Origin of the sequence: Streptacidiphilus sp. MAP12-33 (genome assembly GCF_041261265.1) — a bacterium.
Lineage (GTDB): Bacteria > Actinomycetota > Actinomycetes > Streptomycetales > Streptomycetaceae > Streptacidiphilus.
On the sequence record NZ_JBGCCA010000033.1, the window covers coordinates 1 to 57671 of the forward strand.

At 72.8% G+C, this 57671-nt stretch carries 48 protein-coding genes; 31 read left to right on the forward strand and 17 right to left on the reverse strand.

Going from position 1 to position 57671, the window contains the following annotated elements:
- The 3 genes from ABH931_RS28370 to rfbB all read right to left on the reverse strand — a co-directional run.
- Positions 1 to 353 (reverse strand): thiamine pyrophosphate-dependent enzyme (locus ABH931_RS28370; RefSeq protein WP_370119180.1); only part of this gene is annotated, 353 nt, incomplete at its 3' end.
- Positions 343 to 2223, reverse strand: a complete 1881-nt coding sequence (locus tag ABH931_RS28375; RefSeq protein ID WP_370119183.1) for a 2-oxoacid:acceptor oxidoreductase subunit alpha — start codon at positions 2221 to 2223, stop codon at positions 343 to 345. The genes ABH931_RS28375 and ABH931_RS28370, both read right to left, overlap by 11 nt.
- Entirely contained in the window at positions 2220 to 3203 is a 984-nt protein-coding gene (gene rfbB, locus ABH931_RS28380) for a dTDP-glucose 4,6-dehydratase (RefSeq protein ID WP_370119187.1), read from the reverse strand. The genes ABH931_RS28375 and rfbB overlap by 4 nt, the downstream gene beginning before the upstream one ends.
- A gap of 162 nt (positions 3204 to 3365) precedes the next feature.
- Here rfbB and ABH931_RS28385 point away from each other — a divergent pair, with 162 nt between their 5' ends.
- Positions 3366 to 4169, forward strand: a complete 804-nt coding sequence (locus ABH931_RS28385; RefSeq protein ID WP_370119190.1) for an antibiotic biosynthesis monooxygenase — start codon at positions 3366 to 3368, stop codon at positions 4167 to 4169.
- A 103-nt stretch (positions 4170 to 4272) separates the two neighbouring features.
- On the opposite strand, the gene ABH931_RS28390 is transcribed toward ABH931_RS28385, so the two are convergent.
- From ABH931_RS28390 to ABH931_RS28400, 3 genes are all read right to left on the reverse strand, one after another.
- Positions 4273 to 5127 carry a BTAD domain-containing putative transcriptional regulator gene (locus ABH931_RS28390; protein WP_370119192.1) on the reverse strand — a complete coding sequence of 285 codons (855 nt, stop codon included), beginning with the start codon at positions 5125 to 5127 and terminating at the stop codon, positions 4273 to 4275.
- A 177-nt stretch (positions 5128 to 5304) separates the two neighbouring features.
- Positions 5305 to 5712, reverse strand: a complete 408-nt coding sequence (locus tag ABH931_RS28395; protein WP_370119195.1) for a universal stress protein — start codon at positions 5710 to 5712, stop codon at positions 5305 to 5307.
- A gap of 3 nt (positions 5713 to 5715) precedes the next feature.
- Positions 5716 to 7119 (reverse strand): NDP-hexose 2,3-dehydratase family protein, encoded by a 1404-nt coding sequence (locus tag ABH931_RS28400; protein WP_370119198.1) that lies wholly within the window; start codon positions 7117 to 7119, stop codon positions 5716 to 5718.
- Positions 7120 to 7323: 204 nt separating this feature from the next.
- Between ABH931_RS28400 and ABH931_RS28405 the strand changes: the two genes are divergently transcribed.
- Together ABH931_RS28405 and ABH931_RS28410 are read left to right on the forward strand one after the other, a co-directional pair.
- Positions 7324 to 7575, forward strand: coding sequence for an acyl carrier protein (locus tag ABH931_RS28405; protein WP_370119200.1), 252 nt, complete (start codon positions 7324 to 7326; stop codon positions 7573 to 7575).
- 8 nt (positions 7576 to 7583) lie between these two features.
- Positions 7584 to 8375 carry an SDR family NAD(P)-dependent oxidoreductase gene (locus tag ABH931_RS28410; protein ID WP_370119203.1) on the forward strand — a complete coding sequence of 264 codons (792 nt, stop codon included), beginning with the start codon at positions 7584 to 7586 and terminating at the stop codon, positions 8373 to 8375.
- 71 nt (positions 8376 to 8446) lie between these two features.
- Here ABH931_RS28410 and ABH931_RS28415 read toward each other — a convergent pair whose 3' ends face one another.
- Positions 8447 to 9673, reverse strand: a complete 1227-nt coding sequence (locus ABH931_RS28415) for a cytochrome P450 (protein WP_370119206.1) — start codon at positions 9671 to 9673, stop codon at positions 8447 to 8449.
- 42 nt (positions 9674 to 9715) lie between these two features.
- Positions 9716 to 10318, reverse strand: coding sequence for a dTDP-4-dehydrorhamnose 3,5-epimerase family protein (locus tag ABH931_RS28420; protein WP_370119209.1), 603 nt, complete (start codon positions 10316 to 10318; stop codon positions 9716 to 9718).
- A 110-nt stretch (positions 10319 to 10428) separates the two neighbouring features.
- Between ABH931_RS28420 and ABH931_RS28425 the strand changes: the two genes are divergently transcribed.
- The 12 genes from ABH931_RS28425 (at position 10429) to ABH931_RS28480 (ending at position 25782) form a co-directional block, all read left to right on the forward strand.
- Positions 10429 to 11580 carry a nucleotide disphospho-sugar-binding domain-containing protein gene (locus tag ABH931_RS28425; RefSeq protein ID WP_370119211.1) on the forward strand — a complete coding sequence of 384 codons (1152 nt, stop codon included), beginning with the start codon at positions 10429 to 10431 and terminating at the stop codon, positions 11578 to 11580.
- 28 nt (positions 11581 to 11608) lie between these two features.
- On the forward strand, positions 11609 to 14116 hold the full coding sequence (uvrA, locus tag ABH931_RS28430) for an excinuclease ABC subunit UvrA (protein ID WP_370119214.1): 2508 nt from the start codon (positions 11609 to 11611) through the stop codon (positions 14114 to 14116).
- Positions 14117 to 14130: 14 nt separating this feature from the next.
- On the forward strand, positions 14131 to 15180 hold the full coding sequence (locus ABH931_RS28435; RefSeq protein ID WP_370119217.1) for a Gfo/Idh/MocA family protein: 1050 nt from the start codon (positions 14131 to 14133) through the stop codon (positions 15178 to 15180).
- Positions 15177 to 15599: a cupin domain-containing protein gene (locus ABH931_RS28440; RefSeq protein ID WP_370119220.1), complete on the forward strand. Its 423-nt coding sequence runs from the start codon at positions 15177 to 15179 to the stop codon at positions 15597 to 15599. The genes ABH931_RS28435 and ABH931_RS28440 overlap by 4 nt, the downstream gene beginning before the upstream one ends.
- Positions 15600 to 15652: 53 nt before the next feature.
- A complete protein-coding gene (locus ABH931_RS28445) occupies positions 15653 to 17422 on the forward strand; it encodes an MFS transporter (protein ID WP_370119223.1) in 1770 nt (589 codons plus the stop codon).
- A 111-nt stretch (positions 17423 to 17533) separates the two neighbouring features.
- The gene (locus ABH931_RS28450; RefSeq protein ID WP_370119226.1) at positions 17534 to 18211 is read left to right on the forward strand and encodes a 4'-phosphopantetheinyl transferase; all 678 of its coding nucleotides are present in this window, start codon (positions 17534 to 17536) and stop codon (positions 18209 to 18211) included.
- Positions 18212 to 18356: 145 nt separating this feature from the next.
- Complete coding sequence (locus ABH931_RS28455; protein WP_370119228.1) at positions 18357 to 18500, forward strand: hypothetical protein; 144 nt, start codon at positions 18357 to 18359, stop codon at positions 18498 to 18500.
- Positions 18500 to 20767, forward strand: coding sequence for a TOMM precursor leader peptide-binding protein (locus ABH931_RS28460; RefSeq protein ID WP_370119231.1), 2268 nt, complete (start codon positions 18500 to 18502; stop codon positions 20765 to 20767). The genes ABH931_RS28455 and ABH931_RS28460 overlap by 1 nt, the downstream gene beginning before the upstream one ends.
- A 25-nt stretch (positions 20768 to 20792) precedes the next feature.
- Positions 20793 to 22256 (forward strand): SagB family peptide dehydrogenase, encoded by a 1464-nt coding sequence (locus ABH931_RS28465; RefSeq protein WP_370119235.1) that lies wholly within the window; start codon positions 20793 to 20795, stop codon positions 22254 to 22256.
- Positions 22257 to 22340: 84 nt separating this feature from the next.
- Complete coding sequence (locus ABH931_RS28470) at positions 22341 to 23540, forward strand: sensor histidine kinase (protein ID WP_370119238.1); 1200 nt, start codon at positions 22341 to 22343, stop codon at positions 23538 to 23540.
- Between the two features lie 51 nt (positions 23541 to 23591).
- The gene (sigJ, locus tag ABH931_RS28475; protein ID WP_370119241.1) at positions 23592 to 24488 is read left to right on the forward strand and encodes an RNA polymerase sigma factor SigJ; all 897 of its coding nucleotides are present in this window, start codon (positions 23592 to 23594) and stop codon (positions 24486 to 24488) included.
- 94 nt (positions 24489 to 24582) lie between these two features.
- A complete protein-coding gene (locus ABH931_RS28480; protein WP_370119244.1) occupies positions 24583 to 25782 on the forward strand; it encodes an NAD(P)/FAD-dependent oxidoreductase in 1200 nt (399 codons plus the stop codon).
- A gap of 18 nt (positions 25783 to 25800) precedes the next feature.
- On the opposite strand, the gene ABH931_RS28485 is transcribed toward ABH931_RS28480, so the two are convergent.
- From ABH931_RS28485 to ABH931_RS28500, 4 genes are all read right to left on the reverse strand, one after another.
- Entirely contained in the window at positions 25801 to 26406 is a 606-nt protein-coding gene (locus ABH931_RS28485; RefSeq protein WP_370119247.1) for a DNA-binding response regulator, read from the reverse strand.
- A gap of 69 nt (positions 26407 to 26475) precedes the next feature.
- Positions 26476 to 27594 carry a hydrolase gene (locus tag ABH931_RS28490; RefSeq protein ID WP_370119250.1) on the reverse strand — a complete coding sequence of 373 codons (1119 nt, stop codon included), beginning with the start codon at positions 27592 to 27594 and terminating at the stop codon, positions 26476 to 26478.
- Between the two features lie 50 nt (positions 27595 to 27644).
- Entirely contained in the window at positions 27645 to 28760 is a 1116-nt protein-coding gene (locus ABH931_RS28495; protein ID WP_370119253.1) for a winged helix DNA-binding domain-containing protein, read from the reverse strand.
- 2 nt (positions 28761 to 28762) lie between these two features.
- On the reverse strand, positions 28763 to 29779 hold the full coding sequence (locus tag ABH931_RS28500; protein ID WP_370119256.1) for a zinc-binding dehydrogenase: 1017 nt from the start codon (positions 29777 to 29779) through the stop codon (positions 28763 to 28765).
- Positions 29780 to 29961: 182 nt separating this feature from the next.
- Between ABH931_RS28500 and ABH931_RS28505 the strand changes: the two genes are divergently transcribed.
- The 7 genes from ABH931_RS28505 to ABH931_RS28535 all read left to right on the forward strand — a co-directional run bounded on the left by ABH931_RS28505 (position 29962) and on the right by ABH931_RS28535 (position 36843).
- On the forward strand, positions 29962 to 30432 hold the full coding sequence (locus tag ABH931_RS28505; RefSeq protein WP_370119259.1) for a nuclear transport factor 2 family protein: 471 nt from the start codon (positions 29962 to 29964) through the stop codon (positions 30430 to 30432).
- Between the two features lie 13 nt (positions 30433 to 30445).
- On the forward strand, positions 30446 to 31489 hold the full coding sequence (locus ABH931_RS28510; protein ID WP_370119262.1) for a methyltransferase: 1044 nt from the start codon (positions 30446 to 30448) through the stop codon (positions 31487 to 31489).
- 262 nt (positions 31490 to 31751) lie between these two features.
- Positions 31752 to 32408, forward strand: coding sequence for an FMN-dependent NADH-azoreductase (locus ABH931_RS28515; RefSeq protein WP_370119264.1), 657 nt, complete (start codon positions 31752 to 31754; stop codon positions 32406 to 32408).
- Between the two features lie 67 nt (positions 32409 to 32475).
- Positions 32476 to 33744 (forward strand): beta-ketoacyl synthase, encoded by a 1269-nt coding sequence (locus ABH931_RS28520; RefSeq protein WP_370119266.1) that lies wholly within the window; start codon positions 32476 to 32478, stop codon positions 33742 to 33744.
- Positions 33741 to 34958, forward strand: a complete 1218-nt coding sequence (locus ABH931_RS28525; protein WP_370119269.1) for a ketosynthase chain-length factor — start codon at positions 33741 to 33743, stop codon at positions 34956 to 34958. Before ABH931_RS28520 ends, ABH931_RS28525 begins: the two co-directional genes overlap by 4 nt.
- Positions 34959 to 35014: 56 nt before the next feature.
- Entirely contained in the window at positions 35015 to 36637 is a 1623-nt protein-coding gene (locus ABH931_RS28530) for an acyl-CoA carboxylase subunit beta (protein WP_370119271.1), read from the forward strand.
- Positions 36637 to 36843, forward strand: coding sequence for an acyl-CoA carboxylase epsilon subunit (locus ABH931_RS28535; protein ID WP_370119274.1), 207 nt, complete (start codon positions 36637 to 36639; stop codon positions 36841 to 36843). The genes ABH931_RS28530 and ABH931_RS28535 overlap by 1 nt, the downstream gene beginning before the upstream one ends.
- Positions 36844 to 36976: 133 nt before the next feature.
- Here the strand turns inward: ABH931_RS28535 and ABH931_RS28540 are convergent, their stop codons facing one another.
- Entirely contained in the window at positions 36977 to 37876 is a 900-nt protein-coding gene (locus ABH931_RS28540; RefSeq protein ID WP_370119277.1) for an MBL fold metallo-hydrolase, read from the reverse strand.
- 167 nt (positions 37877 to 38043) lie between these two features.
- On the opposite strand from ABH931_RS28540, the gene ABH931_RS28545 reads away from it, so the two are divergent.
- Together ABH931_RS28545 and rfbA are read left to right on the forward strand one after the other, a co-directional pair.
- The gene (locus ABH931_RS28545) at positions 38044 to 38475 is read left to right on the forward strand and encodes a nuclear transport factor 2 family protein (RefSeq protein ID WP_370119279.1); all 432 of its coding nucleotides are present in this window, start codon (positions 38044 to 38046) and stop codon (positions 38473 to 38475) included.
- An 11-nt stretch (positions 38476 to 38486) separates the two neighbouring features.
- On the forward strand, positions 38487 to 39395 hold the full coding sequence (gene rfbA, locus ABH931_RS28550) for a glucose-1-phosphate thymidylyltransferase RfbA (protein WP_370119281.1): 909 nt from the start codon (positions 38487 to 38489) through the stop codon (positions 39393 to 39395).
- A 136-nt stretch (positions 39396 to 39531) separates the two neighbouring features.
- Here the strand turns inward: rfbA and ABH931_RS28555 are convergent, their stop codons facing one another.
- The gene (locus tag ABH931_RS28555) at positions 39532 to 40521 is read right to left on the reverse strand and encodes a ketoacyl-ACP synthase III family protein (protein WP_370119284.1); all 990 of its coding nucleotides are present in this window, start codon (positions 40519 to 40521) and stop codon (positions 39532 to 39534) included.
- A 203-nt stretch (positions 40522 to 40724) separates the two neighbouring features.
- On the opposite strand from ABH931_RS28555, the gene ABH931_RS28560 reads away from it, so the two are divergent.
- From ABH931_RS28560 to ABH931_RS28580, 5 genes are read left to right on the forward strand one after another with little or no spacing between them, the layout of a single operon-like run.
- Complete coding sequence (locus ABH931_RS28560; RefSeq protein WP_370119287.1) at positions 40725 to 41738, forward strand: acyltransferase domain-containing protein; 1014 nt, start codon at positions 40725 to 40727, stop codon at positions 41736 to 41738.
- Positions 41731 to 43773: a beta-ketoacyl synthase N-terminal-like domain-containing protein gene (locus tag ABH931_RS28565; protein ID WP_370119290.1), complete on the forward strand. Its 2043-nt coding sequence runs from the start codon at positions 41731 to 41733 to the stop codon at positions 43771 to 43773. The genes ABH931_RS28560 and ABH931_RS28565 overlap by 8 nt, the downstream gene beginning before the upstream one ends.
- The gene (locus tag ABH931_RS28570; protein WP_370119292.1) at positions 43770 to 50324 is read left to right on the forward strand and encodes a type I polyketide synthase; all 6555 of its coding nucleotides are present in this window, start codon (positions 43770 to 43772) and stop codon (positions 50322 to 50324) included. The genes ABH931_RS28565 and ABH931_RS28570 overlap by 4 nt, the downstream gene beginning before the upstream one ends.
- Positions 50324 to 51346, forward strand: a complete 1023-nt coding sequence (locus ABH931_RS28575; RefSeq protein WP_370119294.1) for an aromatase/cyclase — start codon at positions 50324 to 50326, stop codon at positions 51344 to 51346. Before ABH931_RS28570 ends, ABH931_RS28575 begins: the two co-directional genes overlap by 1 nt.
- 8 nt (positions 51347 to 51354) lie before the next feature.
- Positions 51355 to 52560 (forward strand): acyl-CoA dehydrogenase family protein, encoded by a 1206-nt coding sequence (locus tag ABH931_RS28580; RefSeq protein ID WP_370119297.1) that lies wholly within the window; start codon positions 51355 to 51357, stop codon positions 52558 to 52560.
- A 72-nt stretch (positions 52561 to 52632) separates the two neighbouring features.
- On the opposite strand, the gene ABH931_RS28585 is transcribed toward ABH931_RS28580, so the two are convergent.
- Positions 52633 to 54156, reverse strand: coding sequence for an alpha/beta fold hydrolase (locus ABH931_RS28585; RefSeq protein ID WP_370119298.1), 1524 nt, complete (start codon positions 54154 to 54156; stop codon positions 52633 to 52635).
- Between the two features lie 142 nt (positions 54157 to 54298).
- Between ABH931_RS28585 and ABH931_RS28590 the strand changes: the two genes are divergently transcribed.
- Positions 54299 to 54622 carry a 2Fe-2S iron-sulfur cluster-binding protein gene (locus tag ABH931_RS28590; RefSeq protein ID WP_370119301.1) on the forward strand — a complete coding sequence of 108 codons (324 nt, stop codon included), beginning with the start codon at positions 54299 to 54301 and terminating at the stop codon, positions 54620 to 54622.
- A gap of 91 nt (positions 54623 to 54713) precedes the next feature.
- Here ABH931_RS28590 and ABH931_RS28595 read toward each other — a convergent pair whose 3' ends face one another.
- On the reverse strand, positions 54714 to 55544 hold the full coding sequence (locus tag ABH931_RS28595) for an NAD(P)H-binding protein (protein WP_370119303.1): 831 nt from the start codon (positions 55542 to 55544) through the stop codon (positions 54714 to 54716).
- 146 nt (positions 55545 to 55690) lie between these two features.
- On the opposite strand from ABH931_RS28595, the gene ABH931_RS28600 reads away from it, so the two are divergent.
- A complete protein-coding gene (locus ABH931_RS28600) occupies positions 55691 to 56671 on the forward strand; it encodes a helix-turn-helix transcriptional regulator (RefSeq protein ID WP_370119306.1) in 981 nt (326 codons plus the stop codon).
- Between the two features lie 15 nt (positions 56672 to 56686).
- Here the strand turns inward: ABH931_RS28600 and ABH931_RS28605 are convergent, their stop codons facing one another.
- Positions 56687 to 57244, reverse strand: coding sequence for a hypothetical protein (locus ABH931_RS28605; protein ID WP_370119309.1), 558 nt, complete (start codon positions 57242 to 57244; stop codon positions 56687 to 56689).
- Positions 57245 to 57671 lie beyond the last annotated feature (427 nt).

A 57671-nucleotide genomic window follows, 5' to 3' on the forward strand; every position in this document is an offset into this window, starting at 1 on the left:
AGGTTCACGTTGCGGCGCAGCGCGTGGATGAGGTGGTTGCCGCCGATGGAGAGCGCGTCGCCGTCGCCGGTGATGACCCACACCGACAGGTCCGGCCGCGAGGACGCGAGGCCGGTGGCGATGGCGGGGGCGCGGCCGTGGATGGAGTGCATCCCGTAGGTGTTGAGGTAGTACGGGAAACGGGAGGAGCAGCCGATGCCGGAGACGAACACGATGTTCTCCCGCGCGATGCCCAGCTCCGGCAGGAAGCCCTGCACGGCGGCCAGGATCGCGTAGTCACCGCACCCCGGGCACCAACGCACCTCCTGGTCGGACTTGAAGTCCTTCGCCGTGAGGGTGAGCTCAGTGGGCATCGAGGTTCTCCTTGATGACGGCGGCGAGCTGGGCCGCCTTGAACGGCATGCCGCTGACCTGCGTGAACGAGCGGGCGTCGACCAGGTACCTGGCCCGCAGCAGCAGCGCGAGCTGCCCCAGGTTCATCTCCGGCACCAGCACCCGCTCGTAGCGGGCCAGCACCTCACCCAGATTGGCCGGGAACGGGTTCAGGTACCGCAGATGCGCCTGGGCGACGCGCCCGCCGTGGGCACGGACCTCGCGGATACCGGCGGCGATCGGGCCGTAGGTGGAGCCCCAGCCGAGGACGAGGAGCGTCGCGTCGCCGCCCGGGTCGTCGACGGTGAGGTCCGGGACGGTGATGCCGTCGATCTTGGCCTGGCGGGTGCGGACCATGTGGTCGTGGTTGGCCGGGTCGTAGGAGATGTTCCCCGTCCCGTCCTGCTTCTCGATCCCGCCGATCCGGTGCTCGAGCCCCGGCGTCCCCGGCACCGCCCACGGGCGCGCCAAGGTCTCCGGATCCCGCAGGTAGGGCCAGAACGACCCGTCCTCGCGGTTCGGCTCCGTCGCGAACTCGACAGTCAAGTCGGGGAGTTCGCCGATCTCGGGGACGCGCCACGGCTCGCTGCCGTTGGCGAGGTAGCCGTCGGAGAGGAGGAAGACGGGGGTGCGGTAGGCCAGTGCGATGCGTGCGGCTTCGATCGCCATGGTGAAGCACTCCCCCGGCGTGGCAGGCGCCACGATCGGGACGGGAGCCTCGCCGTTGCGGCCGAACATCGCCTGGAGCAGGTCCGCCTGCTCCGTCTTGGTCGGCAGCCCGGTGGACGGCCCGCCGCGCTGGATGTCGACGACGACCAGCGGCAGCTCCTGGGAGACGGCCAGCCCGATGGTCTCGGACTTCAGTGCCACACCGGGCCCGGACGTGGTCGTCACGCCCAGCGAACCGCCGAACGCCGCACCCAGCGCCGCACCGATCCCGGCGATCTCGTCCTCCGCCTGGAACGTCCGCACCCCGAAGTTCTTGTGCCTGGACAGCTCGTGCAGGATGTCCGAGGCCGGCGTGATCGGGTAGGAGCCGAGGAAGAGCGGAAGCTGCGACTGCCGGGAGGCGGCCACGAGGCCGTACGCCAGCGCCAGGTTGCCGGTGATGTTCCGGTACCGGCCCGGCGCGAACGCCTTCGCCGCCGGGGCCACCTCGTACGAGACCGCGAACGACTCCGTCGTCTCCCCGTAGTTCCACCCCGCCCGAAACGCCAGCACGTTCGCCTCGGCGATCTCCGGCCGCTTCGCGAACTTGCTCCGCAGGAAACCCTCGGTCCCCTCCGTCGGACGGTGGTACATCCAGCTGAGCAGACCGAGCGCGAACATGTTCTTCGCCCGCTCCGCGTCCTTCCGCGCCAGCGACGTGTCCCTCAGCGCCTCCACCGTCAACGACGTCAGCGCCACCGGATGCACCCGGAACCCCGCCAACGACCCGTCGTCCAACGGATCCGCCGACCAGCCCACCTTCGAAAGCGCCCGCTTCGTGAACTCGTCCGTGTTCACGATGATCTCCGCACCCCGCGGCAGATCCCCCAGATTCGCCTTCAACGCCGCCGGATTCATCGCCACCAGCACATCCGGAGCATCCCCCGGCGTCAGAATGTCATGATCCGCGAAATGCAACTGAAAACTGGACACCCCCGGCAGCGTCCCCGCAGGCGCCCGGATCTCCGCCGGGAAATTCGGCAACGTCGACAGATCATTCCCGAACCCCGCCGTCTCCGACGTGAAACGGTCACCGGTCAACTGCATCCCGTCACCCGAATCACCCGCGAACCGGATCACCACACGATCCAACCGCCGCACGGGCTTGAGCTCGAGCGTCCGCTCCGAAAGGGTCGCGGTCACGAGGTCACCTCCAGCACATCCTTGACCGACCGCCACCAGGGGCGGTTCTCCCGGTACCAGGCCACGGTCGCGGCCAGGCCCTCCTCGAACGGGACCTCGGGCGCGTAGCCGAGCTCCTCGCGGATCCTGCTGTCGTCCAGTGAGTAGCGCAGGTCGTGGCCCTTGCGGTCGGCGACGTGGCGGACCGACTCGGGGCCGGCGCCGCACAGGTCCAGCAGCAGCGCCGTGATCTCGCGGTTGGTCCGCTCGTTGCCGCCGCCGATGTTGTAGACCTCGCCGCCGCGGCCGCGGGTCAGCACCAGCTGGATCGCGCGGCAGTGGTCGGCGACGTGCAGCCACTCGCGGACGTTGGCGCCGTCGCCGTAGAGCGGCACCTGGCGGCCGGTCAGCAGGTTGGTGACGAAGAGCGGGATCAGCTTCTCGACGTGCTGGTACGGGCCGTAGTTGTTGGAGCAGCGGGTGACCGAGACGTCCAGGCCGTGGGTGCGGGCGTAGGCGAGGGCGATCAGGTCGCTGCCGGCCTTGGAGGCCGCGTAGGGCGAGTTGGGCGCGAGCGGCCACTGCTCCGTCCACGAGCCCTCGGCGATCGAGCCGTAGACCTCGTCGGTGGAGACGTGGACCACGCGGGACACCCGCCCCGCCAGCGAGGCCTCCATCACGTTCTGGGTGCCCAGGCAGTTGGTCCGCACGAAGTCGGAGGCGTCGGCGAGGGAGCGGTCCACATGGGACTCGGCGGCGAAGTGCACGACGAGGTCGTGGCCGGGGACGAGGTCGAGGAGGAGCTCCCGGTCGCAGATGTCGCCCTGGACGAAGGCCAGGCGCGGGTGGTCGGCGGGGAGGTTGGCCCGGTTGCCGGCATAGGTCAGCTTGTCGAGGACGGTGACCTCGGCATCTGCATAGCCGGCGTACTCACCATCCAGGATCGACCGCACGTAGTGCGAGCCGATGAAGCCGGCGGCGCCGGTGACGAGGATACGCATGCGGCCATGGTGCGCGGCCCCGCCTCGAACTCCCCTACACCGCCGGTCGATCCGTCGTGCGGGCGCGAACGCTCGATCCGCCTTCCGCCGGTGGTCGAGGGTCCCGGAGCACCGTGGGCGGGAGACCGTGAAGCGAGCGAGCACAGGGACAGGGAGTACCCCATGACTGAACCCACGACGGTTCCGGACGTGCGCAAGACGGTGACGGTCGACGTCCCCGTGGAACGGGCCTTCGCGATCTTCGCGGAGCGTCCGCTGGAGTGGTTCCCCGAGAAGCACGTCTTCGTGAAGGACCGGGTCTCGCTCACCATCGAGCCCCGGGTGGGCGGCCGCTACTACGAGGTCGGCGCGGACGGGACCGAGATCGCCTGGGGCACCGTCCTGGAGTGGGAGCCGGGCAAGCGGATCGTGCTGACGTGGCGGGTGGGCCCCGGCTGGCAGCCGATCTACGACGACGAGCGGGCGAGCTTCATCGAGGTGGACTTCGAGCCGGCGGGGCCGACGAGCACCCTGGTGGCACTGACCCACAGCAACCTGCACCGGCACGGCGAGATCGCGCGGGGCATCCACGCGGCGCTGGACGGTCCGAGCCCGGGTGAGACGCTGGCCCGCTTCCACCAGGTGGTCGCCCGCTACGGCGGCGCGCCCGTCGGCTCCGCCGCCCCGGCGGGCCCGGTGACGCTGGTCAACCGGTTCACGCTGACCTCCTCCGCCGAGGAGTTCGAGGCGGTGTTCGCCTCGACGTCGGCCTTCTTCGCCGAGCAGCCGGGGTTCCTGGAGCACACCCTGCACCGGCGGATCGACGACCCGGCCTCCTACGTGAACATCGCCCGCTGGGCCGACCACGCCAGCCTGCGGGCGGCGGTGGCCCGGCCGGAGTTCGCGCCGCACTCGGCGGCGCTGCGGGCGCTGGCGGTGTCCAGCCCGGAGATCTTCTCACCGCTGCTGCGCACCGTGGCCGGTTGAGGGACGGCGTTGGGGGACAGCGACGACGGCCGGGCGTGGACGGGTCGGACCCGCTCCACGCCCGGCCGTTCGCTGTGCGGTGGCTCCACGGGGAGCCACCGTCTCACCTGGTCGGGCCGGCCACGATGCCGGCGCCGGTCGCGAGCGGGCCCCCGGTGGTGAACGGACCGCCCGGCATCGACTGTCCGGGGAAGTCGAGCGTGGGCTCGGAGGCCAGGATCGCGTGCTGCAGCTTCTGCAGCCGGGCCGAGGGCTCCAGCCCCAGCTCCGCGGCCAGTTCCGAGCGCACCTGCTGGTAGACCTCCAGCGCGCGCCAGCGCTGTCCCGACCGGTACAGGGCGAGCATGAACTTGGCGCAGAAGTTCTCGTGCATCGGGTTCTTGGCCACCAGCATGGCCAGCTCGCCGAGCAGCATGTGGTGCCGGCCGAGGTGCAGTTCGGCGTCGATGCGGGTCTCCAGCAGGCCGAGCCGGCCCTGCTGCAGTCTCGTGGACTCGATGGCCAGGTGCATGCCGCGCACCACGTCGACCAGGACCTCGCCGCTCCACAGGTCCAGCGCCTGGCTGGCCAGCCGGTACGACTCGACGTGGTCCCCGGCGCCCGAGGCCTTGTTGGCCTCGTCGACCAGGCCCTCGTAGAGCTGGGCGTCGACCATCACCGTCTCGGGCGCGAAGAGGTAGCCGTTGTAGCGGGTCAGCAGGACGTCCTTGGCGGAGCCCGACAGGACCACCCGGCCGATGAGCCGGCGCAGCTGCAGGATGTAGGTCTGCAGCGTGGTCAGGGCGCTGCGCGGCGGGTGTTCCCCCCAGATCTCCTCCACGAGGGTGGAGACCGAGACCACCTCGCCGGCGCGCAGCGCCAGCAGGGCGAGAACCTGCCGCGGTTTGGCGGCGGTGGGCGCGATGTCCCGGCCCCCGCCGGTGGCCTCGAGCGGCCCCAGTACCTTTATTTCCAGCAACGTGCCTCCAGGTGGATGCGGCCGTGTTCACGGGCTGTGTTGTTTGGCGCTCGGGGATATGGGCCTACGGGGTTCCCATTGAAGATTGCAGGACAAACAGGGGTGCCCGTTAGTGCCGCGATCACCGGTTTCGGGTGAAGTTCACAGGTGCCCGTGTGCGAAATTCACAGTCGGGCCTCACACGATCAGCACCTTGGTGTCCGGCGGAAAGACGCGCAGCCCGAGGACCTTGGACGCGTGCCGCCAGCGGCTGCGTCCGAGCACGATCCAGCCGGGCCGGTGCTGCCGGACGCGGGTGGCCACCGCCTCGCTGGTCTCGCCGTAGGCGGTGTGCAGGGACCAGACCAGTGGGCTGTCGGCCAGCAGCGCGCCGGCCTTGAGCAGGGCCTCCAGTTCGAGGTCCATCGAGTCGAACTCGGCACCGAGGGCGGCGTCGAACATCAGCGTCCAGGGACGCCGCACGACCAGCAGCAGGACGAGCGGGCTGCGCTGCTCCTCGGCCAGGCGGGCGGCCCGGAGCACCAGCGCGTCGTCGACCGTCCACATCACCGCGACGACCGGCGGGTGGAGCTCTTCGCAGCCCATGGCTCAGAGGGAGTTGAGGCAGGCCACCAGCGTGCGGGCCTGGACGTTGACGTACTGGCTGTGCCGCAGCAGCCCGGACAGCTGCTCCTGGCTCACCCACGCGTGGTCCGCCGGCAGCGGCCCGTTCGCGCGGTCGTCGGCGTCGACGATCAGGTAGCGGCTGACCGCGTTGCGGAACCGGCCGCCCTCCTCGGCGTGGAGCGCGTCGAAGCGGATGCGGGCGGGGTCGGCGTCGCGGATCTGGGCCAGGAACGGCGAGGTCTCCTCGTCGAGCTCGTCGCCGTTCATGCACTGGACGGTGGGGCCGAGCTCCACGGCGTCCAGGAAGCCGCCCTCGGCCCTGGCCTTGGTCAGCACGTGCGGGACGCCGTCGAACTCGCGGACCAGGAAGGCCGCGAGGCCCTGGCCGACGGGCTCGATGACGGGCTGCGTCCAGCTGCCGACCTCGCGGCGGCCGGCCCGCACGTCGATGGCGATGACGCGGAAGCCCTGGCCGTCCTCGCGGCCGATCTGGTCGAGGTCGCGGCGCCAGCCGGGGAGGCCGCGCAGCGGTACCCGGGTGGCCGCCATCTCGCTTTCCGTGCGCCGGTCGGTGAACCAGCTGAGCAGCTCGGCGGTACTGGAGACGGCCTGCTCCGGGTCCGCGTCCGCCGGGCGGGCCGGCGGCAGGCAGGACAGCACGGTGCGGGAGTCCATGTTGATCACGTTGTCCCGGGCGAGCAGCGCGTGGATCTGGCCGAGTGTCAGCCAGCAGAAGTCAGGATGGGGACGGACCTCCTCGTCCGCCCCCACCTCGACCAGCATGTTGCGGTTGCGCTTGTGGAAGAACCAGTCGCCGTGCTCGGACTGGAGCACGTCGGCGACGACGCGGCCGCGGCCCGCGCCGACGAAGTGCTCCAGGTAGGTCACCGGCGCGCCCTGGTGGACGCCGGTGTAGTTGCTGCGGGTCGCCTGCACGGTCGGCGACAGCATGACCGGCCGGGGGTTGCCCGGCTCCATCTTGGCCTGCATCAGGAAGTGCAGGACGCCGTCGAACTCCTTGGCCAGAATGCCGAGGATGCCGACCTCGGGCTGGTGCAGGATCGGCTGGTAGCGCGCGGTGCCCCCGCCGGCGGCCTCGCTCAGGCGCAGGCCCTCGACCGAGAAGAACCGGCCGCTGTCGTGCACCAGGTTGCCGCTGGCGGTCACGCCGTCCTCGAAGTGCCAGCCGCGCATCTGCGCGAACGGAATCCGTTCGATGGCGAACTCCTGGACGGCGTCGCGTTCCGCGAGCCATCCGTCGAATTCGTCGAGGGCGAGGTGGGCGCCGTCGAGACGGGCCGCGGAGGCGGCCAGCCGGCCGGCGAGTCCCGGGTCCTCCCTCGGCCGCAGTTCTTCTCCCAGTTGCAGAGTTCCCCTCGGCTTCACAGCAAACACCCGGCCCACCCCATCCCGTTCGTTCGAATTCGGTCCGCTTTTTCGAAACAGCGTGTGGTGGGCGACTCGCATACGGGCAGCAGTCACGCTCGAGCCCTGGTGGGCCCGCCGCAGTTCCAGGCGGACGCGAGCCCGTTCCGAGTCCCGCGGCCGAGCCTTCCGGATACGGACCAACCACGACAGGGGAGCTTCACCATGGCTGCACTGACCATCGACGGGCTGAAGGACATCCTGCGGATCAGCGCGGGCGAGGACGAGTCCGACCAGCTCACCGGCGACATCGCCGAGACCTCCTTCAGCGAACTCGGCTACGACTCCCTGGCTCTGCTGGAGACCGCCGCCCTGATCAAGCGCGAGTACGGGGTGGACATCACCGACAACCTGGAGAACCTCGGCACCCCGCAGTCCCTGACCGACTGGGTCAACGCCCAGCTCACCGCCGCGTGACCGGCGCGATGTCCAAGGACACCGGCGCCCGGCGGGTGGCCTTCGTCACCGGGGCCAGCAGCGGGATCGGGCTGGCGGTGACGCGGACCCTGGCCGAGCAGGGCTTCGCCGTCTTCGGCGTCGCCCGCGACGCGGACCGGCTCACCGAGGTCGTCGCGAAGCTCACCGCCGAGGGCCTGGAGGTGGCCGGCGGCGCGTGCGACGTGACCGACGCGGTGAGCGTGCGCGACGCCGTCGCGGCCGCGGTGGCGCGGTTCGGCCGGATCGACGTGCTGGTCAACAACGCCGGACGGGGTGGCGGTGGCGAGATCGCCGACCTCGACGAGCAGTTGTGGCTAGCGGTGGTGGAGACCAACCTCAACGGCGTCTTCCGGGTGACCAAGGAGGTGCTGAAGAACGGCGGCATGGGCGCCGACGGCTACGGACGCGTCATCAACATCGCGTCCACCGGCGGTAAGCAGGGCGTCATCTACGCCTCGCCCTACTCCGCGTCCAAGCACGGCGTGGTGGGCTTCACCAAGGCCGTCGGCCTGGAGCTGGCCACCTCGGGCATCACCGTCAACGCGGTCTGCCCCGGCTACGTCGAGACGCCGATGGCGGAGCGGGTCCGGCAGGGCTACGCGGGCCACTGGGGCATCACCGAGGCGGATGTCCTGGAGAAGTTCAACGCCAAGATCCCGCTGGGCCGTTACTCCACCCCGGAGGAGGTGGCGGGGCTGGTCGCCTACCTGACGACCGACACCGCGGCGTCCATCACCGCGCAGGCGATCAACGTCTGCGGCGGACTGGGGAACTACTGACCGGCCGGGAACAGCGCGAAGGGAGGGGGTGCCGGCGGGCACCCCCTCCCTTGTGCGTGGCGTGCGGGTCGTCACCACTTCACGGGCAGCGACCAGACGCCGTAGACGACCGAACCCTCCTTGGTGCGGATGGACTCGAACGGGACGGCCATCTCCAGCGTCGGGAACCGCTCGATGATCTTCACGATGGCGATCTCCAGCTCGACCCGGGCCAGGTCGGCGCCGATGCAGTAGTGCGCGCCGTGGCCGAAGCCGAGGTGGCGGCGGGTGCCGCGCTCCAGCAGCAGCTCCTCGGGCTGCTCGAAGACGGTGCCGTCGTGGTTGGCGGTCTGCAGCAGGCAGAGCAGGCCGTCGCCCTTCTCGATGGTGACGCCGTCGATCTCGATGTCCTCCAGCGCGACGCGCGGCACCGCCAGGTCGCCGATGGTGATGTAGCGGACCAGCTCCTCGATGGCCGGGCCGATCAGCCGCTCCGGGTCCTCGCGCAGCGCGGCGAGCTGCGCGGGGTTGCGCAGCAGCGCCATGGTGCACAGCGAGATCATGTTGGCGGTGGTCTCGTGGCCGCCGTTCATCAGCAGCCGGCACAGGTTCACCAGGTCGCGCTTGGTGTACTCCTCGCCCGACTCGCGGTAGGCGACGATCGCGCGGCTCAGCAGGTCGTCCCCGGGCTCGGCCTCCTTGAGGTCGACGAGCTTCTCCAGGTAGCGGCCGACCTCGACCATGGCCGCCTGCCGCTGCTCCTGGGAGCTGTGCCCGCCGAGCAGGTTGGTGCCGTGGGTGGCGAAGAAGTCGTGGTCCTCGTAGGGGACGCCGAGCAGCTCGCAGATCATCGTCATCGGGACCGGCAGCGAGACGATCTCGTGCAGGTCGGCGGGCGAGCCGGCGGCCTCCATCACGTCCAGGCGCTCGTCGACGTTCTTGGCGATCTTCTCGCGCAGCTGCTGCACCCGGCGGTTGGTGAAGGTCACCGCGGCCTTGCGGCGGGTGGTGGTGTGCTCGGGGGCGTCGTAGCCGATGAACGAGGTCTCGGTGCGGAACTCCGGCGGGGCCTGGAAGTAGAACGGGAAGTTGTCGTGCTTGCGCGAGGAGCTGATCCGGGGGTCGGTCAGCAGCTGCTTGATGTTCTCGTAGCCGGTGACGGCCCACACCTGCAGGCCGGTGATCAGGGTGACCTTGGTGATGGACCCCTGCTGCATCATCGGCCCGTACTCGCTGGGCATCGAGAACGGGCAGGCCCGCTTGTAGGGGAAGACGGACTGTTCGGTCTCGGTGGAGGCGTCGACGGTGGGCACGGACATGGGTTGGTGCTCCTTGTCGGATGAGGTTCGAAGAAGTGAGGCTCAGACCAGCTGCCGGCCGTAGTGCGCCACGCACTGCGCATAGGTCGGCAGGATGCCCAGCTCGACGGCCTGGGCCAGGGTCGGGGCGCGCAGGTCCTTCTCCGCCACGACCGGGTCGTCGTCGGCCAGGCACCACGGCAGGCCGAGCTCCGGGTCGAAGGGGTTGATCTCGAAGGGCGTGCCCGCCACGTAGGGGGTGTCGAAGACGTAGCTGACGCAGCTGTCGTCCTCCAGCGAGATGAACCCGTGGGCCATCCCGTCGGGGATGAAGACGGCCGTGCCGGGGCCCGGCTCCAGCAGGTTGATGTCGTAGCCGCCGAAGGTCGGCGAGCCGATCCGGACGTCCAGCACGATGTCCATGACGGCACCGCGGACGCAGGTGACGTACTTGGCCTGGCCGGGCGGCAGCACCACTCCGTGCATGCCGCGCAGCACGTTGCGGTGGTTGACGGAGAAGTTGGTCTGCACCGGCTGGAACACGTGACCGGTGACCTGGGTGAACTCCTCGGCGCGGAACGACTCGAAGAAGGCGCCCCGGTCGTCTCTGTGGATCCTGGGCCGGATGCGGTAGGCGTCGCAGACGGCCATCTCCTCGATCTCCATGGCGGGCGAACCTACGCACACCGGCTCGAGCCGCGCCGCAGCGGCGCTGGTGACACGGCCCGGCGCCGGGCTCGAGTGGGGTTCGAGCGGGCGCTGCTGCCATGGGCCGCATGAGGATTCTGGTGAGCACCGGCCCGAGCTACGGGCTCTACTGCCCTGTCGTCCCGATGGCCTGGGCCCTGCGGGCGGCCGGCCACGAGGTGCTGGTGGCCGCGCCAGAGGGTCTGGCGCCCACGGCCAACGGCTCCGGTCTGCCCTTCATGCCCACCTACGGCCCGATGCACATGGCCGAGGTGATGGCCCACGACCGCGCGGGCAACCCCATCGTCTTCGCGCGCGAGGAACCGCAGATGCTGGAGCAGGCCGGGCGCGGCTTCGGCCGCCTGGCCGCCCGCAACCTGCCGGGCCTGCGCAAGGTCGTCGAGCAGTGGCGCCCGGACGTGATCATCGGGGAGCCGCACAGTTACTCGGCCGCGATAGCGGCGCAACTGCACGGCATCCCGTGGGTCGAGCACGGCGTGGGCCTCGGCTACTTCCGTGAGATGGACAAGCACGGCGTGGCCGAGCTGGAGCCGGAGCTGACCGAGCTGGGCCTGGGCGGCCTTCCCGAGCCGGACCTGGCGCTGGAGCCCTGCCCGTCCTCCCTGCTGCCGGAGTCGGGCGCGCGCGGCCACGCCATGCGCTACGTGCAGTACGACCCGCCGGCCACGGTGCCGTCCTGGGCCTTCGACCGCCACGAGCGCCCCCGGCTGCTGCTGACCCTGGGCACGGTGGCCCCGGCCGCCGGTGGCGCCCGGGTGCTGCGGGAGCTGGTCAACCTGCTGCCGCGCCTCGGCGTGGAGCTGCTGGTGGCCGTCGCGAACGACATCGTGCCGGAGCTCGGCCCGCTGCCCGACGCGGTCGTCGCGGCCGGGTTCCTGCCGCTGGCCTCGGTGCTGCCCTCCTGCGACCTGGTGGTCCACCACTGCGGCGGCGGCTCGACCATGGCCGCGATCCTGGCGGGCCTGCCGCAGCTGCTGGTGCCACAGCCGATCGTCGCCGAGCAGTACGACAGCGCCCGCCGGGTGACCGCGTACGGCTCCGCACGGCAGCTGGTGGGGCAGCCGATCGACCCGGACGCCGTGATGGAGAACGTCCGCGCGCTGCTGGAGGACGAGACGTACCGGACCAAGGCCAGGGCGTTGCGCGCCGAGGTGTCGGCGATGCCGTCGCCGGCCTCCCTGGTGCCGCTGATCGAGGAGCTCGCCGCCGACGCGCGGTGAGACCCCCGCAAGGAAAGAAGGAAGAGGCATGGACGGAACGACGGGCCGCACCGATCTGCTGCCCGAGGCCCTGGTCGTGCGCGGCGCGCGGGAGCACAACCTGCGCGACGTCGACGTCGACCTCCCGCACCGGAGTCTGACGGTCTTCACCGGCGTCTCCGGTTCGGGCAAGTCCTCGCTGGCGTTCGCCACCATCTACGCCGAAGGGCAGAGACGCCAGCTCCAGTCCATGTCCACCTTCGCCCGGCAGTTCATGCACCAGATGGACAAGCCGGACGTCGACCACGTCGCCGGGCTCTGCTCCGCCGTGGCCGTCGACCAGCGCTCCTCGGCCTCCCGCAGCCCCCGCTCGACGGTGGGCACCGTCACCGAGGTCTACGACCTGCTGCGGGTGGTCTTCGCCCGGATCGGCCACCCGCACTGCACCGTCTGCGCGCTGGAGCTGGTCGAGAACGCCTGCCCCGCGGGCCACGACACCCGCCTGCCCGAACTGACCAACGGCGCCTTCTCGTTCAACCTGCCGTTCGGCCAGTGCACGGCCTGCCAGGGTGTCGGCACGCGGCTGGAGGTCGACACCTCGACCCTGGTCGCCGACCCGGCCCGCTCGCTGCTGGAGGGGGCCATCACCCCGTGGCGGCCCACCTTCACCGAGCCGGAGCGGATGAAGGCGCGGGCGGTCGCCGTGCTGGAGGGCGAGTCCGAGACCACGCCCTGGCAGCAGCTGACCGCCGAGCTGCGGCAGAAGCTGCTGTACGGGACCGAGATCAAGGTCCGGGCGCGGAAGTTCGACAAGCCGAACGACCCGGTCAAGGACGTGGTGTTCACCGGCGTCGTGCCCTGGCTCTACGAGCGCTACCGCAAGTCCGGCGGTGAGAACTTCGGGCAGTTGGAGAACTACATGCGCCCGGCGCCGTGCACCGAGTGCGGCGGCGGACGGCTCAACCCGGCCCAGCTCGCGGTACGGGTCGCCGGCCGCGGCATCGCCGAGGTGACCGCGCTGCCGGTCACCTCCTCGCTCGCCTTCTTCCGGGAGCTGGCGGTGACGCCGCGCGAACGCGCCGCCGTCGCCCAGGCCGTGGACGAGATGGTGCAGCGGCTCAGCCACCTGGAGCGGATGGGCCTGGAGTACCTGACCCTGGACCGCCCGGCGCGCACGCTGTCCGGCGGCGAGTCGCAGCGGATTCGGCTGGCCGGGCTGCTCGGCACCGACATGTTCGGCCTGCTCTACGTGCTGGACGAGCCCACCACCGGGCTGCACCCCAAGGACGTCGAGAAGCTGGTCGGCACCCTGCGGGCGCTGCGCGACCAGGGCAACACCGTGCTGGTCGTCGAGCACGACCACCAGATGATCCGCACCGCCGACTGGGTCGTGGAGCTCGGCCCGGCCGCCGGGGAGCACGGCGGCGAGCTGGTCTTCGCGGGCCCCGTCGCCAAGCTGCTCGTCGACGAGGCCTCGCCGACCGGCGGCTACCTCTCCGGCAGCCGCGCCATCGCGGTCCCCAAGGCCCGGCGCGCACCGCGTCAGGACCGCCGGATCGCCGTGTACGACGCCCGCGAGAACAACCTGGCCGGCTTCGACGTGGACTTCCCGCTGGGCACCTTCGTCGCCGTCACCGGCGTCTCGGGCGCGGGCAAGTCGACGCTCGTCGACGACATCCTCTACCCGGCCGTCGAGGCGGCCCTGGGCGGCGAGGCACCGGCGCCGGGCGCGCACGGCCGGATCGAGGGCCTGCACCACGTGGACCGGGTCATCAAGGTCGACCAGGCGCCGATCGGCCGCTCCGGCCGCTCGACCCCGGCGACGTACACGGGTGTCTTCGACTCGATCCGCAAGGTCTTCTGCGCGACGCCGGAGGCGAGGAAGCGCCGGTACAAGCCGGGCCGCTTCTCCTTCAACTCCCCCGGCGGGCGCTGCGAGACCTGCACCGGCGACGGCTCCATCCGGATCGAGATGCAGCTGCTGCCCGACGTCTTCCTGCTCTGCGAGACCTGCAACGGCACCCGCTACAACGCGGAGACGCTGGAGATCCGCTACCGCGGGAAGACCATCGCCGAGGTGCTGGACCTGCCGATCGAGGAGGCACTGGCCTTCTTCGAGGGCGAGCCGGCCATCGAGGTGCCGCTGCGGGTGCTGGACGAGGTCGGCCTCGGCTACCTGCGCCTGGGCCAGCCCGCCACCACGCTCTCCGGCGGCGAGGCGCAGCGCGTCAAGCTCGCCAACGAGCTGCAGCGGCGGGGCGGCACGCACACCCTCTACCTGCTGGACGAGCCGACGACCGGCCTGCACGCGAGCGACGTGGACCGGCTGCTGTCGGTCCTGCACAGCCTGGTGGAGAAGGGCCACACCGTCGTCGCGGTCTCGCACAGCCTGGACCTGGTCAAGACGGCGGACTGGGTCATCGACATCGGCCCGGACGGGGGCGACGGCGGCGGCGAGCTGGTGGCCGCGGGCACGCCCGAGCAGGTGGCGGCGCACCCTGCCAGCCACACCGGGCGCTTCCTGCGCGACGTGCTCCCCGCGGCCGCGGGGTCCTGACCGAAGGAGATCCCGTGACCGCCGACCCGGTTCGCATCGGAGTGCTGGGCTGCGCGGACATCGCCCGGCGCCGCGTGGTCCCCGCGTTCGCGGCGGACCCCGGCAGCCGGGTGGTGGCGTTCGCCAGCCGCGCCCCGGCGAACGCCCGCGCCCTGGCCGAGCGGTACGGCTGCCGCGCCGCGCCCGGCTACCAGGCCCTGCTGGACGATCCGGAGGTGGAGGCGGTCTACGTGCCGCTTCCGGTGGCGCTGCACGCCGAGTGGATCGAGCGGGCGCTGCTGGCCGGCAAGCACGTGCTCGGCGAGAAGCCGCTCTCGTGCTCGCCGGAGACCACCGAGGCGCTGTTCGCGCTGGCGGAGATGCGCGGGCTGGTGCTGGCGGAGAACTTCATGTTCCCGTTCCACCACCAGCACGCGCGGGTGCGGGAGCTCGTCGCCTCCGGGGCGATCGGCGAACCGCGGTCGTTCACCGGCGAGTTCACCATCCCGCCGCCGGCACCCGGCAACATCAGGTACCGGCGTGAGCTCGGCGGCGGCGCGCTGTTCGACATAGCCGTGCACCCGCTGCTGGCCGCCGTCCTCCAGCTGGGCCCCGGCCTCACCGTGCGCGGCGCGGCGCTGCACCGGCATCCCGCGCACGGCGTGGACGACGGCGGCTCGGTGCTGCTGGCCACCCCCGAGGGCGTGACCGCGCAGATCGTCTTCGGCATGGACCACGGCTACCGCTCCGCCTACGAGCTCTGCGGCAGCGAGGGACGGCTGCTGGTCCCCCGCGCCTACGCGCCGCCGGCGGACCACCGGCCCGTGCTGCGGATCGAACGGGCCACCGGCGTCGAGGAGTTGCCCCTCGACGCGGACGACCAGTACCTGGGCGCGGTGAGCGCCTTCAGCCGCGCCGTGCACCGGGCGCGGACCCACCATCCGGCAGACGACCAAGCCGGGCGCAGGGATCTCTCCCTGACCCTGGCGCGACTGGTCGCGCACGTTCCAGCCGTGGACGAGGCCGCTTCCAGCGCCTCCGGGGAGCCTGCTGACACCAGGAACGACCCGAAAGAGGTCCTATGAACACCGGCGTGACCGACAAGCTCAGCTGCGAACGGATCCCCCGCTTTCGCGACGTCATACCTGGCGACGGTCCGGGCAGGCTCTCCTCCCCGGCCGGCGATCTCGTCAGGTTCGCCAACGGCGAGAACACCTACCAGTTCGCCGCCTACTGGGACTGCCTCCCCGGCGGACCCTGCCGCGGGAACCACTACCACCTCGACAAGACCGAGGTGATGTACGTGATCTCCGGCGAACTCCGGGCCGCCTACTACGACCTGGACACCGACCAGCGCGTCGACACGGTGCTCGTGGCGGGGGACCTCGTCATCGTGCGACCGCGGCTGGTGCACAGCTACATGGCGCTCAGCCCGACCCAGGTCGTCGAGGTGGCCAGCACCCAGTACAACCCCGGCGACACCCACCCCTACGTCCTGTTCTGAGCCCTGGCGGGCCCGGGACAGGCGCAACACCCCCCGATAGAAGGAGAACCACCGTGACGACGCTCGAAGTCACGCCCCCCGGCGCACAGGAGAGCGAGTTGAACCCCAAGCGCTGGATCGCCCTCGCCGTGATCCTCGTGGCCGCGTTCATGGACATGCTCGACAGCACGATCCTGAACGTCACCGTCCCGTCCATCCGCACCGACCTGCACGCCGGGTACGCCGCGATCCAGTGGGTGACGGCGGGCTACCAGCTGTCGTTCGCGCTGCTACTGATCGTCGGCGGTCGCCTCGGTGACATCTACGGCCGCAAGAAGGTCTTCCAGATCGGCGTCGCGGGCTTCACGCTCGCCTCGCTGGCGGCGGCCTGCGCGACCGACCCGGGCCTGCTGATCGCCGCCCGGCTGGCCCAGGGCGGCTTCGCGGCCATCATGGTGCCGCAGGTGCTGGCGATCATCCACGTCAGCTTCCCGCCGCAGGAGCGCGCCAAGGCGTTCGGCATGTTCGGCACCGTCGCCGGCCTCGCCGCGCTGACCGGGCTGAGCCTCGGCGGCCTGCTGGTCCAGTGGAACCTGTTCGGCCTGGACTGGCGCCTGGTCTTCCTGATCAACGTGCCGGTCGGCATCGGCGGCCTGATCATCGGCCGCAACTCCATCAGCGAGTCCAAGGCGCCGGTGGCGCTCCGGCTGGACCTGGTCGGCACGGTGCTGGCCGCCCTCGCCGTCTTCCTGCTGATCTTCCCGCTGGTGCAGGGCCGTGACCTGGGCTGGCCGGTCTGGGGCTACGTCATGATGGCGCTGACCCCGGTGGCGGCGTTCCTGCTGGTGCGCAACCAGCAGGCGCGGACCCGCAAGGACGGCTCCCCGCTGATCGTGCTCAGCCTGTTCAGGCTGCGCAGCTTCTCCGCGGCGCTCAGCGTGCAGCTGGCCTTCAACATCGGCGTCGGCATCTTCTTCCTGTCCTGGAGCCTGTACATGCAGGTCGGCCTGGGCTGGACGCCGATCCACGCGGGCCTGACCTCGCTGCCGTTCTGCGTCACCACCTTCATCACCTCCGCGCTCTCCTACGCGGTGCTGGCGGCCAAGATGGGCCGCAAGCTGCTGCAGCTGGGCGCGGTGCTGGTGATCGCGGGCATCGGCTCGTACATCTGGGCCGCGAACCACTGGGGCCAGCAGATCACCACCTGGGAGATGCTGGTGCCGCTGGCGCTGTTCGGCCTCGGCTTCGGCATGGTGATGTCGCCGATCCCGGACCTCGCCACCAGCGAGGCCCCGATGAAGGACGCGGGCTCCGCCTCGGGTCTGGTCAACACCAACCAGCAGCTCGGTTTCGCCATCGGCACCGCGCTGGTCAGCGTCGTCTTCTTCGGCGCGCTGGGCGGCCACATCACCCACACCGCGAACGACGCGGTGCCGCAGCTGCGCAAGGACCTGGCCGCGGTCTCGGTGAGCGACACCGGCGCCGACCACATCGTCGCCTACTACCAGCAGTGCAGCGCCGACACGGCCAAGGAGAAGGACTGGAACAGCACCCCGGCGAGCTGCGCGCAGGTCCCGGCGGAGCTGTCGGGCAACCCGCAGGCGCAGCAGGTGCTCGCCGCGGCCAGCAAGCACGGCACCGCGGTCTCCTTCGCGGACACCTTCGAGGGTTCGCTGAAGTGGTTCCTCGGCGGCATGCTGCTGACGCTGCTGCTGACCTTCGCGCTGCCGCGCAAGAACACCGCGCACAGCCCCGGCGCCTGGGCCGAGGCGGCCTCCGGGCCGGGCGAGGCCCCGGACGAGGCGGCCGGCGACGCCGGCGCCCCGGCCCCGGCGGAGTCCTGAACGGCGGACACCGCCTGCTCCGTCAGAGCTGACGTCGTCCCGCCGGGCCCGCGCCCGGCGGGACGACGTCGCGACATCCCATCGCCCCATCGATCCCCGGGAGGGCCGCAGGTGATCGAGAGGATCCTGCCCGCTCCGGTCGTGTCGGCCACCTTGACCACCGATCCGCCGGACGGGCCGCTGTTCGCCGCCGAGGCCGCCCAGGTGGCCGCCGCCGTTCACAAGCGGCGCCGTGAGTTCACCTCCGTGCGGCTGTGCGCGCGGTACGCGCTGGCCCAGTTGGGCCGGGCGCCGACGCCGCTGCCGGCCGGGGAGCGCGGCGAGCCGCTGTGGCCGGCCGGGGTGGTGGGCAGCATGACCCACTGCGCCGGCTACCGGGCGGCGGCGGTGGCCCACTCGGCCGAGGTGGCCGCGCTGGGCATCGACGCCGAGCCGCACGCCGCGCTCTCGCCCGGCGTGCTCGACGAGATCGCGCTGCCGCGGGAGCGGGAACGGCTGGCGCGGCTGGCGGCGGACGTGCCCGCGGTGCACTGGGACCGGCTGCTGTTCAGCGCCAAGGAGTCGGTCTACAAGACCTGGTACCCGCTGACCCGACGCCGTCTCCGGTTCGGTGAGGCGGAGGTGATGCTCCATCAGGAAGGTTGGTTCACGGTACGATTGATTCCACAGGACCGGAACGCCCTGGACGGCATCGGGCTCGACCGGCTGCGGGGCCGCTGGCTCACCGGGCGCGGCCTCGCCGTGACGGCGATCGTGCTGCACAACCAGGCCCGCCACCACGGGAATTGACGTCCTCACCGAATGACCATGAAAACTTCACCAGCGTTCGGTGACTTCGGCACTACTGGTCTCCACCGGGACTCGGCCACACTCCTGGCATCCGCCGATGCGACGCCCCGGTCGCGCAGGGCGGTTCCCGGTAAGAGGAGGCACCATGCCCGTACAGCACGGTTGCGATGATCTGGTGATCGAGGAGTACGGCACCGACCGCCCGATACTCCTGCCCACGGAAGCAGCCAGCTGCTTCTGCTTCGGCGAGTCCGAGCCGTTCAGCGCCAACGAGTGCGCGACGGTCTGATGCGACTCCGGCCGGGATCGGAGAAGCCCTGCCTGGGCTTCAAGGAGCATCTGACGGTCCGCATCGTTCCCGACGAGGCGGTCTACCTGGTGTCGGGACAGCGCGTCACCGCCCTGCGCGGCCGCGAGGTCTGCCACCTCGCCGGCCTGCTCGACGGAGCCCGCTCCCGTGAGGCCGTGGTCGCCGAGGCGGCCGCGGTCCTGCCGCCGGAACGGACCCTGCGCCTGATCGACCGGCTGGAGAAGGCCGAACTGCTGGCCGAACTCCCCGCCTGGTCGTCCGACTCCCCGGCCGAACGCGCCTACTGGGGTGCCGTCGGCCTGGCCGACGGCACCTCGGGCGGCCGCACCCGGCAGGTCCACGTGCACGCCCTGGGCAGCACCGGCCCGCGGGCGCTGCTCGACGCCGCCACCGCCGCCGGCCTGCGCACCTGCCCGGCCGAGCGGGCCGACCTGACCCTGGTCGCCTGCGACGACTACCTCGACCCGGAACTGCGCGAGATCGACCGTGACTGCCGTGCCTCCGGCCGCCCCTGGCTGCCCGTCCAGCCGCACGGCACCGAGACCTGGATCGGCCCCTTCCTCTCGCTGCCCGACGGCCCCTGCTGGTCCTGCCTGGCCGAGCGGCTGTGGCGGGCCCGCCCCATCGAGGCCCGGCTCCAGCGCGGCAGCGGCACCACCGGCCCGCTGCCCCGCAGACCCTGCGGCGTCCCGGCCAGCCTGCTGGCCGGGCTCCACCTGGGCGTGCTGGAGGCGGCCAAGTGGCTGGCCGGACACCGGCACCCGGGCCAGCGGCAGCTGTGGACGCTCAACGGCCTGACCCTGGACGGCAGCCACCACCCGGTGCGGCGCCGTCCCCAGTGCCCCGACTGCGGCGATCCGGGCCTGATGGCCGCCCAGCTCGAACGGCCGGTCACGCTGCGCTCCCGCCGGAAGACCGACGTCGCCGGCGGCGGTCACCGCGCCGGCGGACCCGAGGAGATGCTGTCCCGGTACGGTCACCACGTCGATCCGCTGACGGGCCTGGTCCGGCAGATCTGGCGCGACCCCCGCGGTCCCGAGGCCCTGAACGTCTACCACGCCGGGCACAACCTCGCCGTGGTCAGACCCGACCTGGCCTCGGTCCGGGCCGGGCTGCGGATGACCAGCTCGGGCAAGGGCAGCACGCCGCTGCGGGCCAGGGTGAGCGCCCTGGCCGAGGCACTGGAGCGGCACTGCGGCTACCTCCAGGGCGACGAGCCGGTGGTCCGGGCCTCCTACCGCCGGCTCGGCGACCAGGCCGTCCACCCGGACACCGTCCAGCTCTACGCCGGGCGGCAGTTCGCCGACCGGGAACGCTGGAACGCCGCGAACGGCCCCTTCCAGCACGTGGCCCGGCGCTTCGCCGAGGACCGGACCATCGAGTGGACACCCGTCTGGTCGCTCACCGGACAGCGGCGGCTGCTGCCCACCGCCCTGCTGTACTTCGGCGGGCCGAACCTGGCCGGGCGCCCCTACTGCCAGGCCAACTCCAACGGCGTCGCCGCCGGGGCCAGCCTGGAGGACGCGATCCTCCAGGGTTTCCTGGAGCTGGTGGAGCGGGACGCGGTGGCGCTGTGGTGGTACAACCGCCTGCGCCGGCCCGGCGTGGACCTCGACGCCTTCGCCGACCCGTGGATCGGCGAGCTGCGCACCGTGCACGCGTCGGTGCACCGCGAGGTCTGGGCCCTCGACCTCACCTCCGACCTGGGTATCCCCACGGTGGTGGCGCTGTCGCGCCGGACCGACAAGCCGGAGGAGGACGTGATGTTCGGCTTCGGCGCCCACTTCGACCCGCGCGTCGCCCTGCACCGCGCGCTGACCGAGCTCAACCAGATGCTGCCGTACGTCGTCGACGCGCGCCCGGACGGTACCGGCTACGGCACCGACGCACCGGACGTGCGGGACTGGCTCCGCACCGCCCGGACCGCCGAACTCCCCTACCTGCGTCCGCGGGCCGACCGTCCGGCGAGCGGTCCGGCCACGCACCCGTACCAGCCGCGGGCCGACCTGCGCGAGGACGTCGCCGCCGCCGACGAGATCGTCCGCCGCAAGGGCATGGAGCTGCTGGTGCTCGACCAGACCAGACCCGACGTCGGCCTGCCGGTGGCCCGGGTGATCGTGCCCGGTCTGCGCCTGCACTGGGCCCGGTTCGCCCCGGGAAGACTCTTCGAGGTCCCGGTCGCCACGGGCGACCTGGACCGGCCCACCCGCTACGAGGATCTCAACCCGGTGCCGCTCTTCCTGTAACGGAGCACAGCTTGTGAGGAGTGCCGTGCGTCTCGACAGCCTGACCGCGCAGCTTGTCAACCTCTGGTCGTTCCTGCCGGGGACCGTCGTCGACCTCGACTCCGACCCGGACGGCGCGATCTTGATGGAGACGCCGTGGGAGGAGTTGCGGATCGACAAGCCGAGTGCGGCGCTGCGTGCCGCCGTGCAACGGATGCAGCTCGGGCCCGTGACGATCCACAACATCCTGACCTCCGGACCGCAGGGCGCCGTGCGCGCGCCCGAGCTGCTGGCCGAGATGCTGCCGCTGCAGCACCTGGTGATCCGGACCCTGGCGATCGGCCCGCAGCCGGTGCTGTCGATCGTCCCCCTCTCCCGGCAGGCGCGCTTCGCCCAGCTCAAGCCCCTGCTCGGCCGGACCTGTCGGCTCTCGCGCTTCGCGGTGCTGCACACCGCGCCGGGCGGGCTGTGCATCGAGTCGCCGCTGCTGGACCACCGGGTGGACCTGCACCATCCGGACATCGTCGGCCTGCTCGGCCGGCTGGACGGCACCCCCGACGACCCGGAGGAGCCGCACCGGCCGGCCGTCGAGGCGGTCCGTGCCTACCTGGTGGCGGCGGGCCTGCTCGTGGTGGCCGACCGGCCCGAGGCCCACGCGCACAGCGAACCGGGCCGGGCCGACGGGCGCAGTCACGCCTCCGGCCACGCGGCCTCCTTCGCCGAGGACCGTGATCCCACCCTGGTCGGCTGGTCCCGCGACGACCTGCTGCTGCACGCGGCGAGCCGGAGGGAGCGGCTGGGCCGCCCGCGCGGCGCGACCTTCGCCCATGTCGGCCGGATGACCCCGCCGCCCGTCGCCCGGCCCGCCTCGACCGCCACCGAGCGGGTGCCGCTGCCCCGGCCCGATCTCGCGCTGCTGCGGTCCATGGACCCCCCGCTGAGCGATCTGCTGGAGCGGGCGCCGCACCCGACGGTCGCGGCCGCGCTCTCCCTCGACCGGCTCGGCGCGCTGCTCTACCGCGCCGCCCGGGTCCAACGGCTGACCCCGCCCCAGCAGTTCGACCTGCCGGACTACCCCACCAGCGAACGCCCCTACGACAGCGTCGACGCGGCCTACGCGCTGGAGCTGTACCTGGTGGCCGGGGAGGCCTCCTGCCTGCCCGCCGGCGCCTACCACTACGACCCGCTGGGCCACCAGCTGGAGCGGATGCCCGGCGAACCGAAGGCCGCCGCCCGGCTCGCGGCGGAGGGCCCCGACGCCCTGCTGCTCGGCATCTGCGCCCGACTGCGGCGCGCCGCCTACAAGTTCAGCGGCACCGCGTACAGCAACGTGCTGCGCGATCTGGGCGCCCTGCAGCAGACGCTGACCCTGGTCGCGACGGCGCTCGGCCTGTCCGCGCGCATCGTGTCGATCGGCGACGCGGACGCCTTCCAGCGGGCGGTGGGACTGGACCGGCTCGCCGAGGTGAGTGTCGGGGACATGTTGGTCTCAGGGGCGGACGCGTCTTGATGCTCCGTCAATCCAGCCGTTATCGTTCGGTGCTCACCTTTTGTGAGCAATCGGGTACAGCCGGGACGGGGGATGTCGGGCGGCATGGAAACCCATGATCTCGCGGTCGACCGCGCGGACGAGGAACTGTCCGTCCAGCTCGCCCCCCGGATGGCGATGGCCATCACCGCCGTGGTGCTGGTGGGGTTCAGTACGGTCTCGTTCACCTACGTGCTCTCGGCGAGACACTCGACCACCGGCCTGGTCGCCGCTGTGGGCCTGCTGGCCCTGATGCTGACCCTGCAGTTCCTCAACTCCTTTCCGCGGCTGGCCCCGCGGCTCACCCGCCACGCGCCGCTGCTGCTGGCCGCCCAGCTGGTCATCGCCTACGCCCCCTTTCCGTTCTTCGGCTCCGGGTGGCTGACCCCGCCGGCCATGCTGGCCGGATCGATCCTGCTGGTCCTGCGCGCCACCCGGCCGGCCTGGATCCTCTTCGGCGCCGTCGTGGCCGGAAGCCTCCTCCAGCAGATGAGCCTCGGGTTCTCGCTGCTCACGGACCTGTACGGGATCATCGCGACCACGATCACCGGGCTGGTCATCTTCGGCCTGTCCCGGCTCACCGTCCTGGTGGCCGAGGTGCACCGCTCGCGCGCCGAACTGGCCCAGTTCGCGGTCACCCAGGAGCGGCTGCGCTTCGCCCGCGACCTGCACGACCTGCTCGGCTACAGCCTGTCGACGATCACGCTCAAGTGCGAGCTGGTCTACCGCCTGCTGCCCGCTCCCGCCGACGAGGCCCGGCAGGAGCTGACCGAGATCCTCGACATCGCCCGCCAGGCCCTGTCCGACGTCCGCGCGGTCGCCCACGGCTACCGGGAGATGTCGCTGCGCTCGGAGGTGCACGACGCTCGGGTGATGCTGGGCATGCTGGGTGTCACCACCGAGGTCGACCTCGGCTGCGGAAACCTTCCTGCCGAACTGGACACCGCGCTCGCCACCGTCTTCCGTGAGGGCCTGACCAACATCCTGCGCCACAGCGAGGTCCGCCGGTGCCGCGTCTCCAGCGGCCGCGACGGGGGCCGGGTCTGGTTCCGGCTGGTCAACGACGGCGTCCCCGCCCTCGACCCGGAGGCCGCCGAGGAGGCCTCCTCCGGCGGCGAGAAGGGCAGCGGCATCGGCAACCTGACGTTCCGGATGGAACGCCTCGGCGGCAAGCTGACCGCGGGCGTCCGCGAGGACGGCTGGTTCGAGCTGGAGGCACAGATCCCCCTCGAACCGGCGGCCGCGCCGATGGCCGCGTTGCACTAGCGCCGTTGGCGCCGTTGGCTATCATCCCCCCGTCACAGCGAGGGGGACGCGATGAGCACCGGAACGGTCATGGAACAGCCCGACGCGGAAACCGTGTTCGCGGAGCACCGGCGCCTGTTGCAGGCGGTCGCCTACCGCGTGCTCGGCAGTGTCGCCGACGCCGAGGACGTCGTGCAGGACGCCTGGCTGCGCTGGGACCGCGTCGATCAGGACGCGACGCGTGTCGAGGACCCGGAGGGGTACCTCGTGCGGACCACGACCCGGCTGGCCATCGACCGGCTGCGCAGCGCGCAGGTGCGGCGCGAGTCCTATGTCGGGCCGTGGCTCCCGGAGCCGCTGCTGACCAGCCACGACGTCGCCGACGACGTGGCGTTGGCCGACTCGGTGTCCACGGCCATGCTGCTCGTCCTGGAGGCGCTGTCCCCGGTCGAGCGCGCGGTGTTCGTGCTGCGCGAGGCGTTCGGCTTCAGCCACGCCGAGATCGCCGGGTTCGTCGGGCGGGAGGAGGCCACGGTGCGGCAGATCAGCAGCCGGGCCAGGAAGTCCGTCGAGGCGCGCCGCCACCGCTACGACACCGACCGCTCGACCAGGCAGCAGGCGACCGAGCGGTTCCTGGCCGCGAGCGTCGGCGGCGACATCAACGCCCTGATGGAGGTACTGGCGCCGGACGTGGTGCTGATCAGCGACGGCGGCGGGCTGGCTCCCGCGCCGCGCAAGGCCATCACGGGGCTGGACCTGGTGGCGCGCGCCCTCGCGACCTTCGCCGGGCGGATGCCCGAGGATCCCAGCGCCGAGGTGCTGCAGCTCAACGGCGGTCCGGGCGTCGTGGTCTTCTCCGGCGGAACCCCGGTCGCGGCGATCACGACCCACCTGGTGGACGGCCTGATCGAGCAGATCCAGCTGGTCAGCAACCCCGAGAAGCTGGCCGGTGTGACCCGCCGGCGATGATGTGATGCAGGTCACATTCTCTGGCTGTCACGTTCCGGGCCGCCGTCTCGTCCGTGAGGCGAACAACGGATGAGACCGCCCGAAGGAGCCAGCCATGACCCGCTCGACCGCCTCCGCCCCGCACCGCATCGTCGTCCTCGGCGCCGGCTACGCCGGCATGACGGCGGCGCTCCGCGTCGCACGCAGGACGCGCGGCCGCGACACCCGCGTCGTGCTGGTCAACGCGACCGCGCGGTTCACCGAGCGGCTGCGGCTGCACCAGACCGCGGCCGGCGGGGAGCTGACCGACTTCCGCATCCCGGAGCTCGTCGCCGGCGCGGGCGTCGAGTTCGTCGAGGGCTGGGCCACCGCGATCGACGCCGAGCGGCGCGAGATCGCCCTCAGCACCGCCGAGGGCGGGCGCACGGTCGCCTACGACACCCTCGTCTACGCCCTCGGCAGCGCCACCGACACCACGACCGTCCCCGGCATCGAGGAGCACGCGTTCACCCTCAACGGCCAGGACGCGGCGGAGCGGCTGGCCGCCCGGCTCGCCGAGCTGGACGCGGCGGGCGGCGGCACGGTGACCGTCAGCGGCAGCGGCCTGACCGGCGTCGAGGCAGCCGCCGAGATCGCCGAGAGCCACCCCGCGCTGCGCGTCGTCCTGCTGGGCCGCGAGCAGCCCGGCTCGATGACGGGCCCGAAGGCCAAGGCATACCTTGACGCCGCGCTCGCCCGGCTGGGCGTCGAGGTCCGCGCCGGCGTCGAGGTCGCCAAGGTGCTGCCGGACGGGATCGAGCTGGCCGGGGGCGAACTCCTGCCCAGCGACGCGAGCGTGTGGACGGCCGGCGTCCGGGTCTCCCCGCTCGCCGCCGAGGCCGGCCTCGCCACCGACGACCGCGGCCGCGTGCTCACCGAGCCGAGCCTGCGCTCCACCTCGCACCCCGAGGTCTGGGCGATCGGCGACGCCGCCGCGGTGCGCCAGTCCTACGGCGTGCTCCACGGCACCTGCCAGAGCGGCATCCCCACCGGCATGCACGCCGCCGACCAGATCGCCCGCACCCTGCGCGGCGGCGCGGCGAAGCCGTTCCGCTTCGGCCACCTCCACCAGCCGGTGAGCCTGGGCCGCCACGACGGCGTCATCCAGTTCACCCGCCCCGACGACACCCCGCGCGGGGCCTGCCTGACCGGCAGGCGCGCCGTCGCCTACAAGGAGTTCGTCAGCAGCACCCCGCCGAAGACCTACCGGCTGCTGACCCGCTTCCCGGTGCCCAGCACGATGATGTGGACCCGTGGCGGCCGCAGGAACGGCTGAGAGCCGGTGGTGCGGCGCTCAGATCCAGCCGGCCTCGCGGGCGATACGTATCGCGTCGACCCGGTTGCGGGCGCCGAGCTTGGTGACGGCGGTGGTCAGGTAGTTGCGCACGGTACCGGTGGCGAGGTGCAGTTGGGCCGCGATCTGGCTCGCCTCCTCGCCCTGCGCGGCCAGCCGCAGCACCTCCAGCTCGCGCGAGGAGAGCACCTCCGGTGTCTTCTCCAGCGCAGCCAGGGCGAGCGTGACGTCGAAGGCGCGCTCGCCCTTCGCCACGGCGCGGATCGCGCCCATCAGGCGCTCCGGCTCGGCGTCCTTGGGCAGGAACCCGACGGCGTGCGCGGCCACCGCCCGCCGCAGGTTCCCCGGCTGGCTCAGCCCGGTCAGGATCAGGTTCCGGCACTCGGGCAGGGCCTCGTGCAGGGCCGCCGCCGCGGAGATCCCGTCCAGACCGGGCAGGTCGATGTCCAGCACGGCGACGTCCGGCCGCACCGCGACAGCGCGCGGCACGACGTCGAGACCGTTCGACACCTCGGCGACGACCTCGATGTCCTCCTCCAGGCTGAGCAGGGAGACGAGCGCCCGGCGCAGCATGTGAAGGTCCTCTGCCAACAAGACTCGGATCACAAGAACACATCAGTAGCCCAATGCGCCGATCGAATCAACCACCGGCCGCCCGTTGCCCCTTACGAGTGACTATGCCGCCGTCAGCGCCGCGGTGTAGTTGGCGGCCGCGCGGGTCACGTCGTAGCGGAGCGCGATGTGACTGGTGGCAGCGGTGACGTCGCGCCAGAGACGTTGCAACGGGGAGGACTCGGTGAGGCCCGCCGTGCCCACCGCCCGCAGCAGTGCGGCCACCGCCTCCGCCGCCTGCTCCGCCGCGAACGCGGCGTTGCGCTGGTTGCGGGCCAGCAGACGCGGCGTGAACGCGCGGTCGTCCACGACCGTCGCGTTGACCTCGACCAGGTGCCGCGCGGCGTCGATCCGCGCCGAGGCACGGACCAGTTCGAGCTGCATGGTGTCGGTGAGCCGCTTGCCGGCGACCGCGGCGGACGCGGCCCGCAGCGCGCCCTGCGCCGCGCCGACGGGCGCGAGCGCGAAGACCGTCGCGCCGATCGCCTGGAACGGCACGTTGTGGGCGGCCACGTCGGACCAGGCGTTGACGCCCGTCTCCATGTCCTGGCGGGCGAAGGACAGGTGCGCCGGCACGAAGACGTCCTCGACGACGACGGTGTGGCTGCCGGTGGCCCGCATGCCGACGCAGTCCCAGGACTCCACGACCTCGTAGGACCCGCGCGGCAGTGCGAAGAAGCGCAGGCCGTCCTCGCCCGCGACCTTGGCGCACAGCAGCGCCCAGTCCGCGAAGGTGACGCCGCTGATGTACTGCCAGCGGCCCGACAGCCGCCAGCCCGACCCGACGGCCGCGGTGGCCTCCCCGGCCGGGACCAGGCCCGTAGCGATGAGGGCGTCGGCGTTCGGCCCCCACACGGCCTCGTGGCCCGCCTCCGGCAGGTGCGCGGCGTAGCGGGAGGACGCGGCGAGCAGAGCCGCGCACCAGCCGGTCGCGGCGCAGGCGGAGGAGAGGTCCAGGACGGCCTGGAAGAACTCCGCGAAGGTGCCCTCGGTCCCGCCGAAGCGGCGGGCGACGAAGTGGCGGGCGAACCCGGCCGCGCGCAGGCCGGTGACGATGCCGGGCGAGAGCTCCCGGGTGGCGTCGGAGAGTTCGGCCTCCCGCGCGGCGAGAGCGAGCAGCTCGGCAAAGGCGGCCGACTCGCCCACGGCGGGCGGGGCGGCGAGCGGGGCAGCGGTGGACATGGGGACGACCTCCGGGAATCGTGGGGCCCGGTGCGGGCCCGGTGCGCGGGTCAGCCGACCGGCTCGAACCGTACGTCGTGGCTGCGGGCGTCGGCCGCGGCGAAGGCGAGCAGCCGCGCGCCCTCCTCGGCCAGCTCGGCCGTCACCCGCCGGTCCAGCGACGCGAATGGTTCGACCACGAGGGTGGCCCGGTCCTTGGCGCGGTCCAGCCGCCAGCGGCCGTGGACGAAGCCGTCGACGAGCACGGTGGCGCGGATGATGCCGTTGTTGGTGAAGACCCGGGCGCGGTGGCGTTCGGACATGATCCGCTCCCGGTCGGCGTGGGAGAGCAGGATGTTGTCGAACTCCGGCAGGTAGCGGACCGGGACGTCCTCGTCCGGGTCCGGCAGCTCCGTCTCGGCGAGGTCGTACAGGACCGTGCCGCGCTCGTCCCGGTAGCGGCGCAGCCGCCCGCCGAGGCGGGTGAACGCCTCCTGGAGCCGGGTGAGGCCGGACCACTTCTGCATGTCCTTGACGCTCGCCGGGCCGAACGCGGCCAGGTAGCGGCGCACGTACTCGTCGGCGGTCGCCTCCGGGTCGGGGGCGCGCCCCAGCCAGGTGTCGACGGTGGTGTGGGCGGCCTGGCCGCTGTGCCCCCACAGACCGCGCGGCGGCACCTGGACCAGCGGGACCAGGTTGCGCACGGTCTGCGCGAGCGCGTTGGCGTCGTGACCGGGCCAGCGTCCGGTCAGCTCCGCGCCGAGCTCGGCGAAGGTGAGCGGGCGGCTGTCGGTCAGCTCGGTGCCGATCTTGGCGAGTTCGTCGAGGTCCACGCCCTCCACCTGCTTGCCGAACTGGCCGCGCACGGTCCGCGCCAGCATCTCGGCGAGCAGCGGGCGCAGCGCCCGGCAGTCGCGTGCGGTGACCAGGTGGATGGTGGAGCGCATCAGCGCGACGCGCACCACCTTCCGCTCGGTGACCAGGGTGGCGAGGTCCTCGACGCCGAACCCGTCGAGCCGGGTCCACAGGCCGAGGTAGGGCGGGTTGGGGGCCTGCGCCTGCATGCCGACCAGGTGGGCGACGGCCTGTTCCGCGGAGAGGGTGGAACGGCGCACCAGCAGCTGGCGGTGGAGCAGCGCGCGGTTGAGCGCCCGCGTGCCCAGGACCGGTGTTCCCGTCGTACTCATGGTCAGGCCAGCCTCACCAGAGCGGCACCGCTGTGCCGGCCCTCCAGCAGGTCGATCATGGCCTGGGGCAGCGCGGGGACACCGCCCTCGACGACCGTCCGCGGGAAGGTGATCTTCCCCTCCGCCAGCCAGGTGGCGAACTGGGCGTTCCACTCCTCGATCTGCTCGGGCGTGTGCAGGGTGACGAACCCCTGGAAGGAGATCTCGCGCGGGATCAGGCTGGTCAGGTCGAGCCGGGGACGGGCGTCCTCCTCGCCGTGCTGGGCGGCCAGCGAGCCGCACAGCGCGAAACGGGCGCCGGGCGCGGCCACCTGCGCGGCCGCCTCGAACTGGGCGCCGCCGACGTTGTCGAAGAAGACCGTGATGCCGTCGGGCGCGAGCTCCCGCAGCCGGTCCGCGACCGGGCCGTCGTGGTAGTCGAAGGCGGCGTCGTAGCCGGCCTCGTTCACCAGGAAATCGATCTTCGCCTTGGAGCCGGTGCTGCCGATGACCTTGGCCGCGCCGAGCGCCTTGGCGATCTGCCCGGCCAGCACGCCGACACCGGAGGTGGCGCCGGAGACGAAGACCACGTCGCCCTCGCGGACCTTGGCGATCTCGGCCATGCCGCGCCACGCGGTGGGGCCGTAGGAGAGGAAGTACTCCAGGCCCGGCAGCTGGTCCCGGTCGCGCTTGAAGAACATCCCGGCGTAGCCGGGGGTGTACTCGCGCCAGCCGGCGTAGTGCTCGACCAGGTCGCCCTCGGCCAGGTCCGGGCTGAGCGAGCGGACGACGGTGCCGACGGTGCGGCCCCACATCGGCTCGCCGAGCTGGAAGACCGGGATCGGGATCTCCAGCGCGGCCTGCATCTGGTCGCGGTAGACGGTGCCGAGGGCCATCCACTCGTTGCGCACCAGCACCTGGCCGGGCTGGAGCTCGGGCAGTTCGGCCACGGCGACCTCGAGGTCGTCGAGGGTGAGTGCGCCCTCGGGGTAGGCGACCAGGCGCACCTCCCGGCTCTTGCTCGGGATCTGCTCGGTCATGTCGTCCGCTCCTTGTCTCCGCGTCTCCACCTGGGTCCGGTGACAGACCCTGGGCGGCGCCTCTCGAAGCGGAGTCGCAGCCCGCTGGAGGCGCGGGGTGCACCGGCTCTCCAGCGGCACTGGAGTGCCCGCCGCCACGGTGCAGAACCGGTAGATCCCGGTACGACCGAGAGAGGTGCCCTGTGTCCCGGACGCTGCAGCAGAGCGCGACCGACGCGGAACTGGCCGCGCAGGTCGCGGACTTCTACGCCCACCAGATGCCGCTGCTGGAGCAGCGCGACCTGGCGGCCTTCGCCGCCACGTTCACCGATGACTGCGTCTTCGGCTACCACGGCGCCTGGCAGTTGGAGAGCCGCCCGGCGCTGCTCGGCGGCCTCGGCGCCAACATCCCCCGCTACGGCGCGAGCACCATCCGCCACTGGTTCGAGAACCGCCGCGTCGAGGTACTGGACGACGGCGCGCTGCGGGTGACCGCGACCTGCCTGGTCAGCATCACCCACCCCACCGGCGAGGTGGTCTTCGAGCCGAGCTGCGTCGTCACCGACGAGCTGGTGCGCGTCGACGGCGAGCTGCTGACCCGCTCCCGGATCATCCGCCACGACCTGCCGGACGCGGGCGTCTACTTCGCCCGCCTCGCCGCGCTGCACGCCTGAGGGGACCACCGCCATGACCACCGCTCCCCTGCCCTCCCTGGAGGCCCGGGTCACCCTGTACCGGATCGGCATGGGCTTCGCCGCGCTCCAGTTCGTCCAGGCGGCCGTGGACCTGGGCCTCGCCGACGCGCTCGGCGAGGAGCCGCGCCCCGCCGCCGAGCTGGCCACGACGGTCGGCGCGGACGCCGACGCGACCGGCCGGCTGCTGCGGGCCCTGGCCCGCCTCGGCTTCTTCGCGGAGACCGAGGACGGCGCCTTCCGCCACACCGAGCTCTCCCGGATGATCCGCGCCGACGCCCCCTGGGGCGCCCCCGACGTCATCCGCTTCGGCTGGATGCACGTCCCGATGACGGTGCTCCAGCACACGGCGGAGGCCGTCCGCACCGGCGAGGCGGCCTTCCCCAAGATCTTCGGGACCGCCGCGCAGAGCTACTTCGTCAACGACGACCCCGACGCCGGCGCCATCTTCAACCGCGCCATGACGGCCAACACCATCCTGCTGAACAACGCCCCCGCGCTGGTGGCGGCGCTGGACCCGAAGCCGGGCGAGACCGTCATGGACGTCGGCGGCGGCCAGGGCCAGCTGCTGCGTGGCCTGCTGGAGGCCCACCCGGACATCCGCGCGGTGCTGCTGGAGCTGGAGCAGGTGCTGCCGAGTGTCGACGAGCGGCTGCGGCCGGAGGGCGAGCTGGGCTCGCGCGTCGAGCTGCTGGCCGGGGACTGCCGCGAGGCGGTGCCGGCGGGCGCGGACACCTACCTGTACAAGCACATGATGTACATGTGGGACGACGAGACCGTGGTCCGCGTCCTGCGCAACGCCGCGGAGGCGGGCGCGCCGGGCGCCCGCGTCGTCGTGGTGGACATGCTGCTGGGCGGGACGAGCCCCTTCGAGGAGATCGCGACGGCGGTGGACCTGCTGATGGTCCTCATGGGCGGCGGCAAGCGCCGTAGCGTCGACGACTTCGCGGCCCTCTTCGAGAAGGCCGGCCTGGCCTACGAGGGCATCCGCAGCATCGAGGGCGACCAGTCGGTCCTGCTGACGGCCCGCGTGCGCTGAGGCGGCGCAGCCGCCTTCAGGGGCGCGGGGCTCTGCTCGATGTACTGCGTGCGCGACAAGCCACTGGCGTGCGGATGGTCCTCAACACACAGGGCCATCCGCACGCGGGTGGTTGCTCGCGCAGTTCCTCGCGCCCCTGACGGTTCCCGTCTCAGGTCAGTACCCGCTTGAGGCCAGATCCGTTGTCGCACAAGTGAACTGACGGATCGTGAGCGATACCCGGCCCGCCGTGGGCCGCACTCCTCCCACAGGAGAGAAGACCATGCCGCATCTGCTGCACATCGACTCCTCCGCCGTTTCCCAAGGCTCGGTCTCCCGCGCCCTCGGCCAGTCCTTCCGCCGGGTCTGGCAGCAGGAGAACCCGGACGGGGTCGTCACCTACCGGGACCTCGGCGCCGCGCCCGTGCCGCCGCTCACCGAGGCCGGCGTGACCGCCGGCTTCATGCCGGCCGTCGCCCACGACGAGCGCCAGCGCCACGCGATGCTGCTGCGCGACGAGCTCGTCGCGGAGCTGCTCTCCGCCGACGCGCTGCTGATCAGCACCCCGATGTACAACTGGTCCATCCCCTCCACCCTCAAGGCGTGGATCGACCAGGTGCTGGTCAACGACCGCACCATCACCTTCGACGGCACCCCGGGCCCGCTCACCGGCCGTCCGGCGACCGTCGTGGCCAGCTACGGCGGTGGCTACACGCCGGGCGCGCCGATGGAGCAGCACAACCACGTCGGTCCCTACCTGGAGACGGTGTTCGGCACCGGCCTCGGGATGGACGTCCAGGTGATCGCCGCGCAGCTCTCCCTCGCGCCGCGCACCCCGGCCATGGCGGGCCTGATCCCGCTGGCCGAGCAGTCCCTGGCCGACGCGCAGGCGGCGGTCCTCGAACGTGCCCGCCAGACCGCCCTCGTCCCGTTGCGTTGACGGTCCAGCCCGCCACGAGGCGGGTGGCGCACTCTCGCACAATCCCAACTGAACCAGGAGGCCAGCGGTGCCCCGTCGCGCTGTGATCACCGGGATGGGCGTCATCTCCCCCGGTGCCGTCGGTGTCAAGGAATACTGGAACCTGTTGTCCGAAGGCCGGACGGCGACCAGGGCCATCACCCACTTCGACGCCTCGGCGTTCCGCTCGCGGATCGCCGGTGAGGTCGACTTCAACCCGATCAAGTCGGGTCTGACCCAGCAGGACGTCCGCCGGCTCGACCGGGCGGCACAGTTCGCCGTGGTCTCGGTCCGCGAGGCGCTCCAGGACTCGGGGCTCGACGTCAACGCCGTCGACCCGACCCGGCTCGGGGTCGCCCTCGGCTCCGCGGTGGGCTGCACCACCAGCCTGGAGCGCGAGTTCACCATCGGCAGCGATGGCGGCCGGCTGTGGGAGATCGACCAGGGATACACCGTCCCGCACCTGTACGACTACGTGAACCCGAGCTCGATGGCGGCCGAACTGGCCCGTGAGGTCGGCGCGGAGGGCCCGGTGACGCTGGTCTCCACCGGCTGCACCTCCGGCATCGACTCGGTCGGCTACGCGGCCCGCCTGATCGAGGAGGGCAGCGCGGACGTCGTCATCAGCGGCGGCACCGAGGCCCCGCTCTCGCCGATCACCGTGGTCTGCTTCGACGTGCTGCGCGCCAGCTCCAACCGGAACGACGACCCGGAGCACGCCTGCCGCCCGTTCGACAAGACCCGCGACGGCCTGGTGCTGGCCGAGGGCTGCGCCGTGCTGGTCATCGAGGAGCTGGAGCACGCCCGTGCTCGTGGCGCGGAGATCTACGGCGAGATCGCCGGCTACGGCTCGCGCTGCAACGCGTACCACATGACGGGTCTTCAGGCCGAGGGCAAGGACATGGCCGAGGCCATCGACATCGCCCTGGACGGCGCGCGGATCCTGCCCGCCCACATCGACTACATCAACGCCCACGGCTCCGGCACCAAGCAGAACGACCTGCACGAGACGGGCGCGTTCAAGCGCAGCCTCGGCGAGGACGCCTACAACATCCCCGTCAGCGGCTTCAAGTCGATGATCGGCCACTCGCTCGGGGCGATCGGCTCGCTGGAGATCGCGGGCTGCCTGCTGGCCATGCGGGAGGGTCTGATCCCGCCCACGGCCAACCTGAACGAGCCCGACCCGCTGTGCGACCTGGACTACGTGCCCAACGTGGCCAGGGAGAAGCGCGTCAACACCGTACTCACCGTCGGCAGCGGGTTCGGCGGATTCCAGAGCGCGATGATCCTGCGACAGGTGCGAGGAGGCAAGCGATGACGAGGCGTGCAGTGGTGACGGGTATCGGCATCGCCGCCCCGAACGGGCTCGGCCCGACGTCCTACTGGCGGGCGCTGATGGCCGGCCAGACCGGCATCCGCCGGGTGACCCGGTTCGACATCTCCAAGTACCGCAGCAAGCTCGGCGGCGAGATACCCGACTTCGAGCCGGACCGGCACCTCCAGGACCGCGTGCTGCCGCAGAGCGACCACATCACCCGGCTGTCGCTGGTCGCGACCGACTGGGCGCTGCGCCAGGCCAACGTGAAGAACGGCGACGTGGCCACCGACGAGATGGGCGTGGTCACCGCGGCCTCCGGTGGCGGCTACGAGTTCGGTCAGCGCGAGCTGGCCAAGCTGCACCACCAGGGCCCGGAGTACGTCAGCGCCTACCAGTCGTTCGCCTGGTTCTACGCGGTCAACACCGGCCAGATCTCCATCCGCCACAAGATGCACGGTCCCGGCGCGGTCGTCATCAGCGAACAGGCGGGCGGCATCGACGCGATCGGGCACGCCCGGCGCCAGCTGCGCGACGGCGCGGAGCTGATGCTGACCGGCGGCGTCGACAGCACCATCTGCCCCTGGGCGTGGGTGGCCCACCAGTCCAACGGCCGCACCAGCCGCAGCACCGACCCGCTCCGCGCCTACCTGCCCTTCGACCAGCGCGCCGACGGCTACGTCCCCGGCGAGGGCGGGGCGATCATGGTGCTGGAGACGCCGGAGAGCGTCAAGAAGCGCGCGGGCACCCCGGTCTACGGCGAGATCGCGGGCTACGCCTCCACCTTCGACGCGCGCAGGCCCGGCCGTCCGCCGGGTCTGCAGCGGGCGATCGAGCAGGCGCTCGGCGACGCGGGCATGGACGCGAAGGACATCGACGTGGTCTTCGCCGACGCCGTCGGCGACCTCGAGATGGACCGGGAGGAGGCCGAGGCGATCAAGGCGGTCTTCGGTCCGCACGGGGTCCCCGTCACCGCGCCCAAGACCATGACCGGTCGGCTCTTCGCCGGCGGCGCCTCGCTCGACGTGGCCACCGCGCTGCTGTCGATGTTCTGGAGCGCCATCCCGCCGACGGTCGGCGTCTCCGAGGTCGTCCCGGAGTACGAGATGGACCTGGTGATCGGCGAGCCCCGGCACGCCGCGGTCACCTCGGCCCTGATCCTGGCCCGCGGCCATGGCGGCTTCAACTCGGCGCTGGTGGTGCGGCAGCACCGCTGACCGGCGGTCCCTGCCGACGTGCCAGCGCCATCACAGCCCAGCGAAGGGGGACACCCATGGCGACACCCGTCGTCGAGTCGGCCACGAGCCCGAACCTCACCGACGACCTCGACGCCGTCGTCCAGCGCGACGACCTGCGGACCCGCACCGAGGAGCTCAACCGGCTCAAGGCGGTCATCCGGGACGGGCCCGGCGTCGAGGCCACGGCGGCCCAGCGAGCAAAGGGGAAGCTCACCGTCCGGGAGCGCCTGGACCTGCTCTTCGATCCGGGGAGCTTCGTCGAGATCGAGGCGTTCCGCAAACACCGGGCGTCCGCCTTCGGGCTGGCGAACAAGCGCCCCTACACCGACGGCGTCGTCGCCGGCTGGGGGCAGGTGGACGGCCAGAAGGTCTTCGCCTACGCGCACGACTTCCGGATCTTCGGCGGCGCCCTGGGCGAGGCCCACGCCGCCAAGATCCACAAGGTGATGGACATGGCCATCGCCGCCGGCGCCCCCCTGGTCAGCCTCTGCGACGGCGCGGGCGCCCGGATCCAGGAGGGCGTCACGGCGCTGGCCGGCTACGGCGGCATCTTCCGGCGCAACGCGTTCGCCTCGGGGGTCATCCCGCAGATCAGCGTGATGCTCGGCCCGTGCGCGGGCGGCGCGGCGTACTCGCCGGCGCTGACGGACTTCGTGTTCATGGTCCGCGACGTCGCGCAGATGTTCATCACCGGCCCCGACGTCGTCGAGGCGGTGACGGGCGAGCAGATCACCATGAACGGGCTCGGCGGCGCCGACGTGCACGGCGGCGTCTCCGGAGTCTCCACGTTCACCTACGACGACGAGGAGGCCTGCATCGCGGACGTGCGCTACCTGTTGTCGCTGCTCCCCGCCAACAACCGCGCACTGCCGCCGTTCGTCCCCACGGACGACCCCAGCGACAGACGGACCGAGGCCCTGCTGGACCTCGTCCCGGCCACCTCCCACGCGGCCTACGACATGCACCGCGTGATCGAGGAGGTCGTCGACGACGGCGAGTTCCTGGAGCTGCACGCCGACTGGGCGCGCAACCTGGTCACCGCGCTCGCGCGCATCGGCGGGCGGCTGGTCGGCATCGTCGCCAACCAGCCGCTGGTCTCGGCCGGCACCCTGGACATCGACGCCTCCGACAAGGGCGCGCGATTCGTCCAGATGTGCGACGCCTTCAACATCCCGCTGGTCACCCTGGTCGACGTCCCCGGCTTCCTGCCGGGCCGCGAGCAGGAGCACGCCGGGATCATCCGGCACGGCGCGAAGCTGCTGTACGCCTACTGCAACGCGACCGTGCCGCGGATCCAGCTGATCCTGCGGAAGGCGTACGGCGGCGCGTGGATCGTCATGGACTCGCGCTCCATCGGCACGGACCTGTCACTGGCCTGGCCGACGAACGAGGTGGCGGTGATGGGCGCGGAGGGCGCGGCGAACGTGATCTTCCGCCGCGACATCGCGTCCTCCGACGACCCGGAGGCGAAGCGCGTCGAGATGGTGCAGCAGTACAAGGACGAGCTGATGCACCCCTACTACGCGGCGGAGCGCGGCCTGGTCGACGACATCATCGACCCGGCCGCCACCAGGGACACGCTCGCGCGCGCCCTGGAGATGCTGGAGGGCAAGCGGGCCGCCTCGGCCACGCGCAAGCACGGCAACCCTCCGGTGTGATGGCGGTGATCCTCACCGTCCACGCGGGCAGCCCGACGGACGTCGAGCTCGCCGCGATCGTCGTCGCCCTCCTCGCCACCCGCCGCGCGGGCTGCCCGGAGGGCGACCACCCCGAACGCTGGGCCGAGTGGCCCGGCTCGGAGGTCCACCAGCCTCCGGACTGGTCGGCCCAGCAGCCGGACACGAGCAGATTCGGGACGTGGTAAGGGAAGTTGCACCACCCAAGGGGCGCGGGGAACTGCGCGAACAACCACCCTGTGCGGACGGCCCTGTTACTGGGCGACCATCCGCATGCCGGTGGCTTGTCGCGCAGTTCCCCGCGCCCCTGGTGGTGCAGGCTCAGGCGGTGCAGATCGGCAATCCGCCGTGGAAGGTGATCATCTCGCCGAACGCCGCGGCGATGTCCGCCTCTGCGCCGGACAGCTCCGCGTACGCGCGGTGGAGGTTGCCCACGACCCGCTCGGAGTCGATCAGTTCGGCGAAGCGTCCCAACTGGGCCCTCCGGGCGACCTCCAGAACGTCGTGGCCGGCCTCCAGCCCCGACCTGGCCAACTCCAGGAGCCAGCTCAGGTAGGACTCCGTCCGGTCCAGCAACTCCGGTCCACCGACCGGCCCGTGGCCCGGGACGACGGTCTCCGCGCCCAACGCCCGGAGCCGGTCGATCACCGCCAGGGAGCCCGTCACGGACCCCATCAGGCAGAACGGCGTCGTGTCCGACCACAGCACGTCCCCGGCGAACAGCACACCGTCGTCCGGAAGCCAGACGACCGTGTCGCCCTCGGTGTGGGCCGTGCCCGGGTGCAGCAGCGTGATCGTGCGGCCGCCCGCGTACAGCGCGGCGGACTCGCCGGCGTAGGTGACGTCCGCGCCGACGATGGGCGTCTCACCCCACTCCACGTCCGGCCACAGGCCGCGCAGCCCGTGGCCCGCCGCCAGGTGGTCCCTGCGGCAGTGCTCGTGGGCGACGATCACCGCACGCGGCTTGAAGTACGCGTTGCCGAAGGTGTGGTCGCCGTGGAAGTGCGTGTTGACCAGGAAGTCCGGTCCGCTCGGCGCCAGTTCGCCGACCGCCGCCGCCAGCGCCCGCGCCCGCCGCTCCGTCGCCGCGGTGTCGACCAGCACGGCTGCTCCGCCGTCGACGATCAGCCCGGCGTTGTTCAGGCACCAGCCGCCGTCCGGCTGCACCCAGGCGTGCACGCCCGAGGCGACCGCCACCAGCTCCGTCGTTCGTGTCCCCACTCCCGCCTCCATTCCACGTGCCGCTCGTCCCATGAGCATTCATCGCCCGGCACGAGGCACGGTCGAACGTGCGACCAGCACATTCCTGGCGCAGTCGGGAGTCCACCCCCTCTCCAGCCCACGGCGAAACGCTGGACGTCACCCGAGTCGACATACAGGAGGACGCCGTGACGGTGCCCAAGGTGACCGCCGAGGACTACATCGAGATCCTCGCGTTCTACGCCCGCCAGATCCACCTGATGGACGCCCTGAAGATCGAGGAGTACGCCGACACCTTCACCGACGACGGCGTCATCGACCACGCCCACCGCAACGAGCGCCTCGCCGGCCGGGAGGCGATGCTGGCCGCCATGCGCGCCGCGCTCCCCCGCTACCGGGACGTCGTGCCGCGGCACTGGTTCGACCACTACCTGATCGAGCCGTTCGCCGAGGGCGACGGCTGGCGGGTCGTCTACTACTGCCTGGTCTCCCGCACCGACGCCCAGGGCAAGGTGGACTTCGAGCCCAGCTTCACCGTCGAGGACGAGCTGGTGCGGCTCGCGGACGGCGAGATCAGGACCCGGCTCCGGGTCATCCACATGGACCGACCCGCCTCCTGAGGAGGACCGCCATGAAGGGCATCGTCCTGGCCGGCGGCAGCGGGACGCGGCTGCACCCGATGACGCTGGCCGTCTCCAAGCAGCTGCTCCCCGTCTCCGACAAACCGATGATCTACTACCCGCTCTCGGTGCTGATGCTGGCCGGGATCCGGGACATCCTGGTCATCACCACCCCCGCCGACCTGCCCTACTTCCAGCGGCTGCTGGGCGACGGCGGCCAGTTCGGCATCGCACTGAGCTACGCCGTCCAGGAGGAGCCCAAGGGCCTGCCGCAGGCGTTCACGATCGGGGCCGACTTCATCGGCAACGACTCGGTGGCGCTGATCCTCGGCGACAACATCTTCTACGGCCCCCGCTTCCGCACGACGTTGCAGATCACCGCGCGGAGCGTGGAGGGCTGCGTCCTGTTCGGCTACCCGGTGCCCGATCCGGAGCGGTTCGGCGTCGGCGAGACGGACGCCTCGGGGCGCCTGGTCTCCCTGGAGGAGAAGCCCGCCAACCCGCGCTCGGACCGGGCGATCACCGGGCTGTACTTCTACGACAACGACGTCGTCGACGTGGCCAAGAACCTCGCTCCCTCGCCGCGGGGCGAGCTGGAGATCACCGACGTCAACCAGTGGTACCTGCGGCACGGCCGGGCCCGCCTGATCGACCTCGGGCGCGGGTTCGCGTGGCTCGACACCGGGACGCCGGAGGCGCTGCTGAAGGCCGGCGTGTACGTGCAGGCGATGGAGGAGCGGCAGGGTGTCCGGATCGCCTGCCTGGAGGAGATCGCCCTCCAGATGGGCTTCATCGACGCGGACGCGTGCCACCGGCTCGGCGAGAGGCTGGCGAAGTCGCCGTACGGGCAGTACGTGATGGAGGTCGCCGCGGAGGCCTCCGGCACGGGCGGCTTCCGCAGGCGCCTGGTGCACCACTAGGGGACGTTGCACTATCCAGGGGCGCGGGGAACTGCGCGAGCAACCACCCTGTGCGGATGGCCCTGAACATCGAGGACCATCCGCATGTGGGTGGCTTGTCGCGCAGTTCCCCGCGCCCCTGGATAGTGCAACGTGCTCAAGGCGTCTCGAGGATCTCCAGGATCGCGACCGTCCAGGCGAAGCCGCCGCCCGCGCTCACCAGGGCGCCGATCTGGCCGGGGCGGAGCGCCTGCGTCTGCACCAGGTGCGCCAGCCCGGCGAACATGTCGCCCGCGCCCAGGTGGCCCACGCCCGCGCCCCACGGCCACGTCGTCTGCTCGGGCTCCAGCTCCAGCGCCTGGAAGAACTGGAAGTCCATCTTGGCCTTGCCGAGATTCGGCAGCACCGTCCAGTCCAGTTCCGACCGCTTCACGTCGGCCTGCTCCAGCGCCTCCTCGAAGGCGCGCTGCTGACCGCCGTGCAGGCGGTCGATCAGCTCGGCCATGCCGATCTCCTTGACCAGGCGCGCCCGCGGCTCCTCCACCGAGACCGGGTTCCGGGTCTGCATCGGCGCCGCCGCGAACGGGTCGTCGCCGCGGCCCATCTTCTCCAGCGTCGGGTCGGAGATCGTCACCAGGCTGCGGATCAGCGCGAAGCCGCCCGCCGTGGAGACCACCAGCGCGGTGCCCCCGTCGGCGAGGATCGTGCCGGGGTCGCTGGCCCAGCGGTCGATGCCGGGAAGGCAGAAGCGGTCACCGGTGGTGACCAGCGCGCTGTGCCGGGCCGCGCCCGCGCGCAGGTAGGCCACCGCGAGCTCCAGCGCCGCCATGCCGCCGTTGGAAAGCTGCTCGACGTGCAGCGACAGGCAGGTGTTGCCCACGGCCTCCCGCTGGACGTACGAGGCCGGCGCCCACAGGTCGTAGCCCTGGAACCAGCTGCTGGCGTGCAGCACCAGTTCGACGTCGTCCGGCCGGGTCCCGGCCTGCCGCAGGGCCTGGCGGGCCGCGCGGACCGCCAGCTGCGGGCCGGACTCGTCCTCGCTCACGCAGACCCCGCGCATCCGGGTCCTGCGCACGGTCCAGTCGTCGGTCAGGCCGAGCCGCACCGCCTCCTGGGCGGGCATGGCCGGGGGCAGATGGAGTCCCACCCCGGAAACGAAAACCTCTTTTGCGTGCACCGCTGCTCACCCCTCCACGCGACGGCATCCGGCCGTCGAGCCTGCCGCGGGGCGCTCGGGGGTCGCTCAACCCGGGCCAGAGCGGCGGGCCGCGCCCGGCACTCGATCCGGGCTCAGGTGAGCGTCGAACCCGCGCGCCCATGGTCGGGGCGGAGGAAAGGAAGGTAAGCCGGATGCCGCTGACAGCCCAACGGACGAGTCCGCCGGTCGCACTCGTCTTCCCCGGACAAGGTGCGCAGTACCCGCGCATGGCCGCAGGCCTCTACGGGCACGACGAGACGTTCTCCTTCTGGATGGACGAGGCGTTCCGGCTGCTGGGCCCCGACGGGCCCCGGCTGCGCCGCGAGTGGCTCGCCGCACACCCGTCGGCCGCCTACGACGACGTGACCGTCGCCCAGCCGCTGCTCTTCGCCGTCAACCACGCGCTGGGGCGCACCGTGCTCGGCTGGGGCGTCGCGCCCGTGGCCCTGCTCGGCCACAGCGTCGGGGAGTTCGCCGCCGCGACGCTCGCCGGGATCCTCGACTTCGCCGACGCGGTCGGCCTGATGCGGGACCGCGTCGAGCACTTCGTCCACACCCCGCCCGGCGGCATGCTCGCCGTCGCGGCGTCGGTGGCCGAGGTCGCCGACCTCCTCGCGCCCGAGCGCGAGAGCGGCGGTGTGCACCTCGCGGCCGTCAACGCCGCCCGGCAGCTGCTGCTCGCCGGAGAGCGCGAGCCGCTGGACGCCGCCGCCCGGGAGTTGGCGGCGCGCGGTCTCATCTGCCGTGACGTGCTGGCCAAGCAGGCGTTCCACAGCCCCGCCGTCGACGCCGCCGTGCTCGCCAGCCTGCCCGCCTTCCGCGCGGTGACGCTGCGCCGCCCGTCGATCCCGCTGTGGTCCGCCTACACCCGCGGCCTGCTCACCGACGAGGAGGCGCTGGACCCGGAGTTCTGGGCCTGGCAGGCCGCCCGCACCGTCCACTTCGCGCCGACGCTCGGCGCGCTGCTGGACCGGCACGACTGCCTGCTGGTGGAGGCCGGCCCCGGCGACAGTCTCAGCCGGCTGGCCCGGCGCCAGCCCCGGGTGCTCGGCAAGCACAGCACCGTCCACCCGCTGGTGCCGGGCGACCGGGACGACCGCGAGGCCGTCACGGAGCTGCGCGAGCGGCTGCTCGCCCTGGTCGAGGCCGGAGGCCGCCATGTCTGAACGTCCTGAACACCCCGAGCGCGCCCTCCCGGCGGAGGAGCCGATCGCGGTCGTCGGGATGGCCTGCCGCTTCCCCGGCGCCGACGACCTCACCGGCTTCTGGCGGATGCTCGGCCGCGGCGGCGAGGCGATCGCCCCCGGCACGGGCTTCCGCGACGGCCGCCGCTCCGGCGGCTACCTGCGCGACGTGGAGCACTTCGACGCGGCGTTCTTCGGCATCACCGCGACCGAGGCCGCGGCGATGGACCCGCAGCAGCGGCTGCTGCTCGAACTGAGCTGGCACGCCCTGGAGGACGCTCGCCTCGTCGCCACCGAGGGCGGCCCGACGGGCGTCTTCGTCGGCTGCTGCTCCGACGACTACGCGCTGCTGAGCCGCGCGTCGGGCGCGGTCGACGCCTGGACGATGACGGGCACCTCCCGCACCTTCCTGGCCAACCGCGTCTCCTACGCCTTCGGCTTCACCGGCCCCAGCACCGTCGTCGACACCGGCCAGTCCTCGTCGCTGGCCGCCCTGCACCAGGGCGTCGCGGCCCTGCGGCGCGGCGAGTGCGCGACCGCGCTGGTCGCAGGCGTACAGCTGAACCTCTCCCCGGTCGGGGACGCGCTGATCGAGGAGCTGGGCGCGATGTCGCCCACCGGCCGCTGCCACACCTTCGACTCCCACGCGGACGGCATCGTGCGCGGCGAGGGCGCGGGCGTGCTGGTGCTGAAGCCGCTGGGAGCGGCGCGCGCCGACGGCGACCGGATCTACTGCACCGTGCTGGCCACGGCCCTCAACAACGACGGCGGTGGCGTCACCCTCACCTCCCCGCGCCAGGAGGCCCAGCAGGAGCTGCTGGCCGAGGCCTGCCGCAGGGCGGGGGTCGCGCCGTCCGCGATCGGCTACGTGGAACTGCACGGCACCGGCACGCGGGCGGGCGACCCGGTGGAGGCGCGGGCGCTCGGGCACGTGCTCGGTCAGGACCGTCCGGCCGAAAGGCCGTTGCTGGTGGGCTCGGTGAAGACGAACATCGGCCACCTGGAGGCGGCGGCGGGGCTGGCGGGCCTGATCAAGACGGCGTCCGCGCTGTACCACCGCCAGCTCCCGCCGACGCTCAACCACCGCCGCCCCAACCCGGACATCGACCTGGCGGGCCTCCGGCTCAAGGTCTGCACCCGCCGCACCCCGTGGCCCGGCACGGACGGCCCGCTGCTGGCCGGCGTCTCGGCCTTCGGCCTCGGCGGCACCAACGTCCACGCGGTGCTGAGCGCCTGTGACGACGCCGCAGGCCCGGAGGGCCGAGCGGGGGCCGGTGGCGACGCGCGCGTCGTGCCCGTGGTGGTGTCCGCCCGGGACGAGGCCGCGCTGCGCGCTCAAGCCGCGGCGCTGGCCGCCTTCGTGGCGCGGCAGAAGGAGGTCGACCTCGTCGATCTGGCCTTCTCGTGCGCGACCACGCGTGCCGCGTTGCCGCTGCGGGCGGCCGTGCTCGCCGCCGAGCCGGAGGAACTCGTCGCGCGGTTGCGCGAACTCGCCGAGGGCGTGCGGCCGGAGCCGGCCGGGGCGGAGGCCACGAGCCCCGCCGCAGAGGCCGTCGCCGCGTTCCTGCTCGACAAGCCCGTCGACTGGGCGGCCCTGTTCGGGCCCGGCGCGCGCCGCGTCGACCTGCCGCTGTATCCGTTCCAGCGCAAGCCCCACTGGATCAGCGTCAGCGCCACCGTCGCGCCGACTCCGGCGGGCCCCGCGCCCGTCACCGCGGCGGCCGCGGAAGCCGCCTGGTCGGGGGACCCGCTCGACCTCGTCCTCCAGCGCACCGTCGAGATCCTCGGCCTGGCTCCGGGCACGGAGATCCCGCTCGACACGAGCTTCACCGACCTCGGCCTGGATTCCCGCATGGCCGTCGCCCTGCGCAACGCCCTCGCCCGCGCGGTGGGCCGCGCCCTGCCGACGACGCTGCTCTTCGACCACCCCACACCGGCCGCGCTGATCGAGGCGCTCCGGTCGGACGCCCCGGACGCCCCGGACGGCCCGCAGACGAAAGGTCACGACCGACGATGACTCCCCACGCGGAACCCCTCGACGGTGAGCAGGAAGCCGTCGCCATTGTGGCCATGGGCTGCCGCTACCCGGGCGGCGTGCGCACCCCGGCCGACCTGTGGCGCCTCGTCGCCGAACGCCGGGACGCCACCTCCGACTTCCCCACCGACCGCGGCTGGCGTGCCGCGGACTTCGCCGACGGGCGCTCGATCACCACGCGCGGCGGCTTCCTGGAGGACGCCAGCCTCTTCGACGCGAAGTTCTTCGGCATCTCCCCGCGCGAGGCGGAGGGCATGGACCCGCAGCAGCGGGTGCTGCTGGAGGTGGCCTGGGAGACGTTCGAGCGCGGCGGCCTGGACCGTGCCGCGCTGAGCGGCAGCGACACCGGCGTCTTCGTCGGCGCCATGGCGCAGGAGTACGGGCCGCGCCTGCACGAGGAGAACCAGGGACAGGGCGGCTACCGGATCACCGGCAGCTCCACCTCCGTCGCCTCGGGCCGGATCGCCTACTACTTCGGCCTGCGGGGCCCGGCGCTGACCGTGGACACGGCCTGCTCCTCCTCACTCGTCGCGATCCACCTGGCCGTGCAGGCGCTGCGGCAGGGCGAGTGCCGCCTGGCGCTGGCCGGCGGCATCGCCGTGATGTCCACGCCGGGCATGTTCGTCGACTTCACCCGGCAGAACGGTCTCTCCCCCGACGGCCGTTGCCGTCCGTTCTCGGACGACGCCGACGGCACCGCCTGGGCCGAGGGCGCGGGTCTGCTGCTGCTGGAGCGGCTGACCGACGCCCGCGCCAACGGGCACGAGGTGCTGGCGGTGGTCCGCGGCTCCGCGATCAACTCCGACGGCGCCAGCAACGGCCTGACCGCGCCCAACAAGGCCGCGCAGGAGGACGTCATCCGCGCGGCGCTGCGGCAGGCCGGGATCGACCCGCACGGCGTGGACGTCGTCGAGGCGCACGGCACCGGCACGGAGCTCGGCGACCCGATCGAGGCGCGCGCCCTGGCCGCCGTCTACGGGCAGGACCGGCCCGCCGACCGGCCGTTGCGGCTGGGCTCGCTGAAGTCGAACTTCGGGCACGCCCAGGCGGCCGCCGGGGTCGGCGGCGTGATCAAGATGGTCGAGGCGATGCGCGCCGGCGTGCTGCCCGCGACGCTGAACGTCAACCGGCCCACCCACCACATCGACTGGGCGGGCAGCGGCCTGGCCCTGCTCACCGAGGCCCGGCCGTGGGAGCCGGGCGGGCGTCCGGCCCGCGCGGCCGTCTCCTCCTTCGGCATCAGCGGCACCAACGCGCACATCGTGCTGGAGCACGCCGTGCCGGCCCCGGTGCCCGCCGTGCAGCGGGCCACCGCGAGCCCGCTGGTGTGGGCGCTGTCGGCGCCCAGCCCCGAGGCGCTCCAGCGCCAGGCCCGCGCGCTGGCCGACCACCTCCTCACGGCCTCCCCGGAGGAGGACGGCGCCACCGACATGACCGAGGCCGCCGACGTCGCCCGCACCCTGCGCACCCGCACCCGTTTCCCGCACCGCGGCAGCGTCGTCGCCGACAGCCGGGCCGAGCTGCTCGCGGGCCTGGAGACGCTGGCCTCCGGCACCCCGCTGCCGGTCGTGCCCGGCCGCTACCAGTCGCCGACCGTGGTCCGCACCGAGTCCCACCGCGACCTGGCCGGGCCGGTCTTCGTCTTCCCCGGGCAGGGCTCGCAGTGGGTCGAGATGGGTCTCGCGCTGATGGCCGAGTCGCCCGTCTTCGCCGGGTCGATCCGCGCCTGCGAGGAGGAACTGGCGAAGTTCTGCGACTGGCGGCTGACGGACGCGCTGCGCGGCGAGGGCCTGGACCGCGTCGACGTGGTGCAGCCCGCACTGTTCTCGGTGATGGTCTCGCTGGCGGCGCTGTGGCGCTCGGTCGGCGTGGAGCCGTCCGCCGTGGTCGGTCACTCGCAGGGCGAGATCGCCGCCGCCCACGTGGCGGGCGCGCTCGGCCTGGAGGACGCCTGCCGGGTCGTGGCGCTGCGCAGCCAGGCCCTGGCCGCGCTGGCCCCGCCCGGCGGCATGGCCTCGGTACTGCTCGGCGCGGAGGAGACGCAGCGGCTGCTCAACACCGTCGACGGCGTATCCATGGCCGCGACCAACTCCCCGACCTCGACGGTCGTCGCGGGCGAGGACGCCGGACTGGACGAGCTGATCGCGCACTGCGAGCGCGAGGGCGTCGACGCCCGCCGGATCAACGTCGACTACGCCTCCCACACCGAGGCGATGGAACACCTGGAGGACCGGCTGCTGACCGACCTCGCACCGGTCGCCCCGCGCGCCTCCGAGGTCAAGCTCTACTCGACGCTGACCGGCACCGTGCTCGACACCACCGAGATGGACGCCGCCTACTGGTACGAGAACCTGCGCAACACCGTGCGCTTCGCGCCGGTCGTGCGGACGCTGATCGAGAAGCGGCACCGGACCTTCCTGGAGATGAGCCCGCACCCGGTGCTGACCTTCAGCATCCAGGAGGCCCTGGACGCGGCCGGTGCGCGCGGCACGGTGCTCGGCAGCCTGCGCCGCGAGAGCGGCGGTCTCGGCCAGTTCCTGGCCCAGGCGGCGGCCCTGCCGGACTCGGCCGGACCGGTCGACCTCGCCTCCGTGCAACCGGAGGGGCGTCAGCTCTCCCTGCCCGGCGTCCAGTTCGACCGTGCCCGGTTCTGGGTCACCGCTCCGGACACCACCGCCGCCACGCGGCTCGGCGCCTTCGCGGCCGAGCCGGTCGAGCTGCCGACCGGCCAGACGGTGGTGACCGCCACCGTCGACCGGGAGCGGTTCCCGTGGCTGGCCGACCACGTCGTGCGCGGCGCCGCGCTGGTGCCGGCGACGGTGTTCGTGTCGCTGCTCACCGAGATCGGCACGGCGCTCGACGTCCCCGTCGTCGCCGACCTGACGCTCAGCGCGCCGCTGGTCCTGCCCTCGTCCGAGCAGGGCGCGCCGGACCTGCGGGTGGTGCTCGCCGCCCCCGACACCGCCGGACGCCGGACCCTGACCGTGCACTCCCGTGCCGCGGACGGCGGTTGGGTCCAGCACGCGTCCGGGATCCTGGCCCCCACGGCCGGTGCCGACGCCCCCGTCTCGCCGTGGTCCACCCAGGGCGCGACCGCCGTCGACCTGGCCGGCGTCTACGCCGGCCTCGCCGTGCGCGGCTACGACTACGGCCCCGCCTTCGCCGGCCTGCGCGCCCTGTGGACGCGCGGGGACGAGACCCTCGCCGAGGTCGCCCTGCCCGACGCCGACGCGGCGCCCTTCGCCGGCGCCCACCCGGCGCTGCTGGACGCGGCCCTGCACCCGGTCGTGCTGGCGACCGGCGTGGGGCTCCAGGTCCCGTTCGCCTGGCACGACGCAGAGCTGCGGCCCACCGACGCCCGCACGCTGCGGGTCCGCGCGGTGCCGAGCGGGGACGGCGCCTACGCGGTGACCCTCCTGGACGAGCAGGACCGCCTGGTCGGCTCCGTCGCCGCGCTGACGCTGCGCCCGCTGCCCGACACCGAGGGTGGCGTCGCCCTGCGGCCGGTCTGGGAGCGGCTCCCCACCGGCGACCTCCCGGCTGGCCTGGGCGCCGACGCCTGGGTGACGGTGGCCGCCCCCGAACTGGCGGCGGCCCGTGACTACCCGGAGCTGGACGCGGTCCCGGGCGCCGGTGTGGGCGTCGTCGTCGTGCCGCTGAGCGCCGGCCCCTACCTCGGTGCGGGCACCGGTGCGGGGATCGGCGCCTACGCCGTCACCGGCGAGGGAGTCGGCCTGGGCCTCGGCGTCGGCCTCGGCGACGAGGAGCGGCTGCCCGGCCACGCCGAGCGGCTCGCCGTCGCCGCCACCGACCTGCTGCAGTCCTGGCTCGCGGTGCCGCGTCCCGCCGACTCCCGCCTCGCCCTGGTGACCCGGGGCGCGCTGGCGGCCCTCGACCGCGAGCCGGTCCGCGACCTGGCCGCCGCCGTCGCCACCGGCCTGGTCCGCTCGGCGCAGACGGAGCACCCGGACACCTTCCGTCTGGTCGACCTCGACGACGACCCGGCCTCCCTGCGCGCCCTGCCGCAGGCCCTGGCTGGCGACGAGCCCGAGATCGCGGTGCGCGCCGGACGCCTGTACCGGCCGCGGCTGCGACCCGCCGACGACGGCGGCTTCACCCCGCCCGCCGAGGGCGCCTGGCGGCTCGACGTCACCAGCAAGGGCACCCTGGACCACCTCGCGCTGCTCCCCCACCCCGAGGCGGAGGCGGAACTGGGCCCGCGCCAGGTCCGGATCGAGGTCCGCGCGGCGGGCCTGAACTTCCGCGACGTGACCGTGGGTCTCGGCCTGGTCCCGACCGAGCTGACCATGGGCAGCGAGGGGTCGGGCGTGGTGACCGAGGTCGGTTCGGCGGTCAGCCGCTTCGCCGTCGGCGACCGGGTGTTCGGCATGTTCGAGCGCTCGCTGGGCCCGCTCGCCGTCGCCGACGAGCGCATGGTCAAGCCGCTGCCCGCCGGCTGGAGCTGGGCCGAGGCGGCGGGCGTGCCGATCGTCTTCATCACCGCCTACCAGTGCCTGGTCGACGTCGCGGCCACCCAGCGCGGCGACGCCGTGCTGGTCCACACCGCGACCGGCGGCGTCGGCCTCGCCGCGATCCAGCTGGCCCGCCACTTCGGCGCCGACGTGTTCGCCACCGCGCACCCCGACAAGCAGCCGGTGCTGCGTGCCTGGGGCGTCGCCGAGGACCACATCGCCTCCTCGCGCACGCTCGACTTCGCCGACGCGTTCCGCACGGCGACGGGCGGGCGCGGCGTGGACGTGGTGCTCAACTCCCTGTCCGGCCGGGCCATCGACCGCTCGCTCGGACTGCTCGCCGAGGGCGGCCGGTTCGCCGAGATGGGCAAGACCGACCTGCGCGACGTGGCCGCCACCGAGCTCGCACATCCAGGTGTCACCTATCGCGCCTACAACATCCTCGGCATCGGCCCCGACCGGATCAGCGAGGTGCTGGACGAGCTCGTCGCCCTGTTCGAGGCGGGCGCGCTGCGTCATCTCCCGGTCCGCACCTGGGACGTGCGGCAGGGGCGGGTGCCGCTGCGGATGCTGAGCCGGGGCCGCCACCGCGGCAAGCTCGTCCTGACCATGCCCCGCTCCTACGACCCGAGCCGCCCGACCCTGATCACCGGCGGCACCGGCGGCCTCGGCGCCGAACTGGCCCGGCACCTGGTCACCGCACACGGCGCCCGGCACCTGCTGCTGCTCAGCCGCTCCGGCGCCAAGGCGCCCGGCGCGGCGGAGCTGGAGGCGGAGCTGACCGGGCTCGGCGCCCGGGTCTCGCTGCTCGCCTGCGACGTCACCGACGCCGAGGACCTCGGCAAGGTCGTCGCCGAGTACGAGCCCGGCAGCGTCTTCCACACGGCGGGGGTCATGCGCGACGCGCTGGTCGGCCGCCTCACCCCGGTGCAGCTGCGCACGGTGCTGCGACCCAAGGTCGCCGGCGCCTGGCACCTGCACCGGCTGACGGAGCACCTGGACCTGTCCGCGTTCGTGCTCTTCTCCTCGGTGGCCGGCACGTTCGGCAACCCCGGCCAGGGCAACTACGCCGCCGCCAACACCTTCCTGGACGCCCTCGCCCAGCACCGCCGCGCCCGCGGCCTGGAGGCGACCTCCCTCGACTGGGGCCTGTGGCGCCAGTCGACGGGCATGACCGGCCACCTGACGGACGCCGACACGGCGGCGCTGGCCCGCATCGGCATCGCCCCCCTCGACACCGCGGACGCCCTCCACCTGCTCGACTCCTGCCTCACCTCCCCCACCCCGGTCCGCGCCCCCCTCCGCCTCGCCCTCGACGACCTCCGCCCGGGTACCCGCGCGGCCGCACTGCTCGACGGCCTCCCGGGCGCGCACGCGGCGGGTCACGGCCTGTCGTCCGGCCGCCTGACGGTGGCGGGCTCCAGCCTGCCTGCACCGGGGTCGGCGGCAGCCGGCACCCCGACGGCAGGCCTGGCGGCCGGCACGGGAGCGCCGGGCTCGGCCGACTCGGTCGGCGCGGGAGCGCCGGGCTCGGCCGGCGCGGTCGGCGCGGTCGGCTCGGTCGGCGCGGGAGCGCCGGGCTCGGTCGGCTCGGTCGGCGCAGCCGTCGGCGTGGCAGGCGGCGTGGCAGGCGGCGTGGCAGGCGGCGTGGCAGGCGGCGTGGCAGGCGGCGTGGCAGGCGGAACCCTGGCAGCAGGTACGGGAGGCACCGCCCTGGCCGGCCCGGCCGGCGCGGCTGTCGGCGGCGCGGCAGGTGGGGCCGCCGTAGCGGGCCCGGCCGGCGCCGCCGTCGGCGCCCCGGCGGCCGCCGCCGCGGACCCCGCGGAGCGGCTGCTGCAGCTGGTGCGCGGCCATGCCGCGGAGGTGCTCGGGTACCCGCAGGCGGACGCGGTCGGACCCGACGACACCTTCAAGGAGCTCGGCTTCGACTCGCTGCTCAGCGTCGACCTGCGCAACCGGCTCAACGCCGCCACCGGCCTGCGACTCGCGGCGGGCGCCGTGCTCGACCACCCCACCCCGCGCGAACTCGTCCACTACATCTCAGGATTGGAAGGCGCCTGATGGCACCCAACGCCGCACCTCACGCCGCACCCCACGCCGCGACCACCGCCGGCACCACCCGGATGACCCATCGGATCGACGTGGCGGCCCAGCCGGAAGCGGTCTACCGGATCGTCGCCGACGTCGCCCGGTGGCCGCTCTACTTCCCGCCCACCGTGCGGGCCGCGCAGACCTCCGTCACGGAGAGCGCGGACGGCGGCGCCACCGAGGAGACGATCCGGCTCTGGGCCCTCGCCAACGGGCGCCTGCGCACCTGGGAGTCGCGCCGCAGCCTGCGCCCGCAGTCCCTGCAGGTCGAGTTCGAGCAGGTCACCCCGGCCTCGCCGGTCGCCCTCATGGGCGGCGCCTGGCGGCTCGAACCGACGCCGGAGGGGGGCACCTCCGTCCGTCTGGAGCACTGGTTCCGCGCCGCCGGGGACGACCCGGCCGCGCTGGAGCAGATCACCCGCGCCGTCGACACCAACAGCCGCTCCGAGCTGGAGCACCTGCGCCGCGCCGCCGAGCGCGGCGACACGGAGGCGGAGCTCTACCTGGACTTCTCCGACAGCGAGACCGTCGCGGGCTCCCTCTCGGACGTCTACGACTTCGTCTACGAGGCCGCCAAGTGGCCCGTCCGGCTGCCGCACGTGGCCCGCCTGGAGCTCCAGGAAGACGAGCCGGGGCTGCAGTTCATGGAGATGGACACCCGTTCCCCCGACGGCTCGGTGCACACCACCGCCTCCGGCCGGGTCTGCGAGACCGACCGGCGCATCACCTACAAGCAGACGACGCTGCCGCCCGCCTTCCTCGCCCACAACGGCGAGTGGACCTTCGAGGCCCACCCGGAGGACGACACGGTCACCGTCACCTCCCGCCACTTCGTACTGCTGGACCCCGAGGGCCTGGCCAAGCTGCCCCAGCCGCCCGCCTCCCTGGACGCCGCCAAGCAGGCCGTGCGGCACGCCCTCGGCTCCAACAGCCGGGCCACGATGGCCAAGGCGCGCGAGTTCGCCGAGGCCCGCCGCCTCGCGCCGGCGAAGTGAGCATCGCCATGACGACAACCCTCAACGCGCCCGCCGGCACCTCCCAGGGCTCCACCGCCACCGAGGTCCTGAACCGTGTCCGCACCTTCGCGCGCGCGGAACTGCTGGGCAAGGAGGAGTACTTCGACTCCCTGCCCGACCAGCCCACCGCCGAGGCGGCCCGGCTGCACGCCGCCGGACTGGCCAACTGGTGGATCCCCGCGGCCTACGGCGGCCTCGGCCTGAGCCTCGCCGACAGCGTCGACATCGTCTCCGAACTCGCCTACGGCGACGCGGGTTTCGCCTTCGGCGCGTTCCTCCCGGTGCTCGGCACGGCCATGCTCCAGCTGTACGGCACCGACGAGCTGGCCCGTCCCGTGCTGGAGCGGATGATCGCGGGCGGCGGGCGGCTCGGCATCCTCGGCAGCGAGGAGGAGGCGGGCAGCGAACTCGGCCGCACCGCCACCACGTTCCGCCGCGACGGCGACAACCTGGTGCTGAACGGTGAGAAGTACTTCTCGACCAACTCCGGCAGCGCCGACCTGCTGCTGGTGCTGGCCCGCTCCGCCGACGACGAGGCGGACTACGCCATGGTCGCCGTCCCCCGCGAGGCGCCGGGTGTGGAGATCGTCAAGCGCTGGGACATGATCGGCGTCCGCGGCTCCGGCACCTACCAGGCCCGGCTGCGGGACGTCGCCGTGCCCGCCGCCCACCGGCTGCGCGGCAACGGCCTGCGGCATCTGGAGATCGGGCTCAACGCGAGCCGGATCCTCATCGCCGCCACCGCGATCGGCGTCTCCCGCCGCATCCGGGACCTGTCGATGGAGTACGCGGGCCAGAAGCGGATCAAGGGCGCGCGGCTCCAGGACAACGCCGTCTTCGCCGCGAAGCTCGGTCAGATCGAGACGCTGGTCGAGGTGATGCGCAGCCAGTGCCGGGCGGCGGCGGCCGAGTTCGACCGCTACCTGGAGGCCCCGGACGGCGGCGCGGCCGCCCTCTACCGGGTCGGCTCGCTGCGCTCGGCGCTGGCCGCCAAGCTCTTCTGCGGGCAGGCGGGTTGGCAGGTGGCCACACTCGGCTCGGAGATGTTCGGCGGCCTCGGCTACACGCACGAGCATCCGATCGGGAAGCTGGTGCGGGACATGCGCTACGTCTCGGTCGTCGAGGGCGGCGAGGACGTGATGCGGGAGCTGCTCTACACCCGCTTCGTGGTGCCCGCGGGCAAGCGGCGCTAGCGACGGTCGTCAAGCCGAGGAGGCCGGCCGCCCGAGGGCGACCGGCCTCCTCCCGCTGTCCGTCCTGCCCCGTCAGTCGTCCTCGGGGACGGGCGGCGCCTGACGCGAGCCGGACACCGAGACCCGGTAGGGCGGGAGCACACCCTCCACCAGGTAGCCCTCGACCAGCGCCTCCAACGCCGGGTTGGCCCCGGCCAGCAGGTAGACCTCGTGCTCCCCGGAGTCCTTCACGGTGATCAGGTGGTGGCCCAGCCGCTCCGCCAGGGCCTCGCCGCCCTCGCGGTGGTCCATCGGGTCGCCGTCGGCCTGCACGATCACGCCCGCCGGGTAGCCCTCGCGGGCCAGCACCGTGGGCGGCTCGGGCGACTGGAAGGTGCGGAACGCGCCGACCCAGGGCGCCGCCCGCAGCACGCCGTGACCGTAGGGGCAGTGCGCGCGGAAGGCCCGCATGTCCGCGTAGTAGGTCTCCAGGTCGGTCGGCCAGGCCGTCTCCAGCGTCACCGCCTCCAGGACGCTCTGCTTCCACTGCTCGCTGGCCCGGGCGCCCCAGCCACCCGTGCCGTGCTCGGCCAGCAGCGCCGCCACCCGCTCACCGTCGACGGCCCCGCCGTGCGCGTGGCCACCCGTCGGATCACCGCCCGTCGCGTCACCACCCGTCGCGTCACCACCCGTCGGATCACCGCCGGTCGCGTCACCGCCCGTCGCATCCAGCAACTCGCCGACCAGCAGGCCCAGCCGGGCCCAGGCCGAGCGGTCGGTGGCCAGGCCGCCGACGATCCCGTCGAACGCGGTCCGGGCCGCCACCCCCGGCCCCGTCTCCAGCCGTGCCACGACCCGCTCCACCGCGCCGACGACCTCGTCCGCCGTGCCGCCCAGCCCGAAGTGCTTCGCGCGCCGCGCGGTCCAGCCCGCCCACAGTTCGACGTTCTCCCGCACCGCGCGCCCCTGCGCGAGGAACTGCTCGCGCCAGGTCCAGTTCGGGTGCACGCAGGAGTCCAGCACGCTGCGGTCCAGGTGGGCGGGGAACATCGTGCCGTAGACCGCGCCGACGTAACTCCCGTACGCGTAGCCGAGGAAGCTGAGCTTCTCCTCACCGAGCGCGACCCGCAGCGCGTCCAGGTCCCGGGCCAGGTTGCGGGTGTTGACGTGCGGGCGCATCGCGCCGCCGATCCGCTCGCAGCCGAGCTCGCGCTCGCGCATGTCCGCGGCCATCGCCGCGAACGCCGCGTCCGGCGGACGGGAGTCGAAAACCGAGGTGACGGGGGTCAGCTCGATCCGCAGCGGCGTCGAGGCACCGGTGCCGCGCGGGTCGAGGCCGACCAGGTCGTAGACCTCGGCCAGCCGGGTGGCCGCCAGCCGGGCGGGCATGTCCCGTCCGAGGCCGCCGTCGCCGCCCGGACCGCCCGTCACCCCGACCAGCACGCCGCGGCGCCTGGCCGGGTCGGTGGCCCGCAGGCGGCTCAGCGCGATCGTGATCCGCTCGCCCCCCGGATCGGCGTGGTCCAGCGGAACCTCCAGGGTGGCGTACTCCAGACGCGGGTCCGCCCCGTCCACCCCGGCGGGCGACCAGTCGAGCCGCCGGCCTGTGTCCAGCATCGCTTCCTCCTCCGAGCCATGACCGATATCCGTGCGGACATCCGTACTGGTCAGACTCCAGCGGGGCTCTCGATTCGACCTGGAGTATGAGCGGGACCGGATAGGGCAGCGAGAACCGAGAAGGCACGGAGGATCCGACGCCATGGCCAAGATCACCTATCGCAGCGCGGACGGCACCGCGACGATCGTCGACGTCCCCGAGGGCAATTCCGTGATGCGCGGGGCGGTCGTCAACGGAGTCGCCGGCATCGTCGGCGAGTGCGGCGGCGGCGCCATGTGCGCGACCTGCCACGTCTATGTGGACACCAGGACGTCGGTGCCGCTGCCCGCGGTCTCCGAGATCGAGGACGAGCTGCTCCACACGACCGTCTGCCCGCGCCGCCCGAACAGCCGGCTCAGCTGCCAGCTCCCGGTCACCGACGAGGTGGACGGCCTCGTGGTGGACCTGCCGGAGCGGCAGCAGTGAGCGGTGCCGGCGAGCGGACGGCGCGGGCTGCCCTGGGGTGAGAGGGGCCTGTCGCGGCGGTCAGAACACGCCGGTCAGAACGGGGCGGCGGTCAGAACGCGGCGGCGTGGTCCAGCACCCAGTCGCGGTAGCTGCGGGCCGGGCGGCCGGTGATGCGCTCCACCTCGCCGGTCACCGGGGCCGGCCGGTCGACGGAGGAGGACCAGGCGTGCAGGATGCCGTCCAGGATCGGGCCGGGCACGTGCGCGCTCATCGCCTCGCGCACCACCTCGGCGGGCAGCTCCTGGTAGCTGATCGGGCGGCCGAGCGCGTCGCCCATGATCCGCGCCTGGTCCGCGTGGGTCAGCGACTCGGGGCCGGTCAGCCGGTAGACCTGCTGCGCGTGCCCGTCCCCGGTGAGCACGGCGGCGGCCACCGCGGCGATGTCGGCCTCGTGGATCGGCGCGCCGGTGGCCCCCGCGTAGGCGCCGCGGACCACGTCGCCGCCCTGCGTCTGCCCGGCCCACATCAGCGAGTTGGCGGCGAAGACGTCGGGGCGCAGGAACGTCCACTCCAGGCTGGAGCCGCGCAGCGCCTGCTCGATGTCCGCGTGGTAAGCGGCGATCGGGCCGGACGCGAGGTCCGCGTCCTCGACCGCGCCGGAGGAGAGGAGGACCACGCGGCGCACCCCGGCGGCCTCGGCGGCGGCCACGAAGCCCGGTCCCGAGCCGGGCACGGCGAACAGGAAGACGGCCTCGGCCCCGTCCAGCGCCGCGTCCAGCGTCGCCGGATCGGCCAGGTCCCCGGCGACGACGTCGACGCCCTCGGGCAGCTGCGCCCGCTGCGGGTCACGGGTCAGCGCCCGCACCTTGTGCCCCTGCTCGACCAGCAGCTCCAGCGCCCGACGACCGACGTTTCCGGTGGCTCCGGTGACCAGGATCATGACGTTCTCCCTTGCTCGCACCTTGCTTGTGCCTTGCTTGTGCCTTGCTTGCACCACCGATGTTAGGAACCATTGAGGACAGGTTCGGTCCTCAACCGGAGGGTGTTTTCGGACTTACTTGGACTGATTTGGGGGATTTCGACGCCATGCTGGAGACCTCGGCCCGACTCCTGAGACTGCTGTCCCTGCTCCAGTCCCGCCCCGACTGGCCGGGCGACGAGCTCGCCCAGCGGCTCGACGTCACCACCCGCACCGTCCGCCGCGACGTGGACCGGCTGCGCGAGCTCGGCTACCCCGTCGACTCGATGACCGGCCTCGGCGGCGGCTACCGCCTCGGCGTCGGCGCGGCCCTGCCACCGCTGCTGCTCAACGACGAGGAGGCCGTGGCCGTGGCCGTCGGCCTGCGCGCGGCGGCGACCGGCTCGGTCGCGGGCTTCGAGGAGACCTCCCTGCGGGCGCTGGCCAAGCTGGAACAGGTGCTGCCCTCCCGGCTGCGGCACCGTGTCGCCTCGGTCCAGTCGGCGATCGTCCAGCTCAGCGCGTCCGGCCCGGCCGTCGACGCGGGCCTGCTGGCCGCGCTGGCGGGCGCCTGCCGAGCCCACGAGGGCGTCCGCTTCGGCTACCAGGGGCGGGGCCGGCGGGTCGAGCCGTACCGGCTGGTCCACACCGGCCGCCGCTGGTACCTGCTCGCCTACGACCTGGACCGCGACGACTGGCGCACGTTCCGCCTCGACCGCTTCGACGCCGACGCGGCGCTCCAGCCCGGCCCCCGCTTCACTCCCCGGCCCGCGCCTGCGGAGGACCTGGACGCCTACCTCTCCGACAAGCTCTCTTCCGCCCCCTACCGCTACCAGGCGACGATCCTCTTCCACGCCCCGCTGGAGGCCCTGGCCGACCGCACCTCCCCGACGGCCGGCCGCCTGGAACGCCGCGACGACCACTCCTGCCTCTTCCACGCGGGCGCGGCCTCCCTCGACGAGATCGCCCTCCACGTCGCCCTCAAGGGCGTCGACTTCGAGGTCCTCGACCCGCCCGAGCTCCGCACCCACCTCGCCACCCTGGCCGCCCGCCTGACCCGCGCGGCAGCGGGGACGGCCACGGCGACGGCGACGGCGACGAACGGGTAACCGGCGGCGCCCGCCCTACCCGGCGAGGGACAGCTCCCCGGAACCGAGCACGACGATGGACTGCCTGAGCGTCGCGCCGGTCCAGTCGCACTGGTTCCTGGCCACGAGCTCGTCCAGCGTCACGGTGAGGTGGAACGTGCCCGCTATCCCCCGGTATGCCCCGTCGCCGGAGCCAGGGACGACCACGGCCGTGCCGGTGGTGGTGACGTGCCCCGCGCAGGACCGCGTGTCCATGGGGTGCGCGCCGATGGCGGCGAGGAGCTGCTGGTCCAGCGCGCCGAAGTCGATCCGGAAGCTGCCCTGGCTCAGCACGAGCTTCATCTGACCGGCATGGCCGGTGCTGACGCTCCCGTCGGGATTGACGCTGACGGACTCACCGAAATCCCCGAGCGCTCCGGTGAGGATCACCGAGGCGCTCGGGCCGTCGTTGTCCGTGAAGCTGGAGAAATGGACCGCGCCGCGGTGCGCGGACGCTCCGGCCTCGCTCGGCGAGGCCGAGGCTGACGTGGCGATCAGAACCGCACCGCCGACTGCGACGGCGGCGACGACAGGCAGAACTCTCCTCTTCCGCACGACTCCCCCTCAGGACACGTGGTTCCGGGACCTGCCCAGCGTCCCGCCCGCTGCCCATGAGCCGCATCAGGGAAGCACCCTGACGCACCCCTGATTCCGGCAAGGTCCACCTCCGGCACCACCGGCGAACCCGCTGAAACCCAAAGGCCCCGGTCGCAGTGACTGCGACCGGGGCCTCAAAGGAGCCGCCTTCGGGATTCGAACCCGAGACCTACGCATTACGAGTACACGTGATCACCCGCCAGCTAGTCCCAGCTGGCCGACTTGCGTCCCACTTTTGCCTGGTCAGAGCACGTCTGGCTGTGACAGCCCGTCCCATGTGGCACCGCTAGTCCCACGCGGCTACGGATACTCCCGGGCAAGTTGCGGGCAAGTTGCTCCGGATGAATCCCGTAGCCTCTAGCTTACTGGGGTGCACCCGGGCCAC

Coding starts and splice junctions, on each gene's coding strand:
- ABH931_RS28580 (WP_370119297.1), top strand. CDS start 51,355: ATGACGACAACCCTCAACGCGCCCGCCGGCACCTCCCAGGGCTCCACC.
- ABH931_RS28510 (WP_370119262.1), top strand. CDS start 30,446: ATGACCACCGCTCCCCTGCCCTCCCTGGAGGCCCGGGTCACCCTGTAC.
- ABH931_RS28410 (WP_370119203.1), top strand. CDS start 7,584: ATGTCCAAGGACACCGGCGCCCGGCGGGTGGCCTTCGTCACCGGGGCC.
- ABH931_RS28570 (WP_370119292.1), top strand. CDS start 43,770: ATGACTCCCCACGCGGAACCCCTCGACGGTGAGCAGGAAGCCGTCGCC.
- ABH931_RS28535 (WP_370119274.1), top strand. CDS start 36,637: ATGGCGGTGATCCTCACCGTCCACGCGGGCAGCCCGACGGACGTCGAG.
- ABH931_RS28500 (WP_370119256.1), bottom strand. CDS start 29,779: ATGACCGAGCAGATCCCGAGCAAGAGCCGGGAGGTGCGCCTGGTCGCC.
- sigJ (WP_370119241.1), top strand. CDS start 23,592: ATGAGCACCGGAACGGTCATGGAACAGCCCGACGCGGAAACCGTGTTC.
- ABH931_RS28575 (WP_370119294.1), top strand. CDS start 50,324: ATGGCACCCAACGCCGCACCTCACGCCGCACCCCACGCCGCGACCACC.
- ABH931_RS28565 (WP_370119290.1), top strand. CDS start 41,731: ATGTCTGAACGTCCTGAACACCCCGAGCGCGCCCTCCCGGCGGAGGAG.
- ABH931_RS28425 (WP_370119211.1), top strand. CDS start 10,429: ATGAGGATTCTGGTGAGCACCGGCCCGAGCTACGGGCTCTACTGCCCT.
- ABH931_RS28495 (WP_370119253.1), bottom strand. CDS start 28,760: ATGAGTACGACGGGAACACCGGTCCTGGGCACGCGGGCGCTCAACCGC.
- ABH931_RS28490 (WP_370119250.1), bottom strand. CDS start 27,594: ATGTCCACCGCTGCCCCGCTCGCCGCCCCGCCCGCCGTGGGCGAGTCG.
- rfbB (WP_370119187.1), bottom strand. CDS start 3,203: ATGCGTATCCTCGTCACCGGCGCCGCCGGCTTCATCGGCTCGCACTAC.
- ABH931_RS28395 (WP_370119195.1), bottom strand. CDS start 5,712: ATGGGCTGCGAAGAGCTCCACCCGCCGGTCGTCGCGGTGATGTGGACG.
- ABH931_RS28415 (WP_370119206.1), bottom strand. CDS start 9,673: ATGTCCGTGCCCACCGTCGACGCCTCCACCGAGACCGAACAGTCCGTC.
- ABH931_RS28560 (WP_370119287.1), top strand. CDS start 40,725: ATGCCGCTGACAGCCCAACGGACGAGTCCGCCGGTCGCACTCGTCTTC.
- ABH931_RS28585 (WP_370119298.1), bottom strand. CDS start 54,156: ATGCTGGACACAGGCCGGCGGCTCGACTGGTCGCCCGCCGGGGTGGAC.
- ABH931_RS28590 (WP_370119301.1), top strand. CDS start 54,299: ATGGCCAAGATCACCTATCGCAGCGCGGACGGCACCGCGACGATCGTC.
- rfbA (WP_370119281.1), top strand. CDS start 38,487: ATGAAGGGCATCGTCCTGGCCGGCGGCAGCGGGACGCGGCTGCACCCG.
- ABH931_RS28470 (WP_370119238.1), top strand. CDS start 22,341: ATGGAAACCCATGATCTCGCGGTCGACCGCGCGGACGAGGAACTGTCC.
- ABH931_RS28595 (WP_370119303.1), bottom strand. CDS start 55,544: ATGATCCTGGTCACCGGAGCCACCGGAAACGTCGGTCGTCGGGCGCTG.
- ABH931_RS28460 (WP_370119231.1), top strand. CDS start 18,500: ATGCGACTCCGGCCGGGATCGGAGAAGCCCTGCCTGGGCTTCAAGGAG.
- ABH931_RS28530 (WP_370119271.1), top strand. CDS start 35,015: ATGGCGACACCCGTCGTCGAGTCGGCCACGAGCCCGAACCTCACCGAC.
- ABH931_RS28420 (WP_370119209.1), bottom strand. CDS start 10,318: ATGGAGATCGAGGAGATGGCCGTCTGCGACGCCTACCGCATCCGGCCC.
- uvrA (WP_370119214.1), top strand. CDS start 11,609: ATGGACGGAACGACGGGCCGCACCGATCTGCTGCCCGAGGCCCTGGTC.
- ABH931_RS28455 (WP_370119228.1), top strand. CDS start 18,357: ATGCCCGTACAGCACGGTTGCGATGATCTGGTGATCGAGGAGTACGGC.
- ABH931_RS28440 (WP_370119220.1), top strand. CDS start 15,177: ATGAACACCGGCGTGACCGACAAGCTCAGCTGCGAACGGATCCCCCGC.
- ABH931_RS28405 (WP_370119200.1), top strand. CDS start 7,324: ATGGCTGCACTGACCATCGACGGGCTGAAGGACATCCTGCGGATCAGC.
- ABH931_RS28515 (WP_370119264.1), top strand. CDS start 31,752: ATGCCGCATCTGCTGCACATCGACTCCTCCGCCGTTTCCCAAGGCTCG.
- ABH931_RS28385 (WP_370119190.1), top strand. CDS start 3,366: ATGACTGAACCCACGACGGTTCCGGACGTGCGCAAGACGGTGACGGTC.
- ABH931_RS28600 (WP_370119306.1), top strand. CDS start 55,691: ATGCTGGAGACCTCGGCCCGACTCCTGAGACTGCTGTCCCTGCTCCAG.
- ABH931_RS28480 (WP_370119244.1), top strand. CDS start 24,583: ATGACCCGCTCGACCGCCTCCGCCCCGCACCGCATCGTCGTCCTCGGC.
- ABH931_RS28525 (WP_370119269.1), top strand. CDS start 33,741: ATGACGAGGCGTGCAGTGGTGACGGGTATCGGCATCGCCGCCCCGAAC.